The sequence below is a fragment of the Yoonia sp. genome (assembly GCF_030731595.1).
Classification (GTDB): domain Bacteria; phylum Pseudomonadota; class Alphaproteobacteria; order Rhodobacterales; family Rhodobacteraceae; genus Yoonia.
The window spans coordinates 1-52980 of sequence record NZ_JANQTS010000036.1 but is presented as its reverse complement, the minus strand read 5'-3'; the positions used below and the strand labels follow the sequence as shown (position 1 = coordinate 52980).

Annotated in this window: 52 protein-coding genes; 30 read left to right on the top strand and 22 right to left on the bottom strand. The window is 58.8% G+C overall.

What is annotated here, in order from left to right; genetic code table 11:
• Together NWQ23_RS03335 and NWQ23_RS03330 are read left to right on the top strand one after the other, a co-directional pair.
• A partial coding sequence (locus NWQ23_RS03335) for an OmpP1/FadL family transporter (RefSeq protein WP_306164820.1) occupies positions 1-1112 on the top strand: 1112 nt, incomplete at its 5' end.
• Between the two features lie 107 nt (positions 1113-1219).
• Positions 1220-2143, top strand: coding sequence for a DMT family transporter (locus NWQ23_RS03330; RefSeq protein WP_306164819.1), 924 nt, complete (start codon positions 1220-1222; stop codon positions 2141-2143).
• Here NWQ23_RS03330 and lpxB read toward each other — a convergent pair.
• The 12 genes from lpxB to pyrH all read right to left on the bottom strand — a co-directional run bounded on the left by lpxB (position 2093) and on the right by pyrH (position 13912).
• Positions 2093-3220: a lipid-A-disaccharide synthase gene (gene lpxB / locus NWQ23_RS03325; RefSeq protein WP_306164818.1), complete on the bottom strand. Its 1128-nt coding sequence runs from the start codon at positions 3218-3220 to the stop codon at positions 2093-2095. The two genes, NWQ23_RS03330 and lpxB, sit on opposite strands and share 51 nt — an antisense overlap.
• Positions 3217-4098, bottom strand: coding sequence for an LpxI family protein (locus NWQ23_RS03320; RefSeq protein ID WP_306164817.1), 882 nt, complete (start codon positions 4096-4098; stop codon positions 3217-3219). Before NWQ23_RS03320 ends, lpxB begins: the two co-directional genes overlap by 4 nt.
• Positions 4098-4880 (bottom strand): acyl-ACP--UDP-N-acetylglucosamine O-acyltransferase, encoded by a 783-nt coding sequence (lpxA, locus tag NWQ23_RS03315; RefSeq protein WP_306164816.1) that lies wholly within the window; start codon positions 4878-4880, stop codon positions 4098-4100. The genes NWQ23_RS03320 and lpxA overlap by 1 nt, the downstream gene beginning before the upstream one ends.
• Entirely contained in the window at positions 4880-5341 is a 462-nt protein-coding gene (gene fabZ / locus NWQ23_RS03310) for a 3-hydroxyacyl-ACP dehydratase FabZ (RefSeq protein WP_306164815.1), read from the bottom strand. Before fabZ ends, lpxA begins: the two co-directional genes overlap by 1 nt.
• Before the next feature lie 84 nt (positions 5342-5425).
• Positions 5426-5947, bottom strand: a complete 522-nt coding sequence (locus NWQ23_RS03305; RefSeq protein WP_306164814.1) for an OmpH family outer membrane protein — start codon at positions 5945-5947, stop codon at positions 5426-5428.
• Positions 5947-8253, bottom strand: a complete 2307-nt coding sequence (gene bamA, locus NWQ23_RS03300) for an outer membrane protein assembly factor BamA (protein WP_372340104.1) — start codon at positions 8251-8253, stop codon at positions 5947-5949. Before bamA ends, NWQ23_RS03305 begins: the two co-directional genes overlap by 1 nt.
• Before the next feature lie 105 nt (positions 8254-8358).
• The gene (gene rseP / locus NWQ23_RS03295) at positions 8359-9693 is read right to left on the bottom strand and encodes an RIP metalloprotease RseP (protein WP_372340103.1); all 1335 of its coding nucleotides are present in this window, start codon (positions 9691-9693) and stop codon (positions 8359-8361) included.
• Positions 9694-9697: 4 nt separating this feature from the next.
• Complete coding sequence (gene dxr / locus NWQ23_RS03290; protein WP_306164812.1) at positions 9698-10867, bottom strand: 1-deoxy-D-xylulose-5-phosphate reductoisomerase; 1170 nt, start codon at positions 10865-10867, stop codon at positions 9698-9700.
• Complete coding sequence (locus NWQ23_RS03285; protein WP_306164811.1) at positions 10864-11667, bottom strand: phosphatidate cytidylyltransferase; 804 nt, start codon at positions 11665-11667, stop codon at positions 10864-10866. The genes dxr and NWQ23_RS03285 overlap by 4 nt, the downstream gene beginning before the upstream one ends.
• 1 nt (position 11668) lies before the next feature.
• Positions 11669-12394, bottom strand: coding sequence for a polyprenyl diphosphate synthase (gene uppS / locus NWQ23_RS03280; RefSeq protein WP_306164810.1), 726 nt, complete (start codon positions 12392-12394; stop codon positions 11669-11671).
• A 30-nt stretch (positions 12395-12424) separates the two neighbouring features.
• Positions 12425-12988: a ribosome recycling factor gene (gene frr, locus NWQ23_RS03275; protein WP_306164809.1), complete on the bottom strand. Its 564-nt coding sequence runs from the start codon at positions 12986-12988 to the stop codon at positions 12425-12427.
• Positions 12989-13186: 198 nt separating this feature from the next.
• A complete protein-coding gene (pyrH, locus tag NWQ23_RS03270) occupies positions 13187-13912 on the bottom strand; it encodes a UMP kinase (RefSeq protein WP_306164808.1) in 726 nt (241 codons plus the stop codon).
• A gap of 91 nt (positions 13913-14003) precedes the next feature.
• Here pyrH and miaA point away from each other — a divergent pair, with 91 nt between their 5' ends.
• From miaA to NWQ23_RS03240, 6 genes are all read left to right on the top strand, one after another.
• Positions 14004-14918 carry a tRNA (adenosine(37)-N6)-dimethylallyltransferase MiaA gene (gene miaA, locus NWQ23_RS03265; protein WP_306164807.1) on the top strand — a complete coding sequence of 305 codons (915 nt, stop codon included), beginning with the start codon at positions 14004-14006 and terminating at the stop codon, positions 14916-14918.
• A 54-nt stretch (positions 14919-14972) separates the two neighbouring features.
• The gene (locus tag NWQ23_RS03260) at positions 14973-15788 is read left to right on the top strand and encodes an AraC family transcriptional regulator (RefSeq protein ID WP_306164806.1); all 816 of its coding nucleotides are present in this window, start codon (positions 14973-14975) and stop codon (positions 15786-15788) included.
• A gap of 232 nt (positions 15789-16020) precedes the next feature.
• Entirely contained in the window at positions 16021-17679 is a 1659-nt protein-coding gene (locus NWQ23_RS03255) for an ABC transporter substrate-binding protein (protein WP_306164805.1), read from the top strand.
• A 120-nt stretch (positions 17680-17799) separates the two neighbouring features.
• Entirely contained in the window at positions 17800-18846 is a 1047-nt protein-coding gene (locus tag NWQ23_RS03250) for an ABC transporter permease (protein WP_306164804.1), read from the top strand.
• A 14-nt stretch (positions 18847-18860) separates the two neighbouring features.
• Complete coding sequence (locus tag NWQ23_RS03245) at positions 18861-20306, top strand: ABC transporter permease (protein WP_306164803.1); 1446 nt, start codon at positions 18861-18863, stop codon at positions 20304-20306.
• An 87-nt stretch (positions 20307-20393) separates the two neighbouring features.
• On the top strand, positions 20394-22472 hold the full coding sequence (locus NWQ23_RS03240; protein ID WP_306164802.1) for an ABC transporter ATP-binding protein: 2079 nt from the start codon (positions 20394-20396) through the stop codon (positions 22470-22472).
• A 59-nt stretch (positions 22473-22531) separates the two neighbouring features.
• On the opposite strand, the gene NWQ23_RS03235 is transcribed toward NWQ23_RS03240, so the two are convergent.
• Entirely contained in the window at positions 22532-23032 is a 501-nt protein-coding gene (locus NWQ23_RS03235; protein WP_306164822.1) for a lytic transglycosylase domain-containing protein, read from the bottom strand.
• A gap of 227 nt (positions 23033-23259) precedes the next feature.
• Between NWQ23_RS03235 and ssb the strand changes: the two genes are divergently transcribed.
• Both ssb and NWQ23_RS03225 read left to right on the top strand, forming a co-directional pair.
• Complete coding sequence (ssb, locus tag NWQ23_RS03230; RefSeq protein ID WP_306164821.1) at positions 23260-23781, top strand: single-stranded DNA-binding protein; 522 nt, start codon at positions 23260-23262, stop codon at positions 23779-23781.
• Between the two features lie 59 nt (positions 23782-23840).
• Entirely contained in the window at positions 23841-24095 is a 255-nt protein-coding gene (locus NWQ23_RS03225; protein ID WP_306164801.1) for a hypothetical protein, read from the top strand.
• A gap of 17 nt (positions 24096-24112) precedes the next feature.
• On the opposite strand, the gene aroB is transcribed toward NWQ23_RS03225, so the two are convergent.
• Both aroB and NWQ23_RS03215 read right to left on the bottom strand, forming a co-directional pair.
• Positions 24113-25231 (bottom strand): 3-dehydroquinate synthase, encoded by a 1119-nt coding sequence (gene aroB, locus NWQ23_RS03220; RefSeq protein WP_306164800.1) that lies wholly within the window; start codon positions 25229-25231, stop codon positions 24113-24115.
• Positions 25228-25788: a shikimate kinase gene (locus NWQ23_RS03215; protein WP_306164799.1), complete on the bottom strand. Its 561-nt coding sequence runs from the start codon at positions 25786-25788 to the stop codon at positions 25228-25230. Before NWQ23_RS03215 ends, aroB begins: the two co-directional genes overlap by 4 nt.
• Positions 25789-25964: 176 nt before the next feature.
• On the opposite strand from NWQ23_RS03215, the gene NWQ23_RS03210 reads away from it, so the two are divergent.
• The 5 genes from NWQ23_RS03210 to NWQ23_RS03190 all read left to right on the top strand — a co-directional run bounded on the left by NWQ23_RS03210 (position 25965) and on the right by NWQ23_RS03190 (position 31004).
• On the top strand, positions 25965-26093 hold the full coding sequence (locus tag NWQ23_RS03210; RefSeq protein WP_306164824.1) for a hypothetical protein: 129 nt from the start codon (positions 25965-25967) through the stop codon (positions 26091-26093).
• A 37-nt stretch (positions 26094-26130) separates the two neighbouring features.
• On the top strand, positions 26131-27609 hold the full coding sequence (locus tag NWQ23_RS03205) for a hypothetical protein (protein ID WP_306164798.1): 1479 nt from the start codon (positions 26131-26133) through the stop codon (positions 27607-27609).
• The gene (locus NWQ23_RS03200) at positions 27606-28547 is read left to right on the top strand and encodes a site-specific tyrosine recombinase XerD (protein WP_306164797.1); all 942 of its coding nucleotides are present in this window, start codon (positions 27606-27608) and stop codon (positions 28545-28547) included. Before NWQ23_RS03205 ends, NWQ23_RS03200 begins: the two co-directional genes overlap by 4 nt.
• Before the next feature lie 52 nt (positions 28548-28599).
• Positions 28600-29901 (top strand): HlyC/CorC family transporter, encoded by a 1302-nt coding sequence (locus tag NWQ23_RS03195; RefSeq protein ID WP_306164796.1) that lies wholly within the window; start codon positions 28600-28602, stop codon positions 29899-29901.
• A 170-nt stretch (positions 29902-30071) separates the two neighbouring features.
• Positions 30072-31004 carry an acyltransferase family protein gene (locus NWQ23_RS03190; RefSeq protein WP_306164795.1) on the top strand — a complete coding sequence of 311 codons (933 nt, stop codon included), beginning with the start codon at positions 30072-30074 and terminating at the stop codon, positions 31002-31004.
• Between the two features lie 56 nt (positions 31005-31060).
• Here NWQ23_RS03190 and NWQ23_RS03185 read toward each other — a convergent pair whose 3' ends face one another.
• Complete coding sequence (locus NWQ23_RS03185; protein ID WP_306164794.1) at positions 31061-32593, bottom strand: helicase HerA-like domain-containing protein; 1533 nt, start codon at positions 32591-32593, stop codon at positions 31061-31063.
• A gap of 403 nt (positions 32594-32996) precedes the next feature.
• Between NWQ23_RS03185 and NWQ23_RS03180 the strand changes: the two genes are divergently transcribed.
• Entirely contained in the window at positions 32997-33587 is a 591-nt protein-coding gene (locus tag NWQ23_RS03180) for an invasion associated locus B family protein (protein WP_306164793.1), read from the top strand.
• Between the two features lie 2 nt (positions 33588-33589).
• On the opposite strand, the gene NWQ23_RS03175 is transcribed toward NWQ23_RS03180, so the two are convergent.
• The 4 genes from NWQ23_RS03175 to NWQ23_RS03160 form a co-directional block, all read right to left on the bottom strand.
• On the bottom strand, positions 33590-34798 hold the full coding sequence (locus NWQ23_RS03175; protein WP_306164792.1) for a beta-ketoacyl synthase: 1209 nt from the start codon (positions 34796-34798) through the stop codon (positions 33590-33592).
• The gene (locus tag NWQ23_RS03170; RefSeq protein ID WP_306164791.1) at positions 34799-35059 is read right to left on the bottom strand and encodes an acyl carrier protein; all 261 of its coding nucleotides are present in this window, start codon (positions 35057-35059) and stop codon (positions 34799-34801) included.
• Between the two features lie 63 nt (positions 35060-35122).
• A complete protein-coding gene (locus tag NWQ23_RS03165) occupies positions 35123-36184 on the bottom strand; it encodes a UDP-3-O-(3-hydroxymyristoyl)glucosamine N-acyltransferase (RefSeq protein WP_306164790.1) in 1062 nt (353 codons plus the stop codon).
• Positions 36185-36215: 31 nt separating this feature from the next.
• On the bottom strand, positions 36216-37829 hold the full coding sequence (locus tag NWQ23_RS03160) for a murein L,D-transpeptidase (protein WP_306164789.1): 1614 nt from the start codon (positions 37827-37829) through the stop codon (positions 36216-36218).
• A gap of 341 nt (positions 37830-38170) precedes the next feature.
• On the opposite strand from NWQ23_RS03160, the gene NWQ23_RS03155 reads away from it, so the two are divergent.
• Positions 38171-38740 (top strand): DUF882 domain-containing protein, encoded by a 570-nt coding sequence (locus tag NWQ23_RS03155; RefSeq protein WP_306164788.1) that lies wholly within the window; start codon positions 38171-38173, stop codon positions 38738-38740.
• Between the two features lie 45 nt (positions 38741-38785).
• On the opposite strand, the gene NWQ23_RS03150 is transcribed toward NWQ23_RS03155, so the two are convergent.
• Positions 38786-39724 carry a hydrogen peroxide-inducible genes activator gene (locus tag NWQ23_RS03150; RefSeq protein WP_306164787.1) on the bottom strand — a complete coding sequence of 313 codons (939 nt, stop codon included), beginning with the start codon at positions 39722-39724 and terminating at the stop codon, positions 38786-38788.
• A gap of 155 nt (positions 39725-39879) precedes the next feature.
• On the opposite strand from NWQ23_RS03150, the gene NWQ23_RS03145 reads away from it, so the two are divergent.
• From NWQ23_RS03145 to NWQ23_RS03090, 12 genes are all read left to right on the top strand, one after another.
• On the top strand, positions 39880-40839 hold the full coding sequence (locus NWQ23_RS03145) for a universal stress protein (RefSeq protein WP_306164786.1): 960 nt from the start codon (positions 39880-39882) through the stop codon (positions 40837-40839).
• Between the two features lie 54 nt (positions 40840-40893).
• A complete protein-coding gene (gene mbhE / locus NWQ23_RS03140) occupies positions 40894-43152 on the top strand; it encodes a hydrogen gas-evolving membrane-bound hydrogenase subunit E (protein WP_306164785.1) in 2259 nt (752 codons plus the stop codon).
• Positions 43149-43568, top strand: a complete 420-nt coding sequence (locus NWQ23_RS03135) for a Na+/H+ antiporter subunit B (protein WP_306164784.1) — start codon at positions 43149-43151, stop codon at positions 43566-43568. Before mbhE ends, NWQ23_RS03135 begins: the two co-directional genes overlap by 4 nt.
• Entirely contained in the window at positions 43568-43930 is a 363-nt protein-coding gene (locus NWQ23_RS03130; RefSeq protein WP_306164783.1) for a Na+/H+ antiporter subunit C, read from the top strand. Before NWQ23_RS03135 ends, NWQ23_RS03130 begins: the two co-directional genes overlap by 1 nt.
• Positions 43927-45420, top strand: coding sequence for a Na+/H+ antiporter subunit D (locus NWQ23_RS03125; RefSeq protein ID WP_306164782.1), 1494 nt, complete (start codon positions 43927-43929; stop codon positions 45418-45420). The genes NWQ23_RS03130 and NWQ23_RS03125 overlap by 4 nt, the downstream gene beginning before the upstream one ends.
• Positions 45417-45896, top strand: coding sequence for a Na+/H+ antiporter subunit E (locus tag NWQ23_RS03120; RefSeq protein ID WP_306164781.1), 480 nt, complete (start codon positions 45417-45419; stop codon positions 45894-45896). The genes NWQ23_RS03125 and NWQ23_RS03120 overlap by 4 nt, the downstream gene beginning before the upstream one ends.
• On the top strand, positions 45893-46195 hold the full coding sequence (locus NWQ23_RS03115; RefSeq protein WP_306164780.1) for a monovalent cation/H+ antiporter complex subunit F: 303 nt from the start codon (positions 45893-45895) through the stop codon (positions 46193-46195). Before NWQ23_RS03120 ends, NWQ23_RS03115 begins: the two co-directional genes overlap by 4 nt.
• Entirely contained in the window at positions 46188-46496 is a 309-nt protein-coding gene (mnhG, locus tag NWQ23_RS03110) for a monovalent cation/H(+) antiporter subunit G (RefSeq protein WP_306164779.1), read from the top strand. The genes NWQ23_RS03115 and mnhG overlap by 8 nt, the downstream gene beginning before the upstream one ends.
• Positions 46497-46560: 64 nt before the next feature.
• Positions 46561-47985 carry a dihydropyrimidinase gene (hydA, locus tag NWQ23_RS03105; RefSeq protein WP_306164778.1) on the top strand — a complete coding sequence of 475 codons (1425 nt, stop codon included), beginning with the start codon at positions 46561-46563 and terminating at the stop codon, positions 47983-47985.
• Complete coding sequence (locus NWQ23_RS03100; RefSeq protein WP_306164777.1) at positions 47986-48375, top strand: VOC family protein; 390 nt, start codon at positions 47986-47988, stop codon at positions 48373-48375.
• Positions 48372-49052 carry an aspartate/glutamate racemase family protein gene (locus NWQ23_RS03095; RefSeq protein ID WP_306164776.1) on the top strand — a complete coding sequence of 227 codons (681 nt, stop codon included), beginning with the start codon at positions 48372-48374 and terminating at the stop codon, positions 49050-49052. The genes NWQ23_RS03100 and NWQ23_RS03095 overlap by 4 nt, the downstream gene beginning before the upstream one ends.
• Entirely contained in the window at positions 49045-49962 is a 918-nt protein-coding gene (locus NWQ23_RS03090; RefSeq protein WP_306164775.1) for a dihydrodipicolinate synthase family protein, read from the top strand. Before NWQ23_RS03095 ends, NWQ23_RS03090 begins: the two co-directional genes overlap by 8 nt.
• Here the strand turns inward: NWQ23_RS03090 and puuE are convergent, their stop codons facing one another.
• Complete coding sequence (gene puuE / locus NWQ23_RS03085; protein WP_306164774.1) at positions 49963-51381, bottom strand: allantoinase PuuE; 1419 nt, start codon at positions 51379-51381, stop codon at positions 49963-49965.
• Between the two features lie 306 nt (positions 51382-51687).
• On the opposite strand from puuE, the gene NWQ23_RS03080 reads away from it, so the two are divergent.
• The gene (locus NWQ23_RS03080) at positions 51688-52923 is read left to right on the top strand and encodes a urate hydroxylase PuuD (RefSeq protein ID WP_306164773.1); all 1236 of its coding nucleotides are present in this window, start codon (positions 51688-51690) and stop codon (positions 52921-52923) included.
• Positions 52924-52980: the final 57 nt, after the last annotated feature.

Here is a 52980-nt window from a genome sequence, read left to right as displayed (position 1 = left end):
ACATGAAAAAAATAACGACAGCAGGCGCAGCCTTGCTCATGACAACCAGCATGGTGAATGCCGTTGGTTTGGACCGCTCGGGTCAACCTGTTGGTGTTCTTTTCCAAGACGGTAACTATGCCGAATTCAGCTATGGGTTCGTCATGCCAACCGTCGAAGGCGAAGACGTTGCAGTGTTTGGCGGCTCGGCTACCGGCAACGTAGCGGACGACTATGGCGTTTTGGGTTTCGGCTACAAGCGCGATATCGACGATAAATTCTCTTTCGCCATTATTGTCGACGAGCCATATGGTGCGGACATCCTCTATCCGACAGGCTCTTCTGTTGCTCTGGGCGGGACAGAGGCCATCCTTGATTCGATGGCGCTGACGGGACTTTTGCGGTACAAGATCGACGAGAACATCAGCGTGTTTGGTGGTATTCGCGCGCAATCTGTCGAAGCAAGCGTAACCCTTGATGGTCTGGCTTATGGCGGCCCTCCTCCCGGTGGTGTCTCGGGATACACTGTCGATCTTGAGCGCGACGTGGGCTATGGCTACACCCTTGGTGCAGCTTATGAGATTCCCGACATTGCGCTGAGAGTAGCGCTTACCTACATCTCCGAAATCGAGCATCAATTCGGAACCACCGACACATTCGGTTCAACCGCTGACACCGAGGTCACGACACCCCAAGCGGTCAATCTGGATTTTCAAACGGGTATCGCTGCCGATACGCTTTTGTTCGGGTCCATTCGTTGGGCGGAATATAGTGTTGTGCAAGTAGAGCCGGAAAACTTCCCATTGGGATCTTTGACCGATATCGATGACGGTTTCGGGTATTCTGTCGGCGTTGGCCGCCGTTTCTCTGATGTCTTCTCTGCTTCGTTTACTGTTGGTTACGAACCGGAAGGTGACAGTGATCTTGTCTCGCCGCTTTCACCGACCAATGGCAATTACTCGATCGCTCTGGGCGGACAGTACACAATCGACAACGTCACGCTTTCCGGCGGTATTCGCTATATTGTGCCAGGTGATGCAAGTGCGGAAACAGGTACACCTGATACTGCACGCGCCGATTTCTCCGACAGCAGCGCTATCGCGATCGGTATGAGAGTCGGCTACTCCTTCTGAAGTCGACATTGACGTCAACCAAAGCCCCGCCCTTGTCGGCGGGGCTTTTTTGTTTGTCCCGCATGATACGGGTTGCGCGGTCCTTGCCAAAGGGATCATGTCCGCCCATGGCACCGGTTCAGAAATCCATATCGCCCCGCGCATGGGCAGAGCTTTTCCTGCTCTCGTTGATCTGGGGCGGATCGTTCCTTTCGGTGCATGTCGCACTTGAAGAGATCGGCCCCCTGACCGCCGTGGCCCATCGCACAGGCTGGGCGATGCTGATCTTGTGGGCCTATGTGATCATCCGGCGGCTGGATATCCCAAAAGACCCCGTGGTCTGGTTCGGTTTTCTTGGCATGGGGCTGTTGAACAATGTGATTCCTTTCAGTCTCATGGCATGGGGCCAATTGCATATCGAAACGGGGCTTACCTCGATCCTGAACGCATCCACCGCGATCTTTGGTGTCATCGCCGCTGCACTCTTTTTCGCAGATGAACAACTGACGCCCCGCAAGGCGATTGGCGTTTCGGTCGGGTTCTTCGGGGTCTGTACGGCCATCGGACTGGGGGCCTTCAAGGACTTTGACATCAGGTCATTGGGGCAACTTGCGGTGATCGGCGGCACGATCAGCTATGCACTCGCCGGGGTTTGGGCGCGCAAGCGTCTGGGACACCTGCGGCCACAGGTCGCCGCAGCCGGTATGCTGACGGGGGCGAGCCTGATCACCCTGCCCGTCGCATGGGTCATCGAAGGGCCGATCAGCCTTGATCTGCACCTGCAGACCTGGGGCGCGATCAGCTATTACGCGATTGTCGCCACGGCGGTGGCCTATATGCTTTATTACCGCGTGCTGGGCATGGTCGGCAGCGGGAACCTGATGCTGGTGACGCTTGGCGTGGCCCCTGTCGCGATCATTCTGGGCGCGCTTGTGCTGGGCGAAGCTTTGCCGCTGAACGCCTATGCGGGATTCGCGCTTCTGGCCTGCGGTCTGGTGATTCTAGACGGACGCACCTTCAAGGCGCTGCAACACCGCGCGGGCCGCGCGTAACCCGGGTGCTTCACCACCCTGCCCCAGACGTTCCATCGTCACTGCCATCTCGTCCAGTTGCGCGGCAGGACTGGCCAGCACGTCCAGCACCGCCTCTGCAATCGGCCCTGCCACGCAGTTCTTGCCGATAAACTCCGGCACCACGCGCGTGTCGCTGACCAGATTGACCAAAGTGACGGTATCCACCAGCAACAGGCGGCTGATGATGATCCGGCTGAGCCAGGCCATATCATAGGCGATCACCATGGGCGTGCGGCTTGCCGCCAGTTCCAGCGACACCGTGCCGGATGCAGCCAAAGCCACATCGGCCCGCTTGAACCACGCCGCTTTCTCTGTCGATCCCGGTGGCAGGACAGTGACAGGCACAGACCACTGCGCGACACGTTCCTTGACCAGATCATGCACCCCGCCCGTCGTGGGGATCACAAAGCGCGCGTCCGGCACTTTGGCGGCAATCAAAGCGACCGCTTCGCCAAACCGATCCGCAAGCCGCGACACCTCGCCTTTGCGACTGCCGGGCAGCACCAGAACAACGGTGCCATCCCCCAAGGCGGCAGCCTCTGCATCGGTTGCAACAGGTTCGGCAACCACAGGGTGGCCCACAAAATCGCAGTCCATGCCTGCGGCCTGCATCAGCGGCGGTTCAAAAGGAAAAAGCGCCAGCACATGATCAATATGATGCGCCATCTTTTGCGCCCGCCTGGGGCGCCAAGCCCAGACCGTGGGGGCCACGTAATGCACCGTGCGGATATCGCTGGCGGCTTTCACCAGCCGCGCCACGCGCAGGCAGAAATCGGGGCTGTCGATGGTGATCAGGACATCGGGTTGCGTTTGCAGGATCGCATCCGCCATCTGCCGGATACGGGCCTTGAGCGCGCGATACTTGGGCAGGATCTCTGCCAGCCCCATCACGCTCAACTCGTCCATCGGAAAGCGGCTGACCAGACCTTCGGCCTGCATCAGCGGCCCGCCAACCCCGTCAAACCGCACATCAGGGCGCAGCTGCCTGAGCCCTGCCATCAGCGCCGCACCCAGCTTGTCGCCAGAGGCTTCGCCCGCGATGACAAAGACCCTCATGCGCCCCCCTTGGGACGGACCCAGAGAAAAAGCCCTGCGGCATCCAGTGTCGCACGCACATCGGACAGGTCCAGAACCATCACGCCCCCCGCTTCGATGACGATGCCAGACAGACCCAGCGTCACAGCCCGCGCGGCTGTCTGCGGGCCAATCACCGGCAGATCGGCACGCCTGTCCTGATCGGGCTTGGGCGCTTTGAACAGAATCGCACCGCGTGCATCTGTCGGCTCTCCTGCGGGGCCGCTTAACCACTCGGCGGCACTGCCCAGGACAGCGCCAAGCCCGTCGAGGGGTGTCCAAAACAGATCATCGGTCGGCGCGAAACGGGCGAGCATCGCATCGGTTCCCGCTTGGCCCTCGCGCGCAAGCACACGGCCACCGCGCACAAGGCAGGCCTGCCCCACGTCAACCTGTCCCATCGCGCGCACCGTCTGTTCGGCAGTCACGGCGTCTTGCTTGTGATCAATCGTGACGGGCGCGCGGCTCTGCACGCCCGCGTCTGGCAGCAGATCGGGGGCGATTTCATGGGCAGCGCGTACCGCCAAACCCGCCTCTTCGAAAATCGCGATAATCGCGCGCAGCGCGCCATCGTCACCTTGGGCCATTGCGGCCATGATCCGGGGGACCAAAGGCTGTGTCGCCGCATCTATGGCGACGGGGTCGATTGCGGGGCGTTTGACAGCGCCCGCCATGCAGACCTCGGTCACCCCGCGTGCGGTGAGTGTCGCAAGAAAACTGCCCAATTCCTCGATCCGGAAGGTCAGATCAGGCGTGATCGCAGGCCGGAAACCGGCGAGAGCACAAACCAGAGGGCGTTCCGCCAGTCGCGCCATGATTGCCGGTGGCAATTCACCCGTGCCTGCAATCAGCGCCAGCATCAGCCGGGCGTCAGGAAATTGCGGTCGGTGTCGCCCAGAATGAATGTCACCATCTGCTGGACATAAGCGCTTTCGCTTTCTTCAGAGAGCTTGCGCGCCCGATCCTGAAACGTGCCGTCGCCATCCTTGAGCATCTGGAACGCGGCCCGCAGTGCTGTGATATCGGCACGGCTGACACCTTTGCGTTTCAGGCCGACAAGGTTCAAACCATCCAGCGCTCCGCGCGGCCCTTGCACCAGACCATGCGGCACCACATCATTGGTGACCATGGTCACAGCCCCGATGATGGCACCCTGCCCGATGCGCACCCATTGGTGCACGCCCGAAAGGCCGCCGATGATCACGTCATCCTCGATGATGCAATGGCCGGCCACGGCAGATGAATTCACCACGATCACCCGATTACCCACCTGCGCGTCATGGGCGATATGGCAACCGGCCATAAACAACCCGTCGTCACCGATGCGGGTTTCGCCGCCGCCATTGGCGGTGCCTGTATTCATCGTGACGTGTTCACGGATGCGATTGCGGGCACCGATGCGCAGACGGGTCTTTTCACCATCGAACTTGAGGTCTTGCGGAATTTCACCAATGACGGCGAAAGGGAAAATCACGGTATCCGCACCGATATGGGTGTCGCCTTCGATGACCACATGGCTTTTCAAGATCACCCGTTCAGCCAGAACGACATCGGGACCGATCACACAAAACGGACCGATGCTGCAGCCCGCACCAATCTGCGCGCCTTCGGCAATCACGGCAGAAGGGTGAATATCTGCCATTAGCCTTGCATATCCATCATCGCGGTGAACTCGGCCTCGGCCGCCATTTCACCTTCAACCATCGCCACGCCCTTGAACCGCCAAACCTTGCCGCCGGGCTTGCCGCGGGTGGTTTCCACATGCATTTCCAGCACGTCACCCGGCACGACCTTGCGGCGGAATTTGCAGCCGTCAATCGCCATGAAATAGACCAGCAGATTGCCATCGGTCAGCCCCAGCGATGCACCGACCATAACAGCGGTCGTTTGCGCCATCGCCTCAACAATCGTCACACCGGGCATGATCGGGTTGCCGGGGAAATGGCCCTGAAAATGCGGCTCGTTCATGGTGACATTCTTGATGCCCACAGCAGAGGTCGTGCCATTGATACTGTGCACCTTGTCCACCAGCAGGAACGGGTACCGGTGCGGCAGAATTTTCTGGATCAACTGGATATCAGCGGTCGTGACAGGCTCGGTCATGCGGGGCGGCTCCTTCTCTTTACTGCGGGTTCTTGCCGCCTGAAGTCATGATTAACAAGGCGGGTCGACCCCGGCAAGCACCGGCTACTGCGCGCCATCGCCTAATTCGGCGTCGATCCGAACAATCGCGTCATCGGTGATATTTGCGGCGCGGACCGACAGGATCACATTGCGCTGCTCCATGACGATCGCAGCCCCGCGATCAATCATGATATTGGCGATGATGCCCTGTACGCGGCGTTCAAACTCCGACCGCGCCTCGGCACCAGCAAGCTGGAGTTCGACGAGCTTTGCGTCCCGGATGCGGCGGACTTCTTGTACTTTGGTATCGAAGGCCGACGATTCAGCGCGAAACTCTTCCGGCGTCATCTCTGGCCGCCGGATCGTGAGGCTGCGCTCTTCGAGGGTAAGGGATTCGACAATTCGGTCGTTCTCGGCCTGCAGGTCTTCGGCTTGTGCGTTCAGGTCACGGTCGATGCGCTGGCCATAGAGCGTTTCAGCAAAGATCCGTTCGCTATCAATGATCAGCACAGGTGGCGATGTCTGCTGCGCTGACGCCGGAAGCGCCAGCAGCAGCCAAACAAGAACCAGCCGCAAAACACCCATCAGAAACTCGTCGAGATTGTCACGTCGAAGTTGCGGGTGTTGTCTCTGTCCTGCACATCAAGCGGTTCGGTGAAGTTGAACCGCAACGGGCCGATCGGTGTCGTCCAGAAGATCGACAAGCCCGCGACCGAACGGCCAAGAAAATCGTTGTAAATCACGTCTTCTCCAAAGGTTTCCCCCACATCCCAGACAGAGCCGTAGTCGACAAATGCACCGCCCGTGATCCCGTATTCGCTGGGCAAGCCAAGCGGGAACTCTGTTTCAAGCCGCAAGACCGAAAACGCATTGCCACCCAAGGCATCATCGGTGTCATCGTCGCGCGGACCAATTCCGCCCGGCCGAAAACCACGCATCAAGCGGCTGCCCAGAAAGAAGCGGTCGGTGACGCGGCTGGTGCCTTCTTGATAGCTCAGAAGGCCCGCCTCCAGTGTCGCGCGCAATGTGACCTCTTCATTCAGAATACTGGTCTCGGCCCCGGCCAAAGCAGTTGTCTTGATAAACTGGCTGTCACCAAATCCGAACTCCTGACCAAAGCGCAGCACGATCCCTGCGTTGGGGTTTAACCCCGTGCGGCGGTTATCAAAGCTGTAGGTATAGCCGATGGCATTGGTCCAGATACCACCCAAGTCACCTTCGTTCTGGACAATCACGCTGGCATCACTCGAGACATCGGTCAAATCGGTGTATTCAAGCGCGTAAAACAGCGAAAGGCGTCCGGCTTCGCTTACAGGAAAGCTGATCGCAGGCGTAAGACGCAGTGTCTCTGTGTCGTAAAGCGCATTTTCGTTGTCCGTGATCGCGTAGGATAAATCGAACGATCCCCGCAGGTCGCGGCCAAGAAGCTGCGGTTCGGTAAAGCCAAAACCAAAGCGCCGGTTGGATTCAGCGGTCGACACGTCGAAATTGAGCCGTTGCCCGCGCCCTTGAAAGTTGGTTTGGCGGTAAGATGCCAGCAAACCAAGGCCGGTGTCGGTGTTGAAGTTTGCGCCAAACGACAAGTTCCCCGTCGGCCCTTCCTGCACATTCACATCGACAATCACCTGACTTTCCGAGGATCCTTGGCGTGTATCCACAGCCACCCCTTCGAAGAAGCCAAGTCCGCGGATGCGCCGCGCGCTTTCCTGGATTTCGCGCGGATTGAACGGGTCGCCTTCAACGACACGGAACTGGTTGCGGATCACCCGGTCAAGAGTGGTGCCATTTCCTTCGATATCGATACGCTCCACAAAGACGCGCGGCCCCGAGACCAGTACATATTCAACATCAAGCGTCAGGGCGCGCGCATTGCGAGTGATCCGGGGGTCGACCTGCAAAAAGCTGATGCCGCGTTGCACCGCCAGCCGCTCTATCCTGTTGATATCGTCGTCAATCGAAACCGGTGAATAGGTTGCTCCGCCGCGGACGCGAACCGCACCTTCGAAGTCAGCCGCATTGACCCCGTTGATCTCGCTCGAGACCGACACGGCGCCAAAGGCAAAAGGTTGTCCTTCGCGCAGGTTATACGTCACCAGATAGGCATCGCGCTCGCGCGTCAAAGACACATCGACGTTCTGGATCACGAAATCCACGTAACCGCGCGAACGGTAGAAATCAGTCAGCACCTCGCGGTCACGCTCTACGCGCTCGGGCGAAAAAGTATCCCGTCCGACCAAAGCCCGAAAAATACCCGCCTCTTTTGTTTCCAGCACGCGGCGCAACCGCCCTTCGGAAAATGTGCGGTTCCCCACGAAGGTAATCCGCTCGACCTCGGTGACCGCAGATTCGACAATTTCGAAAACCAGATCGACACGGTTGTCGGACAAAGGAATGATCCGCGGCGTCACTGTCGCGTTGATGCGGCCCTCGCGCGCATAGGCTTCGGTAATGGCGGCTGTATCGGCCTCGGCTTGTGTGGGGGTGAACACGCGGCGCGGTTGGGATTGCACCAGTTGCAGCAAGGCCGCGTCACGGATACGGCTGTTGCCCTCGATATTGATGCGGTTGATCGTCGGATATTCGACCACGCGGATCAGCAGGCTGCTGCCCTGCGGGATCAGATCAACACTCTCGAACAGGCCCGATGCACGAATATTCTGGCCTGCGGTATTCAACTGCGCGGTCGAGAGCCCTGCCCCCGCTTGCAATCCGCCAAATGTCAGGATGGTCCCGTCAGCAACCCTCTGGTTGCCTTCGATCTCAAAACTGCTGAATGCGAAATTTTGCGCATTGGCCGCGCCGGCCATCACCACCAGGACAAGCAGGGCCAGCCACGCGGACCGCACTGCCTCGAAACCTTGCGCCAAAACGCACCCCACCCTTGTCATCATGTTGACCGCCTGTGCAAACATCTCAGTTGCCATCGGAGTAGCGCCAATGCCTTTGGATGTCAAAACGACAAACGTGTCATTTCATGGTGGACTGCCTTGAAACCGCTAGGGGCAAAGGATCGTGTCATTCAAGATGGTGAAAGACATCATCGACAAGATCAGCGCCAATCCGACGAACATGAAAACCTTTACGGCTTGATCACTTGGTTTGCGGCGGCTGACAGCCTCGTAGGCGTAAAACACCAAATGCCCGCCGTCCAGAACAGGAATCGGAAACAGGTTGATCAAACCGACAGCGGCCGAAAGCGCCCCGATGAACCAGATAAAGCTTTGCGCGCCCTGCTCGGCCATCGAACCACTGGTTTCGGCAATCCCGACAGGCCCGGACAGGTTACAGGTTGAGATCTGGCCAAATATGATATGCTGCAGCGCCGAAAGCGATGTGGTCACGGTATTCCAAAGACCTTGGGCACCCAGTTGCACAGCCTCCAGCGGACCGATTGCCTCGGTCTTTTCGTCAAAGAAAATGGTGCCGGTGATCCCGATCAGCCAGCGTGTCTCAAAGCCTCCTTCGGGCAACGGCACATCGACACGGCGCGGTGCGATCGTCTTTTGCAAAGTATCGCCGTCCCGCCAAACGGTGAATTCCAAGGGCGCGCCATCAGCGGCAAGAACCATCTCTTGCACCTGCGAGAATGCAAAGACCGGTGCGCCATCAATGGCCGTTATGACGTCATTGATCTTGATATCCGCATCATCAGCCGCCGAACGCGGGCTGACGCTGAGCACCGCAGTGGGGAAGTAATAGGGCCCCTCCACCGTCAGTTCATCGCCGTCGCGCAGAATGGTGTAGCTCATCCGCTCTTGCAAAGGCAGTTGCTCCGCAATGCTTCGGGTGGCGTCTGCATCCGCAAAAGGCACACCCTCAACGGCCAGCATCACGTCTCCGGCACGCAAGTCGGTTGTGTAAGATGGCGGCAAGGGGCGCAGCTCGCCAAACGTCAGCGGATCGACCGAACGCCCCTGATACATGATCGAGCCCGCAAAGATCGCAATCGCGAGCACAAAGTTGAAAGCCGGCCCTGCCGCCACAGTCGCCGTGCGCGCCCAAAGCGGCGCGCCCAACATCGTGCGGCGCATCTCGGCGTCATCGACCTGCCCGTCGCTGCCGACGCTTGCGGCATTCGCGTCGCCCAGAAACTTGACATAGCCACCCAAGGGCAAAGCCGCGACCTGCCACCTGGTCCCCCGCCGGTCGACGCGGCTATAGATCACCGGCCCAAATCCCAGTGAAAACACCTCGGCATGAATGCCACACCAGCGCCCGACGATATAATGGCCGTACTCGTGGATGGCCACGATGATCGAAAGCGCAACCACAAAGGCTGCGATCATAAAGGCGAAGTTACCGAACATCGGCAAGAATTGCATCAAGTCCAAAGCACTATCCCAGTTGGCTAAAGGCTTCGCCAGCGTAAATACGGGCCAGCCGGTCTGTCTCTAACACGTTATCTAGGGTGATTGCCGCATTTTGCAGCCCACCGTCCAATGACATTTTGTCCAACGTCGCGGCAACAACGTGTGACATATCCAGAAATCCGATCTCTCCGGCGATAAACCCGTCCAACGCGCGTTCCTTGGCCGCATTGAATACAGCCCCCGAAAGCCCGCCTTCATTCATCACCCGCTTGGCAATCCCAAGGGCGGGATAGCGCGCATGATCCGGGGCCTCGAAGGTCAGCGCGCCGATCTTGGCCAGATCAAGCCGCTCTACGGGCAGATGCTTGCGCTCTGGCCAATGCAGCGCATAGCCGATGGCGTGCCGCATATCCGGCGGCCCGACATGGGCCATCAGCGCCCCGTCGTTAAAGCCAACCATCGCATGAATCAGGCTTTCGCGATGGACCAGCACTTCGATCATGTCAGGGGACACGTTGAAGAACTCTTTGGTTTCAATTAGTTCCATCGCCTTGTTGAACATAGAGGCACTATCAATGGTGATCCGCTGCCCCATATCCCAATTGGGATGACTGGAGGCTTGGGCCAATGTCGCTGTTGCCAGCTTTTCGATCGGCCAATCGCGGAATGCCCCGCCCGAAGCGGTGATGATGACCCGCTCGACCGCTGCCATATGTTCACCGACCAGTGCCTGAAACACGGCGGAATGTTCGCTATCGACGGGCAGGACAGTGGCCCCATGCGCCTTTGCGCGGCCCAGCAAGAGCGGCCCCGCCGTGACCAGCGATTCCTTGTTGGCCAAGGCAAGGGTCGTGCCATGGGCCAAAGCCTCTAGCCCCGGCACCAATCCTGCCGCCCCCACAATCGCTGACAGAGCCCAGTCGACGGGACGCGCGGCAGCTTGGGCCACGGCCTCTGGACCGGCGGCGACCTCAACATGCGTTCCGGCCAGCAAATCTTTCAATTCATTATAACATTCAGGATAACAGGTGACCGCCAGATCCGCATTCAGGCGCCGGGCATCTGCCGCCAGTTGTCTGACATTGCGCCCGCCTGTCAGCGCCACAACATCATAGGCCGTATCGTCACGGGCGATCAGATCAATGGCACTCTGGCCCACTGATCCGGTCGCACCAAACAACGTAATGCGCCTCAAAAGACAACTCCCGGCACATCAATGACATCGGCCACGACGATCAAGAACAGCGACGCGCCCAAAAGCGCATCAAACCGGTCAAAGAGCCCCCCATGTCCGGGAATAAGGGTCGAGCTATCCTTGACCCCCATCCGCCGCTTGAGCGCGCTTTCCGCGATATCCCCCATCTGCCCCGCAAAGCTGAGAATAACCGAGATCGCGACAATCCAAAGACCTGCCTCTGTAAACAGCGTGAAAATATACCCCACAAGCGCAGCCCCGATCCATCCCGCAGCAGTACCGCTCCATGTTTTCTTGGGGCTGATCTTGGGCCAGAACTTGGGGCCGCCCAAGGCTTTTCCAGCAAAATAGCCAAAGATATCCGTCACGATGACCACGGACATCAGCCACAAAATCCATGTAAAGCCATGATCCATGCGAAAATGGACCAGACCCCAACCCGCAAGTTGAATCCCAAGCGCAAAAACAAAGAAGGTCTTGATTTCGGTTTTCAGTTGCGTGACGCCGATCACCGGCACCACCAGGAACAAAAGCATGCCCCAGGCTGTGCCATCGACCAATTGCCCCGACATCACCGATGCCACAAGGGCCGCCAGCAACATCCCCTTGGTGGGTTCGTTGGGGCGGATCATCATCCACAATTCCCACACCATCACCGCTGTGACGAACACGACCAGCATCTGGAACCAGATACCGCCCAAAATCACGCCGACGGCCCCTACGGCGACCATTGCAGCGCTTGAAATCAGGCGTACCGTCAAGTCATCCCATTTCGTGGGTGTCGGGGCGGGTGCCGTCATACTAGGCTCGGATCGCGCCAAACCGGCGATCACGCTTGCCATAAGAGTGCAGAACCTTCGCAAATTCGGCAGCCGTGAAATCTGGCCACAGCGTGTCGACAAATTCGTATTCGGCATAAGCGGACTGCCAAAGCAGGAAATTTGAAATCCGCGCCTCTCCGCTGGTGCGGATCACCAGATCAGGGTCCGGCAAAACATGCGTGTCAAGGAACCGGGCCAAGGTTTCCGCATCGACGTCCTTATGGGTCAATCGACCCTGCTCTATCTCGAAAGCAAGACGCTTTGCGGCACGGGTCACCTCGTCGCGACCACCGTAATTCAGCGCGACAGTCAGATGCACACGGTCATTGCCCGCAGTCCGCAGCTCCAGATCATCCATCAGCGTTACCAACTTGTCGTCAAGCCGGATGCGGTCGCCAATGAAGCGCACGCAAACGCCGCTCTCGAAGAGCTCGTTGGCTTCCCGCTCGAGGTATTTGCGAAAAAGGGTCATCAGGCCAGAGACTTCGGCTTGCGTCCGTTTCCAGTTTTCCGTCGAAAAGGCAAAGATTGTCAGATACTTGACACCGAAACCGGGACAGGCCTTAAGAATTTCGCGCACACGTCGCGCACCCGCGTGATGGCCAAACAGGCGCGGGCGACCTCTTTGCTGTGCCCAACGTCCGTTGCCGTCCATGATGATCGCGACATGGGCCGGAGCTGTCTTTGCATCTTTGTCATTGGGCATGATTGCCGCCTTTTCTTCAAATGAAGGAATTCAAACCTGCATGATTTCGGCTTGTTTGGTCTCGACTGTTTCATCAACGATCTTGATATGGGCGTCTGTAATTTCCTGCACGGCGGCTTCCCAGAATTTCTGGTCGTCCTCGGACAGACCATCCGCCTTGGCTTTCTTGATCTGGTCCATGCCGTCACGGCGCAGGTTGCGCACAGCCACCCGCGCGCTTTCCGCATAGTGGCCTGCCACCTTTGTCAATTCGCGGCGGCGCTCTTCGTTCAGTTCCGGAATAGGCAACATGATGATCGTGCCATTCAGTTGAGGATTGATCCCCAAGCCGCTCTCGCGAATAGCTTTTTCGACCTTGCCAACCAAGGCTTTGTCCCACACGTTGATTGTCACCATACGCGGCTCTGGCACGTTGACGGTGCCCACTTGATTGATCGGGGTCATGGATCCGTAGGCGTCCACCATCACAGGTTCCAGCATAGAGCCAGAGGCGCGGCCGGTCCGCAAAGACGCCAGTTCCGTGCGCAGATTTGCAATCGCCCCGTTCATGCGGCGGGCCAGATCATCGGTATCAAGTTCAAAATCGTCAGACATGTCTTCTTTGCTCTTCCTTGGCGGGCTTCTGCCCTCGTTTTCATCGTTTATGCCAAAGGGTCCATTTTGTATAGGCAGCCAAATGCGGCGCTTTTGTGCAGTTCCTGTGCAAACCGCTTCTTTTGTTTAAAATACCTCGGGGTGTTTGAGGGGCAGCGCCCCTCATTCACAAAATTCCTTGCGGCGCAGCCGCTCCGCCTAGTCTTTCACAATCGTGTAGGTCCCCTCACCCGCCAAGATACCACGGAAGCCGCCCGGCTCATCAAGAGAAAACACGATGATCGGCAGGTGATTGTCCCGCGCCAGCGCAATCGCACTGGCATCCATCACGCCCAGATGTTTTTGCAGCACCTCGTCATAGCTGACCTCATCATAGCGGACGGCATCCGCATGTTTGACCGGGTCCTTGTCATAGACACCATCGACCTTGGTCCCTTTGAAAATCGCCTCGCAGGCCATTTCATTGGCGCGCAGCGTGGCGGCGGTATCGGTGGTGAAATAAGGGTTGCCGGTTCCGGCGGCAAAGATGCACACCCGCTTTTTTTCCAGATGGCGCACGGCGCGGCGGCGGATATAGGGTTCTGCCACCTCGTTCATGGTGATCGCGGAAATCACGCGGGTGTGGATGCCCAGTTCCTCCAGCGCGGACTGCATGGCAAGTGCGTTCATCACGGTCGCCAGCATTCCCATATAGTCGGCCGTGGTCCGCTCCATCCCTTGGGCAGACCCTTGCAGCCCGCGAAAGATATTGCCGCCACCAATGACCATGCAAATCTCGACACCCAGATCATGGACCGATTTGACCTCGCGGGCGACACGCTGCACCGTCGGCGGATGCAACCCAAATGCGGTATCCCCCATCAGCGCCTCCCCCGAGATCTTGAGCATTACACGTTTATATGCCGGTTTCTCAGTCTCGCTCATGGCGTCCCTCGTATGTTTATTTGATGACCCCAAAATGCAGGAAATCGGGGCGGGGTTCAATGCCTGCTTGCCCTGATGCGAGCGCAGCTGCATGAATGACGCGATGATCACGATTTTCCCAGATAAACCGGTGCTGATCGCGGGGCCAACCGCCTCGGGCAAATCCGCACTTGCGCTCAAAATTGCGCAGGCCCAAGGCGGCGTGATCGTCAATGCGGATGCGCTGCAGGTTTTTGACGGGTGGCGCATTCTGACGGCGCGTCCGGATGATGCGGATCTGGCAGCGGCGCAACACGCACTTTACGGGCATATCCCCTACGATGCCGCCTATTCCGCAGGGCATTGGCTGCGCGACGTCGCCCCTTTTCTGGCGGGGTCCCGGCGTCCGATCATTGTCGGCGGAACCGGGCTGAACTTCAACGCGCTGACCCAGGGACTTGCTGACATCCCCCCCACCCCAAAAGCGATCAGAGAGGCGGGGGACCAGCGCGATCTGGCGGCGCTGATTGCCGATCTTGACGCCGACACGACCAGCAGGATCGACCTGCAAAACCGGATGCGGGTGCAGCGCGCGTGGGAAGTGCTGCAAGCCACCGGCCAAAGCCTTGCGGCATGGCAAGACGCCACGCCGCCGGCGCTTTTGGCCCGACAGGATGCTGTCTGCATCACGCTGGATGCCCCCAAAGACTGGCTGGACCGGCGGATCGCATCGCGGTTCGATCAGATGCTGGCCCAAGGCGCTTTGGACGAAGCGCGCGCCATGCTGCCCTATTGGGACCCCGCTTTGCAGTCGTCCAAGGCCATCGGTGCGCCGGAACTGATCCAGCACCTGCAAGGCAGTTTCACGCTGGACCAAGCCCGCGACGCCGCGATCATCGCATCACGCCAATACGCCAAGCGGCAGCGGACATGGTTCCGGGCGCGCCACAGGGATTGGCACCATATCGCCGCGGACAGCCCTGACATATTCGCAACACTGCGATTCGCGAATCACGCAGCGGATTGAATCCAAAGGGCTTTCTGGGCAAACTTGCCAAAAATCAACATTGAGGCAAAGTTGATGACCATGATGAGCATTCCCAAGCCGGACCTCGCACTGACCCCGATCTCCCATGGCGGGCAAGCAGGTCGGTGGCGCACCGAAGCGATGCGGAGCCATAAAACGGCCCGGCTGATCCATATCTCGAAAGGACAGGGCCGCATCACGGTGGCAGGGCTGACCAACGGATATGGCCCCAACAACCTGATCTTTCTGCCGCCCGACACCATGTATGGCATAGAGGTGGGCCAGACCGTCTTTGCGCAAATGATGACCCTGCCCGACGCATCCGTGTGGCCCGCGGCACCGTTTCATCTGCGCCTTATCGAGGTGGATCCGCAAAAGGAACTGATCACACTCTTCGAGGCCATCGAAAAGGAGGTGCAGCCCTCTGGTGACCTGCGTGCTGCCCATTGCCATCTGGGTCTGCTCAACATTTTTGTGGAACGGCAACTCAAACGACGCGACCCCGCCACAGTCGATCAACGGCGCAACTCGGCGGCAGGCAGACTGGTTGCCCAGTTTACGACAATGATCGCCAAAGAATTCCAGTCGGACCGCAATATTGCGGATTACGCCGCAGCGTTGAACGTGACGCCGACACATCTGACCCGGTGTTGTCGCCAGACATGCGGGCGCTCTGCGCTGGCGCTTTTGAATGACCGGATTCACTTCGAAGCCTGCATGATGCTCAGGACCACACCGATCCCCGTTCAGGATATCGCGCAGACTTTGGGATTTCGCTCGCCCGCCTACTTCACCCGAAGCTTTCAGCAGAAAGCGGGACAGACACCCTCGGAGTTCCGACGGGCCAGCGGCGGGATCGGCCGTAAATAAACGGTTTTTTGCTGCATTGCGGCATCAAAGCGCTTTGAAAAACAAAGCGGAAATGTCGCTTTTGGGACGTTCTCATGTCGCATTCGTTATCTTGTTTCCAAAAGGTTCGGTTGACGTTCGGCCAAAAATTGTGCCGAATGGCATCCGGACGGGAAGCTGGGAAATACAATGGCGGGCGATCATTGACAGACAGCGAACCGGCAAAAAAGAAATGTGTCACAGGGAGAAAACAATGACGCACGACAACAAATCAATCCATCCAGCGGCGCTGATGTATGCGCAGGAAGAAAAGGCCGGCAAACTCAGCCGCCGTGAATTCCTGACACGCACCACGGCGCTTGGTCTGACCGCGACGGCCGCTTATGGTCTGATTGGCGCGGCGGCACCGGCGCAGGCGGCAGGTCATGTGCAGCAGGGCGGAACGATGCGGATCCAGATGGAAGTCCGCGGGCTGAAGGATCCACGGACATTCGACTGGCCACAGATTTCATACTACGCCGCCGGTTGGCTGGAGTATCTGGTTGAATACAACAACGACGGCTCTTTCACGCCAGCACTGCTTGAAAGCTGGTCCGCAAGCGATGATGCAACCGAATACACGCTCAATGTCCGCCAAGGCGTGACATGGAACGATGGCACACCGTTCACCGCGGCAGATGTTGCATTCAACATCACTGGCTGGTGTGACCGCACCGTCGAGGGGAACTCGATGGCGGGCCGTTTTGCAGCGCTGATCGACCCTGCGACTGACAAAGCGCTCGAGGGCGCGATCACCGTCGTGGATGACTACACCGTTGTGCTGAAATCGCCGGTTCCCGATATCTCGCTGATCGCCGGTATGGCTGACTATCCTGCACATATCGTGCCACAGGATTTCGATGCCGAAAACATGCTGGCAAACCCCAAAGGCACCGGTGCCTATCTGCCGGAATCGCTTGAGGTTGGTGTTGGCGGCACATTGGTGCGCAACGAAGGCCACGACTGGTGGGGCTATGCCGCTGGCAAAGGCGCCTTCATCGACCGCTTTGAATTTATCGACTATGGTACGGATCCATCTGCATGGGTTGCTGCTGCAGCAGCCGAAGAAGTCGATGTCATCTATGAAACCGTTGGTGATTTCGTGGATATTCTTGACGGAATGGGCTGGGAGAAATCCGAAGTCGCCTCTGGCTCGACCGTTGTTATCCGGCCGAACCAATTGGCCGAAGTCGATGGCATGCAGCCCTATGCGGATGTGCGTGTGCGCCGTGCCATTGCGATGGCCGTCGATCCTGCTGTCGTCCTGGAACTGGGTAACGCGAACCGCGGTGTGCCTGCCCGCAACCAGCACGTGGGGCCGATGCACCCTGAATGGGCCGATGTGCCTGCGATGGAGTTCGATCCCGCAGGCGCGCTTGCCCTGCTGACCGAAGCAGGCATGGCCGATTTCGAAATGGACATCATTTCGATTGATGACGACTGGCGGAAAAACTCGACCGATGCCGTTGCAGCCCAGCTGCGCGACGCCGGTTTCAACGTCAAGCGGACCATCATTCCCGGCAGCACGTTCTGGAACGACTGGACAAAGTATCCTTTCTCCTCGACTGACTGGAACCACCGTCCTTTGGGCACGCAGATCCTTGCGCTGGCTTATCGGACCGGTGAAGCATGGAACGAATCCGGCTTTGCCAATGCGGAGTTCGATGCGCTTCTGGCCGAAGCCAACTCTTTGGCCGATGCGGATGCGCGGCGTGAAGTGATGGCGAAACTCCAGACCATCATGCGCGATGAAGGCGTGACCTTGCAGCCCTACTGGCGTTCGCTTTACCGCCACGTGCGCCCCGGCGTTGTGGGCGGGCAGATGAACATCGCCTATCTGCCACGTCTGCACGAGTTCGGCTTCGCAGCCTAAGCTCTTTGGGCCGTCCCTTTCGGGGCGGCCCTTTTCGATATTCGCGGATCACCGGCAAACCGGGGCCGCAACCTGATCTAACGGGCAAAGACCCGAAGCCACTTACCAACAGGGGCATTTATGGGACTGTTTATTCTACGCCGCCTCGGGATCATGGTCCTGACGGCTCTCTGCCTGACGTTCATCGTCTTCTGGCTGACGAACCTTGCACCGAACCTGGAGAAACTTGCCAAGACCCAAGGCAACGCCCGCATGTCGGACGAAGCTGTGGTGACTTGGCTGGCCAACCGTGGTTATTCCCAACCGCTGCCGATCAAGTATGGGCAATGGTTAGGCGTCTTGCCGGGCTATGTTATCGAAGGCACCGATGGAGATGTCCGCGCGCGCTGTAGCACTCCCGGAGAGCCGCTGGAAACTGCGCCAACGTTTTGCGGAATTTTGCAGGGCGACTGGGGATATTCCACGGTGGCAAAAGACGAGGTGACATCCGTTCTGCCCGTCAGATTGGCCAATACCGGAAAACTCATGTTCTGGGTCTTGATCATCATGATACCCAGCGCGCTGATTATCGGCATTCTTGCAGGTATGCGCGAAGGATCAAGGACGGACCGCGCGCTCTCGACAACCGCGATCGTATCGACCGCGACGCCAGAATATGTCTCGGGCGTTATCCTGATCTCGTTTTTTGCGACCGGCACATTCGGGATGCAGTGGTTCAAGGGCGTCGCGAGCGGCGCCGTTTCTGATGCCAATTTCGAGAATTTCTTTCTGCCCGTCATCACGATTTCGCTCTACGCCATCGGCTACATCGCCCGCATGACACGCGCGTCAATGGCAGAGGTGATGACCGCGCAATACATCCGGACCGCCCGCCTCAAAGGGGTGAGCTTTCCGAAGATTGTGCTCAAACATGCGCTGCGCAACGCATTGATTGCGCCATTTACCGTGATCATGCTGCAAATACCGTGGCTTCTTACGGGCGTCGTCATTGTCGAGAGCCTCTTTGTCTACCAAGGCTTTGGCTGGGAGCTGGTGCGGGCAGCCTCGAACAATGACATCGAAATGCTTCTCGCAATTTCTGTTGTCTCTGTTTTCGTGGTCCTTGTGACACAGCTGATCTCCGACATCGGCTATGTGTTCCTGAACCCACGCATCCGTATTTCTTAAAGGAGGACAAGGACATGGACGCTTTGACATGGACCGGAAGCCTCGGCACCTTCCTGAACCCCGCCTTTATGCTGCTTGCCGGCCTGCTGGCGGTGGCCATCGTGGCCCAGATCGTCTTGAGCTTTTTTGCAGCACCGGTGACGTTGCAATCAAATCCGGACGGAACACTGGAGGCACGCGGCGGTATGCTGGGCCTGACCGAGACTGCGGTGCACTACCTCTTTCTGGGCACGCTTGTTGTGGTCGTGGCCTATATCGTGGTCCCGCAGGTCATGCCCTACGGAGCTGCGGGCATTATCGGTGAATTGTCCAAACGGTTCCTGCCTGTCTGGATTGCGCTGATCAGCCTTTATACCGTCTCGATCATCTACAAGCGCAAGCTGGGGCTTTATGGCAAACTGTTTGACAGCACCGTGGGCATGATCGGTTTCGGGCTGGTGATGTTCTGGGTCTTCACGGCGATCTTTGTCGGCATGTTCGACATGATCGCAACCCATGACTACCTGAGCCAGGTGTCGGGTTTGAAAAACAAATTGCCCGGCGTTGCTGTGCCAGAGGGCACTGAAGGCGTCATTCCCCATTATCTGCTGGGCGGTGACAACCTTGCGCGCGATATCTTCAGCCGCATGGTTGCAGGATCGGTCTTTGTCATCTCGATCGCTCCGCTGGCCACGATCTTTGCCTTTATGGTGGGCATCACTCTGGGTCTGCCTGCGGGCTACTACGGTGGCAAGCTGGACACGATCCTGTCCTTCCTCGCCAACCTGATCCTCGCGTTCCCTGTGATCCTGCTGTTCTACCTGCTGGTCACGCCAGAGATCGTGCTGACAGGTATTCCATCCTATATGGCAGCCTTCCTCTTTGTCTTCCCGCTGATCTTTTTCGGCGTGCTGCTGAACTCGCGCTATTACACCCAACCGTCCAAGCGCAACGCGATCATGATCCCGGTTCTGGGCGTTCTGCTCTGGCTCTATCTGTCGATCATCAACCAGCCGGGTACGGTCATCAACTTCCTGCCAGCCTGGATGGACCTTTTCGATATCTCGATCCTCGTGGTCTTTGTATCGGTGGTCTTTGTGAACGCGCCAACGGTCTTCAGAATCGTGCGCGGCCTCACATTGGACTTGCGGACACGGGACTATGTGGCCGCCGCCCAAACCCGTGGCGAAGGGGCGTGGTACATCATGCTGTGGGAAATCCTGCCCAATGCGCGTGGTCCGCTGATCGTCGATTTCTGCCTGCGGATTGGCTATACCACGATCCTTCTGGGCACCTTGGGCTTCTTCGGTCTGGGGCTGTCGTCAGAAAGTCCCGATTGGGGGTCCACGATCAACGAGGGCCGCAAGCTGTTGTTGATCTTCGCACATCCTGCCCTGCCGCCTGCTGTCGCTTTGCTGAGCCTTGTTCTGGGCCTCAACCTGCTGGCTGACGGTTTGCGCGAAGAAAGCCTGAAAGACTAGTTCGGCGCGGACCCCGCGCAAGGCGGGGTCCGGCGCATATCCGACGTGATGCCAACCACCAAGACCGGCACAAATGGGAATGACACTATGAACGACGAAGCCCAACCCATCCTTGAAATCGACAAGCTGTCCATTTCATTCTTCACCCGACTGCGGGAGATTCCCGCCGTGATGGACTTTTCCGCCAAGGTCATGCCCGGCGAGGCGCTGGGTCTTGTCGGCGAATCCGGTTGCGGGAAATCGACGGTTGCTCTGGGGGTGATGCAGGACCTTGGGGTGAACGGGCGCATCGTGGGCGGATCGATCAAGTTCAAAGGGCGCGAGCTGAACAAGATGTCGCCAGAAGAGCTGCGCGAAATCCGTGGTTCCCAAATTGCGATGATCTATCAAGAGCCTATGGCCTCTCTCAACCCGGCCATGAAGATTGGCAAACAATTGATGGAAGTGCCGATGATCCACGAACGGGTCAGCGAAAAAGAGGCTTACGCCCGCGCGCTCGAGGTCGTTACCGATGTGAAACTGCCCGATCCCAAGCGGATGCTGAACAGTTATCCCCACCAGCTATCGGGTGGTCAGCAGCAGCGGATCGTGATCGCGATGGCGCTCATGTCCAAACCATCGCTGCTGATCTTGGACGAGCCGACCACTGCGCTTGATGTGACCGTTGAAGCGGCGGTCGTTGAACTGGTCAAGGACCTTGGCAAGAAATACGGCACGTCGATGCTCTTCATCAGCCACAACCTCGGCCTTGTGCTGGAAACCTGCGACCGGATTTGTGTGATGTATTCCGGCGAAGCGGTGGAACGCGGCAGCATCGAAGACGTCTTTGACGAGATGCAGCACCCCTATACCCAAGCCCTGTTCCGGTCGATCCCCCTGCCCGGCGCCGACAAGAACGCGCGGCCCCTGATCGCCATTCCGGGCAACTTTCCCCTGCCGCACGAGCGACCAGAGGGGTGTAACTTTGGCCCCCGCTGCGACTATTTCGAAGCCGGGCGCTGTGATGCGGGTTTCATTCCGATGGAGGCCGTCCCCGGCAATGACCGCCACCAGACCCGCTGTCTGAAGTTCAAGGAAATCGATTGGGCCGCCCCGCCGGTCGTGGCCGCAAAGAAGGCCAAAGGCGAGATCGGACCAGTGGTTCTGAAGATAGACAACCTCAAGAAATATTACGAGGTCGCGGCCAATGCCCTGTTCGGTGGCGGCGACACAAAAGTCGTCAAGGCCAATGAAACCCTCAGCTTTGAAGCGCGCGAAAGCGAGACGCTGGCCATCGTGGGCGAATCCGGCTGCGGCAAGTCCACATTCGCCAAGGTTCTGATGGGCTTGGAAACGGCAACAAGCGGCCAGATCTTGCTGGACAATCAATCTATTGGCAGTGTCGCAATCGAAAAACGGACCACCAAGAATGTGGCCGACATCCAGATGGTCTTCCAGAATCCCTTTGATACGTTGAACCCCTCGATGACCGTGGGCCGCCAGATCATGCGGGCGCTGGAAATCTTCGGCGTTGGCAACAATGACACCGAGCGCCGTGCGCGGATGCTGGACCTGCTGGACCTCGTGAAACTGCCGCGCGCCTTTGCCGACCGCATGCCGCGCCAGCTGTCTGGTGGACAAAAGCAGCGTGTGGGGATCGCGCGGGCCTTTGCGGGGGATGCGCGGATCGTGGTGGCCGATGAACCGGTTTCGGCTTTGGATGTCTCCGTGCAGGCGGCAGTGACCGATCTGCTTATGGAAATCCAGCGCGAACATAAAACCACGCTTTTGTTCATCAGCCACGATCTGTCGATTGTGCGTTACCTGTCGGACCGCGTGATGGTGATGTATCTGGGGCATGTGGTGGAACTGGGCACGACCGATCAGGTTTTCTCGCCGCCCTACCACCCTTATACAGAGGCGCTGCTGTCAGCGGTGCCCATCGCCGACACCAAGGTCAAGAAAAAGCACATCGTGCTGGAAGGGGATATTCCCTCGGCGATGAACCCGCCGTCAGGCTGCCCTTTCCAGACCCGCTGCGGGTGGAAATCCAAGGTGCCGGGCGGGCTTTGCGAAAAAGAGGTGCCACCTGTGCGCTTCCTTGCAGAAGGGCATCAGGTCAAATGCCATCTCAGCGATGATGATTTCGCGGATATGGAACCTGTCATTCAGATTGCGGCGGAATAACCTTCTTTCGAGCTTAAATATCCCCGCCGGAGGCATGGCGATCTTCGCCAAGAAGATCGTCACCTGCCAAATATGACCTGAACGTAGTTTTGGGTCTCGGCATAGGGTGGCACGCCCTGATGCCGCAGGACTGCACCCGGTCCTGCGTTATAGGCGGCCAGGGCCAGCCGCCAATCGCCGAAGGTCTCGAATTGCGCGCGCAGGTATCGCGCGCCTCCATCAAGGTTCTGGACCGGATCGGTGGGGTCTACCCGCAATTCCCGCGCTGTCTGCGGCATCAGTTGCGCCAAACCCAAGGCCCCCTTGACCGACACAGCCTGCGCATTCCAGCCGCTCTCTTGTTCGATCAGCCGCAAGAACAGATCCACAGGCACCCCGTGCCGGGTCGCCGCCCCTTGTGCCAACGCCAGAAACGGCCCGCGATAACTGCCCTGATACGCAGGCAGCATGGCAAAGCCTTCCGCGCGTGGCGGCAACAGCCGGACCGAATTTTCGTATTGTTGGGCCGCACGTCCGTCCAGAATTTTGGTCTGGCTTTGCAACAGACCCGACCGCGACATGGTCGAGACCTGCTCTTGCGCCGCAAGAGGTTGCGCCAGCAGGACGGTCAGACAACAGATGGCGCGTATTCGGGTCACTGGCAGGGCTCCGGTCCTCTTGATGACGTCATACCTAGTCTTTTTGCCGTCATCCGCCAATCCCATCCTTTCTCAATCAGTCGTTAACCTTGTTGCGGCATCCCGTGTCTGTCACAAAAGCGCAAAGCAGAATCGTCGGAGGTGCCACAATGGCCGGATCAGTGAACAAAGTCATCCTTATCGGCAATCTGGGGGCTGACCCCGAGGTGCGCAACTTCCAGAACGGCGGCAAGGTCTGTAACCTGCGCATCGCCACCTCCGAGACATGGAAAGACAAAAACACCGGCGAGCGTCGGGAAAAAACCGAATGGCACACAGTCGCGATCTTTCAGGAAGGGCTGGTGCGGATTGCCGAGCAATACCTGAAAAAAGGCTCGAAAGTTTATATCGAAGGCAAGCTGCAAACCCGCAAATGGCAGGACCAGTCCGGCGCTGACCGCTATTCGACCGAGGTTGTGCTGAACGGCTTTGACGGCAACCTGACCATGCTGGATGGCCGCAGCGAAGGCGGCGGCGGTGGTGGCGGCAACTATGGCGGCGGCAACGGTGGCGGCAACTATGGCGGCGGCGGTGGCTATGGTGGCAACGACGGTGGAAACAGCGGCGGCTACGGCGGCGGTTCATCCTCCGGCGGCGGCGGTGGCGATATGGATGATGAAATCCCGTTCTAAGATCCATGCAATTCGCGCCCGAGATTCAGATACTCATTCTTAATGGGGTTATTCTTGCGGTGGCTTACCTGGGCATTTATCCCGGTTTGCAGCACAAGACCCTCAACCGGATGCTTGCGGTCGATCTGGCCTTGTCGGCCTTGGCGCTCACCGTGGCAGGCGCGCTGTTCTGGGGTTCAGGCGTGCCCTTTAACATGATCCTGTTCGAGGTGAATTGGGCCGTCTTCACAATCGTCACCATCATGCTGATGGAGGTGCCCCTGTTTCTCTGGTTTGCCAAGAAACACGGGATCAGCCTGTCAGGCGACGACTAAGCGCAGGTATTTGCCGTTTAGCGCCGCGTCTGGTCCAATGCGTCTTGTAGCACACCCAGCACTGCCTCGCGCGGCACATCGGAGGTGATGAAAGCATCACCGATCCCGCGCGCCAGAATGAAACGCAGCTTGCCGTCCACGACCTTCTTGTCCTGCCCCATCAGTGCCAGCAGCCCTGCGGCATCGGGCAAATCACCGCCGATATCGGCAATATCGACCTTCATGCCCATATCACGCAGATGCGCGCGCACGCGGCTGGGATCTTCCTGACTGCACAGGCCAAGACGTGCGGAAAGCTCAAAGGCAAGCGCACAGCCAATCGCCACCCCTTCGCCATGCAACAGCCGATCCGAATAGCCGGTTGCCGCCTCTAGCGCGTGGCAGAAGGTATGGCCAAGGTTCAAAAGCGCGCGGTCCCCCTGTTCGGTTTCGTCGCGCTGCACGATGTCCGCTTTCATCTGGCAGGACCGGGTCACCGCCCGCACTCTTGCCGCCATATCACCGCGCGCCAAGGCGGGGCCTTCGGCCTCCAGCCAGTCAAAGAAGGCCGCGTCACCCAGCAGCCCGTATTTGACAACCTCGCCGTAGCCCGCAAGAAAATCCCGCGATGTCAGCGTGCCCAGAAGCGCGGTATCAGCCAGCACAAGGCTGGGCTGGTGAAAGGCCCCGATCAGGTTCTTGCCGATCGGTGAATTTATCCCGGTCTTGCCGCCCACAGAACTGTCGACCTGCGCCAGGAGAGACGAAGGAATTTGCACAAAGCGCACGCCACGGCGCAGGATCGCGGCCGCAAAGCCAGCCAGATCACCGATCACACCTCCGCCGAAGGCCACGACGATGTCACCGCGCTCGACCTTTTGGGCCAGCAGCCATTCCACAGACCGTTCCAGTTGCGCCCAGCATTTTGTGCCTTCGCCCGGCGGCAAGGCGAGCGCCTGCGATGTCAGGCCCGCTGCGGCCAGCGATGCCTGCAAGGACGCAAGGTGCAACCCTGCGACGGTCTCGTCGGTCAGAATACAGATATGCCGACGGCCACCCATCGCCGCAATCCGCGCACCGGCCTGATCCAGCACACCGGGGCCGATGATGATGTCATAGGCGCGGCCGGGCAGATCAACATGGACTGTGGCGGTCATGCGAAAGTCTCCAGAATGTCGGGACGGGTTTGCAGCATGTCGATCACAGACTGCGTGGTTTGCTCTATGCTGGCATGTTCATCGACACCGATACGCAGACCTGCAAGGCGATAGACGGGCGTGCGCGCTTCAAATATCGCGGCAAGCGTCGCCTTGGGGTCCGGGGTGCGCAGCAAGGGCCGCGTGTCCTTGTGCCGGACCCTTTCCCACAATGTCCCAAGGTCGGCATCGAGCCAGACAGCCACCCCCATTTCGGCAATGGCTTCGCGATTTTCATCAGCCAGAAACGCCCCCCCGCCCGTCGACACGATCCCCGGCGGACCAGAGAGCAAGCGGCGCAGAACCTCGGCTTCCCGCTTGCGAAAGAATGCCTCGCCGTCGCGTTCGAAGATCTCGGCAATCGTGGCGGCGGCGGCTTCTTCGATGGCTGCGTCACTATCGACAAAGGGCACATCCAGCCGCGCCGCCAAAGACCGCCCGATCGCAGTCTTGCCAGAGCCCATCATGCCGACCAGCACGACGGTCTTTTGCAGTCGATAGTTTTGCCCTTCGGCCATGGATTTGACGCCTCTCTTTTCGGCCAATGGGTGCCGAAGATGAAATTTAATGAATGAATGCCGTGATCTTGCGCGAAAGGCCATATATAAAGCCTTCAAGAAGTGGGATTGAATCCACAAATCGAGGCAGATTATACGCATTGGGGCAAGCTATGTGGCGATTGATTAAGGCGCTCTTGTTTTTGATAATTTTCGCGGGGGTGGGTCTTGTGGCCTATGCCTATATCGGCCCCCTGTTCTTCCCGGCTGATTTTGCAGCCCCGACCACAGAGGTTACACGCCCTGTTACGCTTGAAACAAACTAGGGCCTTAGCGGCCGCTCTTTGCCTGTCGGGCACGGGTTTGCAGGCGCAAGCCCCCTCGAACGAGCCGCTTTCGGCCATCGAGTGGCTGTCGCGCAGCGTGGAGAACGCCCCCTTGTTCGAGCCCCCCGTCACTGGCAATGCCGAATCCCCCTCTGTCACGGTCACGACTTTGGGCGGCCTGTCCAAAGACCCGATCGGTCTTTTGCCCGCTGATGTGACAGGTCTGCCCAGTACGATCTGGTCGGCCAGCGAAGAATCCGTGCTGGTTGATCTGGTCCGCGCCGAACGGATTGATACAGTGCCTGCCTTGCAGGATTTCCTCAAAGTGCTGATGCTGGCCGAAGCAAATCCACCCTTGGGTGCGGGGCCTGATGGCGCGCTGTTTCTGGCACGTGTCGACAAACTGCTTGACCTTGGGGCGCTGGAGGCCGCGCAATCCCTGATCGAACAGGCAGAGCCTGACACGCCGCCGCTTTTCCGGCGCTGGTTTGATGTGGCCTTGTTGACCGGCACCGAAGACGATGCCTGCGAAGCCATGGGTGATATGCCTTCTATCGCCCCCACCTACCCTGCGCGTATCTTTTGTCTTGCGCGCAACGGTGACTGGCCCACAGCCGCGCTCACGCTCAATACGCACCGTGTTTTGGGCGATATCAGTGCGCAAGAAGAGGCGCTGCTGACCCGCTTTCTTGATCCGGAACTTTTCGAGGGTGAACCGCCGTTGCCGCCGCCTGCCCGGGTCAGCCCGCTGACGTTCCGGATGCACGAGGCGATTGGCGAGCCTTTGATCACAGCCAATCTGCCGCTTGCCTTTTCCCATGCCGATCTGCGCGGCACGACCGCGTGGAAATCGCAACTGGACGCGGCAGAGCGACTGGCCCGCCATGGTGCCATTTCCGAAAACGTCCTGCTGAAATTCTATACGGCCCGCACACCTGCGGCATCCGGCGGTGTCTGGGACCGCGCAGAGGCGATCCAGCGGTTTGATGTCGCAATGGCGGCGCGCGACCCTCTGAGCGTATCGCGGACCTTGCCAGCGGCCTGGGCCGCGATGGAGCAAGCCCGCGCCGAGGTGCAATTTGCCAAGCTTTATGGCGCGGCATTACAGGAATTGCCGCTGTCCGGTGCTGCCGCCCTGATAGCCTTCGAGGTTGGGTTGCTGTCACCGGACTACGAGGCTGTTGCAATCGCGGCAGCGCAGGCCGACGCCGGATTTGATCCTTTCCTGATCGCTATCGCCCGTGGCACGCCGCAAGACATGCCCGCGAACACACCTCCTGCCGCCGCGATCCAAGCAGCCTTTGACAGCACCCCGCCGCCGCAGGACCTGCAACGCTTGGTGGATGCGGGCAAGTTGGGCGAGGCCCTCTTGCGGGCTTTGGCCCTGTTCGATGCAGGGGCAGAGGGCGATCTGCGCTCGGTCACGGATGCGCTGTCGCTCTTGCGCGCGGTCGGGCTGGAAGATGTCGCACGGCGGGCTGCCCTGCAATTCATGATCCTGGATCGCGCGGTATGACACATGCCGATCACCCTATGGCGCGCTGGGTGCAGGTCTTTTTGCAGGCACAAGCCGCAGAGCTGGACGCGGCCACCAATACCCAACTGGCCTATGCACGCGACCTGCAAGGGTTTTCAGAGTGGCTGACCGATCAGGCGCTTCACTTCGGCACCGCGACCCGTGAACATATCGAAAACTATCTGATCAGTTGCGAGGCCGAGGGGCTTGCCAAATCCACCCGCGCACGCAGGCTTTCGGCGATCAAGCAACTTTACCGTTTCGCCTTTGAGGAAGGCTGGCGCGCAGATAACCCCGCGATCCAGATCAAAGGACCGGGGCGCGCGCAGCGTTTGCCCAAAACGCTCGATATCAGCGAGGTCGACCGCCTGCTTGAGGCGGCCCGCAGCACACCCCGAGAAGCCCTGCGCAATGGCTGTCTGATGGAACTGCTTTATGCCACGGGCATGCGGGTCACCGAATTGGTCAGCCTGCCGGTCTCTGCGGCGCGGGGCGATCCGCGCATGCTTTTGGTGCGGGGCAAAGGCGGCAAGGAACGGCTTGTGCCGCTGTCACCACCCGCGCGGGAGGCTTTGGCGGCATACCTCAAGGCCCGCGACACAGCCGAAGAAGAGGCGCGCCAGAACGGCAAACCTGCATCGAAGTTCCTTTTTCCGTCGCGCGGCACGTCCGGCCACCTGACCCGGCACCGGTTCTTTGGGTTGATCAAGGAATTCGCCGTGGCGGGCGGCGTATCGCCAGCCAAGGTCACGCCGCACACCTTGCGCCACGCCTTTGCGACCCATTTGCTGGCCGGCGGTGCCGATCTGCGGTCAATCCAAACCATGCTGGGGCACGCCGATGTGGCCACAACGGAAATCTACACCCATGTGCTGGACGCCCGCCTGAAAGAGCTGGTACTGGAGCACCATCCGCTTGCCAAAGCGAGCAAGGCTTGAAGCCGCGCGCAAGACACCCCATAACACTGATGATTTTTCTTGAAAGCCTCTGATGGAAACCGCCTCTCTTGATGCCGCCTTTTGGATAACCGCTGCTGCGATTGTTGTCCTTCTCGTCCTCTCGGCCTTCTTTTCCGGCTCGGAAACAGCGCTCACCGCGTCCTCGCGCGGGAAACTGCGGTCTGCGGCCGACAAGGGCTCCAAGGGGGCAGGTCAAGCGCTGAAAGTGACCGAAGACAATGAACGGCTGATCGGGTCGGTCTTGTTGGGCAACAACGTGGTGAATATTCTGGCGACTTCGCTGGCCACCGCTGTCCTGACCAAGCTTTTCGGGCAGAATGGGGTGGCGGCGGCGACCTTGATCATGACCTTGCTGGTGTTGATCTTTGCCGAAGTCCTGCCCAAGACCCTTGCCATCACCTACCCCGAGGCTGTTGCCTCGCGGGTGGCACGTCCGATTTCGCTGATCGTCTTTCTCTTTTCGCCGATCGTATCCGCTGTGCGCTATCTGGTGCGCGGGGTGCTTTTCATCTTTGGGGTGCGCACCGATCCTGACAGCAACATCCTTGCGGTCCGTGAAGAAATCGCTGGCGCGCTGCAACTGGGCCATTCCGAAGGGATTGTCCAGAAAGAAGACCGCGACCGGATTCTCGGGGCGCTTGATCTGAACGAACGCGCGGTCGAAGAGATCATGTTGCACCGTTCCGGTATCGAAATGGTCGATGCAGCCTTGCCGCCCAAGGATATTCTGGCACAGATCCTCACCAGCCCGTACACGCGCCTGCCGCTTTACCGCGACGAACCCGAAAATATCGTAGGTGTCATCCATGCCAAAGACCTGCTGCGCGCGATGCACAAATTGCTGGATGGCGGCGAGGACGACGCACAGGGGCTGGCCGCCTTTGACGTGATGAAAGTCGCGATGCCCGCTTATTTTGTGCCCGAAACCACGACGCTGGATGACCAGATGCGCAATTTCCTCAAGCGCAAGACGCATTTCGCGCTGGTGGTGGACGAGTACGGCGGCCTGCAGGGTCTGATCACGCTCGAAGATATCCTCGAGGAAATCGTGGGCGAGATTGCCGACGAATTCGACGACCACGAGGAAGCACAGATCGCGGCAACCGCAGACGGGGCCTATATCGTCGATGGCGCGATGACGATCCGCGACCTCAACCGCGCGCACGACTGGAACCTGCCCGACGACGAGGCCAATACTGTCGCAGGTCTGGTGATTCACGAGGCACAGATGATCCCCGTCGTGGGCCAGGTGTTTTCATTCCACGGCTTCCGTTTCGAGGTGCTCAGCAAGGATGAAAACCGGCTGGCCACGCTCAAGATCAGGCAGCTTTAAGCGGGGCAAAGTTCGGTCGTTTTTGGTGGCGGTATTCCAGCAAAAAGCAGTCCTTGCTTTGCAATTTGAAAACTGACAATAAATGCAAGAGTCCACGGTCTACCCGCCGTATTTCGGTAGCTTGGGAACCCAGCAAGAATTTTTGCTAAGAGACGTTATGGGCTTTTGCGTTGACCAGTTTACAATCTGACGCCGCCCGTGCGGCGCGCGTCGTCTGCATCTTTTTCATGTCCTACGTTCATCTGCACTTTTTTGTGCTCGCGGGGGCGACTTTTCCGATCACGGATATCATTGTCGTCAATACCTTCAGCCGGTCCAGCGTCCCGTTATTGTCGGTCTTGTCCGGCTACTTGATGGTCGGCTTTTTCGCCCGGCGTCCTTATACTCAGGCGGTTATGTCGCGCGGGCGGTCACTCATTGTCCCTATGGCGATCTGGAATTTGATCGCTTGCATTCTGTTCGGCTTTACCTACCCGATCTGGGATGCGCTGATCGCGGCAACGGACGAGTCAAAGCTGGTTTACCTCAGCTTCCTGCGTGATCTGTTCATTCTATCGTTGTTTGTGCCTGTCTTGATCGTCTGGGCGCGCAATGCGCCCAAGAGCTTCGCTTTGTGTATTTTCGTTTACTACGTTTCGGGCTGGTCAAACTTCGTGATTTTTCGTCCGCAGATCGTCTTTTTCTTCAATCTCGGCATTCTGTTTGCGCTCTACCCGCAGCCGATGCCGCGGAACAGTCGCGTGATCGCTCTGATCGGAATCATTGGTGCTATAGTCTGGCAGCTGTTTTTCCCGGAGCTTTCTGGCTTCTACTTCGACAACCTCTACCTGCGCCCCGTTACGGCATTTGGCTTTTGGGTTCTGGCGCTCTGGATCGCCGCAAAGCACCCCGACTTCGGTCGGTTCGACAAGACAGCTTTTGCGTTTTTCCTCACGCATGGGGTCATCTTTACACTGGTTGGTTCGATCTACTCGCGGCTTCCGGCCCTTCACACCATTCCCATCTATTACACGGTCTGGATTCTTACCCCGCTGATCAGTTATGCGGCCATCTATTTGCTCTGGCCGCTCTCTGGAAGACTGGGGCGCGCGATAACAGCTTGATGCGCCACAGCGGCGCATCATCTTTCGCTTTGCATTCGCCAGGTCGTGCGACGGTCTTAACGCCCCTTGAACAAACCACCCAGAATGCCGCGCACGATACGGCGGCCTGTGGTCCCTTTCAGCTCTTTTGCCACAACCGACGCCAGCGCATCGCCGAAACCACCACTGGAGGACGTGCGCGATGTGGACCGCCCGCTGCGTCCGCCATCATACCGGCGCGCGGCTTTGAATTCGCGCTCTTCTGCTTCAAGCCGGTCTTCTTCGGCCTCTGCCGCTTCCGCCTCTTTGGCAGCGGCATCGGCACGCTTGCTCAGGATTTCAAAGGCGCTTTCGCGGTCAAGGGTCTTGTCGTATTTCCCCGCCATATCAGAGCCGTTCATGATCGCAGTCCGCGTCGGTTTATCAATCGGCCCCAGTTGCGACGACGGCGGGCGGATCAGCGTGCGCTCGACGATCAGGGGAATACCCTTGCGATCAAGGAAAGACGTGACCGCCTCGCCGGTGCCGACCTGCTGGATCGCGTCTGCCGTGTCAAAGGCGGGATTGTCGCGGTAGGTTTCGGCGGCGGATTTCAGTTCCTTGCGATCCTTGGCGGTAAAGGCCCGCAGCGCGTGCTGCACGCGGTTGCCCAACTGGCCCAGCACATCATCGGGAATATCCGCGGGATTTTGCGTCACAAAATAGACGCCCACCCCTTTGGAGCGGATCAGGCGCGCCACCTGTTCGACCTTGTCGACCAGCGCCTTGGGCGCGCCGTCAAACAGCAGATGCGCTTCGTCAAAGAAAAATACCAGCTTGGGCTTGTCGGGGTTGCCGACCTCGGGCAGTTCCTCGAAGAGTTCCGACAAAAGCCACAGCAGGAAAGTCGCATAAAGCCGCGGGCTGCCCATCAGTTGATCGGCGGCCAGGATGTTGATCTCGCCGCGCCCGTCGCGCAGACGCATCATATCGGCCAGATCCAGCGCGGGTTCCCCGAAAAGCGCACCACCGCCTTGGTTCTCCAAGACCAGCAATTGCCGCTGGATCGCCCCGATCGACGAGGCCGCCACATTGCCATAGCGCAAGGACAGGTCCTTGGCATTCTGCCCGACCCAGACCAAGAGCGCCTGCAAGTCCTTCAGGTCCAGCAATGGCAGCCCTTCCTCATCGGCCACGCGGAAGGCGACGTTCAGCACACCTTCCTGCACATCGGTCAGATCCATCAGGCGCGACAACAACAGCGGCCCCATTTCGGCAACGGTCGCGCGGATCGGGTGCCCGTTTTCGCCAAAAAGGTCCCAGAAAGTGACAGGAAAACTGTCGTATTGCAGGTCAAGTCCGATGGTTTCCGCACGGCTCATGAAAGGCGCGTGCAGTTTGAAATCCGGTGAGCCGCTCACTGCGAGGCCGGACAAATCCCCTTTGACATCCGACAGGAAGACAGGAACCCCGGCCGCCGAAAACCCCTCGGCCATGATCTGCAAGGTCACCGTCTTTCCGGTGCCTGTGGCCCCGGCGATCAGACCGTGCCTGTTTGCCTTATCCAGCAAAAGCACCTGCGGCGCGGCATAGCCGTCACCACCACCACCGATAAAGATATTTTCCGACATTCACCTGCCCCCACAAAGATTTCGCAATCAAAATACAATGTTAACCATTTTGCACCAGTGTAAAGCGTGTCCGGTCCGCGTGTTGGTGCGGATTGGGTGACTTCCTCCCTGTTGGACTGGCCGTGCCTTTGGGCACGGCCCTTTTTTGTGCTGTCCCACGCGGTATATTCACCCAGATGTCAGAAATTTGCGGTTGACGGGCGATAGGCCTTTACGTACTTTCTGCCCAAATAGTCGGCCAAGTCCGACAGGGAGAACATGGAGCAGGGTCCTTTTGGGGACCCTTCTTCATTTTTGGTCCACGCGAAAACGTGAGCGAAAGACTGCCCAGCGACGGTGTTTTGACCCTGACACTCTCTGCCCCTCATGGTAAGCCGCGACCAAAGCCACAAGGACACCACCAATGCGCAGTATTCTCACCTCTCTCTTTCTTGCCGCACTGCTGACGCAGGCCAGCGTTGCCATCGCGCAAGAGACCACCGCACCCGCGCCAGCCGCCACCGCCGATGAATTGAGCCTTGGCGAACCTGTCGGGCCGCAGGTGGGTGACCCCTATGTGCGCGAAGAGTTTGGCGACTGGGCACTGCGCTGCATCAAATCGGACGCCGGATCGCCGGACCCGTGCAATCTTTACCAGCTTTTGACCAATGACGATGGCGTGGCCGTTGCGGAATTCAACATCTTCCGCTTGCCCGAAGGGCAGCGCGCCGCTGCCGGTGCGACCGTCGTCGTCCCTCTGGAGACATTGCTGACACAGCAACTGACCATCTCAGTGGATGGCGCAAATCCGCGTCGCTATCCGTTCACGTTCTGTAACCGCGCAGGCTGTGTGGCGCGCGTCGGGTTTACCCAGGAAGAGATTGACGAATTCAAGCGCGGCGTGCGCGCGACAGTACGCTTGGTTCCCGCAGCAGCGCCGACCGAAGAAGTGATCCTGGATGTGTCCCTCTCTGGCTTTACCGCCGGCTATGACAGCGCGACCGAGGGCGAATAAAGCTAGTGTTTGCGCAGGGCCAGCACAGCGTTCAAGCCGCCAAAGGCAAAGGCATTTGACAGCGCGACCTCTATGTTGGCATCCCGCGCGACATTCGGCACCACATCAAGGGCGCATTCGGGGTCCGGCTCTTCGTAGCCAATCGTCGGAGCCACAACCCCGTCGCGCAACGCCATGATACAGGCAAGCAGTTCGACCGCGCCGGTTCCGCCGATCAAATGCCCATGCATGGATTTTGTCGAAGATATCATCAGCTTGTCCGCGTGCGCCCCGAACACATCCGCGACCGCCGCACATTCGGTTTTGTCATTCGCCGCCGTGCCGGTGCCGTGTGCGTTAATATAGCCCACCTCTTCCTTGTTCAGCCTGGCATCCTTGACCGCCCCCGCAATGGCGCGTGCCGCCCCCTGCTTTGATGGCATCACGATATCGGAGGCGTCCGAAGACATCGCAAACCCGATCACCTCGCAGAGAATCTCGGCCCCGCGTGCTTTGGCATGGTCGTAGTCTTCGAACACAAAGACCCCCGCCCCCTCGCCCTGCACCATGCCGTTGCGGGTCGCCGAAAACGGGCGGCAGGCGTCTTTGGACATCACCCGCAGACCTTCCCAGGCCTTGATCCCGCCAAAACACAGCATCGCCTCTGATCCGCCTGTCACCATGACGGGCGCCATGCCGCAGCGCACCATGTTGAACGCCTGCCCCATCGCATGATTGGACGACGCACAGGCGGTCGCGACCGTATAGGACGGGCCACGCAAATTCCACTCCATCGACACATGGCAAGCGGCCGCGTTATTCATCAGTTTGGGCACAATAAACGGGTGCACGCGGTTCTTTCCGGCCTGATAGACAGCACGATAGTTTTCGTCCTGCGTGTTCAATCCGCCACCAGAGGTTCCCAGAATAACGCCGGAACTATCGGCCAACGCCCCCGAAAACGTCAGGCCGGACTGGCCGATCGCCTCGCGCGCGGCCAGCAGCGTGAACTGGGTAAAGCGATCATAAAGCGAGATTTGCTGGCGGTTGAAATGTGTTGCCTCGTCATAGTCCTTGATCTGCCCGCCGATCTGGATCGACAGCCGGTCAACATCCGCGATATCCAGCGGTCCGATGCCGCAGCGCCCTTCGCGCATGGCTTCAAGGGTTGCAGGGACATTCGCTCCAAGAGGATTGATCGTCCCCGCGCCGGTAATGACAACGCGCTTCATCTAGCCGGTCTGCTCGGTCTTGAGCTTTTCAACCGCGGCGATGATCGCCGCAATCGAGGAGATGTCAAAATCACTCGCACTGGGATCATTGGCATTGAAAGGCACAGTGATATCGAAGGTTTCCTCGATCGCAAAAATGCTCTCGACCAAGCCGAGGCTATCAATGCCGATGTCCTCCAGCGAATTTTCCAAGCCGATATCAGCAGGTTCCAGCATCGCCTGTGCGGCAATGATTGCGATGACCTGATCTTTGATGCTCATCTCATACCCCCCTGTTGTTCTCGGGTGCATTTAGTCACTCTGGACGTCATTTGAAACAGAAGATTAGCGTTTTTTGAGATCAGCCAATATCCGCGGCAGGCGACGCAACGCTTTGTAGCCCTCAATGTGGGTTTGCATTTTCGTTGCAGGATAGCCCATCATCACGCGGCCCGCAGGGACATTGGACAAAACCACGCTCCCCCCGCCCAGCACCACATCATCACCCACGGTCAGGTTATCCGCCACACCGGCCTTGCCGCCGACGACCACCCGATCACCGATCACAGTGGACCCTGCAATCCCCGCCTGCGCGCATAAAAGGCAGTTTTGGCCCACAATGACATTATGCCCGACTTGCACCAGACTATCGATCTTGGTGCCTGCGCCCACGCGGGTGGCGCGGATCGTGCCTGCATCGACGCAGGAATTCGCGCCGATCTCGACGTCATCACCGATCTCGACGCCGCCAAGCGAGTGGATCCGGTGCCATGTCGGATCGGCGGGCGCGGTCATCGGAGCCTCGCCCAGCGTTTCGCGCGCGCGTTCGACATTGGATGGCTCTGCGGTGACAAAAGAGAACCCGTCGCCGCCGATGGTCACATTGGGCTGCAGGATCACGCGCGCGCCAAGCCGCACGCCACGCCGTAACCGCACGCCAGCATGGATTTGACATGCAGCGCCAATCTGGACTCCTTCCCCGATACTCACCTGATCGGCAATCCAGCAGCCCTGCCCGATCACAGCGCCCGGCCCCACAACGCAAAACGCGCCAATGGTGACGCCCGTGCCAATCACCGCTGTCGGATCAATCGCGGCATGAGGGCTGATCCCCGACACGGGCATGGGACGGTCCAGCATCTGCGTCAGCCCTGCCATGGCAAGACGTGCGCGGGGCGCGATGATCGCGGCCTCCAGCCCCAAGGCTTGCCAATCGGCACCGGGCCAGACGACAGCGACCTTTGCCTGCCCCAGTTTGAGCGCCGCGCCGTAAGCCGGTGTCATGGCCAGCGCCAGATCATTGGGACCTGCTGCTGCGGGCTCTGCCGCGCCTTGCACCAAAAGATCAACGGCGCCAAAGGCTTCTGCCCCCAGCGCCGCTGCGATGTCTTTAACCGAATGTGCCATCATGCCCCCGGATCACGTTCCGAGGTTTGATTTACCCACTAATGGCGCGAAGAGCCACCCCTTCGCGTGCGAGCGCATCCCAGATCAGCCCGTCGCGGCCATAGACGTCACGCCGGAACTGCATCTGCCCGTCGGGTTGCGTATAGGCTGTCCGATAGACCAGATGCACCGGCACGGGTTGCTCTAGATCCACCCGTTGCTCACGGCCTGACCGCAGATGGGTTTGGAAAACCTCTTCTGGGTTGCCGACCTGTCTGGCCAGCAGCGCATAGGCAAAGTCAAAGGGATCGGCCAGACGGATACATCCGTGGCTATAGGCGCGGACCTCGCGACCGAACAGGCTCTTGGCAGGCGTGTCATGCAGATAGATATTGTACTGGTTGGGGAACATGAACTTGACCAGACCCAAAGCGTTACCCTGGTTTGGGGGTTCGCGCATGGAATAGGGGAAATTCGCCGCAGTGTAATTGCTGAAGTCTGCCGCGCTGCGATCGACCACACGGCCCCGGCTATCGGTGATGACCAGATTGCGCACGGCATTTGGGTTGTTTCGCAATTGCGGCAGGTATTCTTTGGTGATGATCGAACGCGGCACATACCAGCTGGGGTTGATCACCATGAACTCCATGACATCGGAAAATTCGGGTGATGCGCGGTCACGGTCGCGCGCGCCGATCACCGAGCGGGTCGAGAATGTCTCGACGCCGTTGTCGATGATCTTGGCGGTGAAATCCGTCAGATTCACCCAGATGTGGCGCTCGCCGCGGGGCCGGTTGATCCAGCGCTCACGTTCCATCGCAACAATGATCGACTGCAAGCGCCGCTCTGGTCCAACGTTGATCTCGGCCAAGGTGCCGGGGCCGACGGTACCATCAATCGCCAGACCATGGGCCTGCTGGAAACGCTGCACGGCGGAAAAAATGCTGTCGTCATAAGTTTGCGTATTGGTCCGCTCGAGAAAGCCCATCATCATCAGGCGATTGCGCAGTGCGACAACACCGGCACCTGAATCGCCACGTTCATACTGGCGTCCCGGCACCGTTGGCCCCCAACCACCGGACGCAAGAAGGCGTTCGAGCTTCATTTTCTCGCCCATCAAGCGGCTGTATTCAGGCGCACTTGGCGCAAGCGCACGCAGGAAAGCACCGGGGTTGGATTGCACGAAGGCCCGCAATGTTCCGACAGGCGAACGCAGCGGAACCTCTCTGTGGATTGCCGGGTCGATCCGCGCCGGTGTCAAAATACCGGTTTGCAGGTCGCGGGCATAGTCAAGGAACTGCCGAGAGAGCTCAACTTCCAGTCGGCCTTGTTCTTGCGGGGTTGTCGCGGCCTGCAAACGCGCGATCAGCCCATTCGCATCATAGCGATCGGCGGGCAGTCCGTGGTCTGCGGCGGAATTGAAGGCGACAAGCAGGGCATTGCGGCGATTACGGTCCGCGCTCGTGCTCCAGATGCCGTCAAAATTGCGCTCGCGGTAAAACGCAATCAGGTCAGGATCGTTCGCGGCAGCCTGCGCGACAGCCTGTCTGAACTCTGTCACCTGGGCGCTGGCTTGCGGGACCGCACCAAAGGACAAAACAAAAGCCATGATCAGCGCGGGCAAAAAGCGCGTCCAAACCAGTGGCAGAACTCTATACGCAGACATCGGTAATCCGTTCCCTTCTAAAAGTGTCGGCTCAAACTAGGGCACTTCTCTCTCATAATTAAGTATGCATAACCTTACCAAAACATGTGTCTATTGACAAAAACGAGAGATGATATCGCTATCAGGAAGTGTTGCCCAGAAGCCGCCCGCACCTGTTACATAGAATCCTCAAAGTCACACTTGCGCAAAATTTCGCCAATTTCCCACTTGTTAAGAAAAATCGCGCAAACAGGTCTTGGTCGACGAATCGATCTATGTCATACCTAAATTGCATCTGGGGAGATGATGACAAAAATTCGTCTTAAGACGATCCAAGTAGCGACGGGACAGGCGCGAAACACATGACACATAAGAACTCCTCTGGGTTTACCCGGCGCGGATTGTTGGGCGCATTTGCTGCCACAGCAGTTGCAGCAGCACCGACCTATTCCAATGCGGCCGGCTTCTTGCGCGGCGCAGGCGACATACGACGCATCGCCATGCATTCTGGCCGGACAGGTGAACGCCTGAACACGATCTATTGGATCGAGGGCGAGTATATCGCAGAGGCAGTTCGCGAAATTAACGTTCACATGCGCGACTGGCGCACCGGTGAAGCCGTCCAGATGGATCTGCGCACGATCGATATCATGTCTGCCGCACTGAACCTGATGGACACATCAGAACCCTACCTGTTGCTGTCCGGGTATCGCTCGCCCCAAACCAACCGGATGCTAAGCGCCAGCAGCCGCGGTGTGGCACGCAATTCCCTGCACATGCGCGGACAGGCTGCCGATCTGCGTTTGACAAGCCGCACGACCGCACAGATCGCAAATGCAGCAATTGCATGTCGTGCGGGCGGGGTTGGCCGGTATAACGGGTCTAACTTTGTCCATATGGATTGCGGTGATGTGCGCACCTGGCGCGGCTAAGCCGCAGCCCGCACTTAGATTTTCACAGATTTTGACGCCGCGGTCTTAGTCAAACAGGACCGGCGATGTGCCCGACTGCAGGTTCTGACGGGCTGCGTCCTTGATCACTTCAGACAGCCGATCGAAAATTGCAGCCCCCGTGGCACTCCGCCAGACCAGTCCGACGGACCGCATGACGGTACTACGCCGGAAAGGCAGCACGACAACGTTGCTGGAGCGGCTGTCAATTTCAGAGCGCGCATAAAGGCGGGGCAAAAACGCAACGCCCATGCCCATCCCCACCATCTGCCGGATCGCATCGAGGCTGGTGCCTTCATAGTCGCGGGCGATCATTGCGCCATGCTGGTGGCAGAGCGCCGCAATCTGGGAATGCATCGCATAATCTGGCCCCAATGACAGCACGTTCAAATCGGCAAGATCGGCCTCTGTCACAGCCTTGCGCCCGGCCAATGCATGATCATCCGGCACCGCCAGCAAAAGCGGTTCCCGAAAAAGCCGCCGCGTCGTCAGATCCGCACCGCCTTCGGGCAGTTGGGTAAGGATCACATCAAGCCCACCCGCCAAAAGCTCACCGCGCAGATCACGCGGTGCGACCTCGCGGATGTAAAGACGCAGGTCAGGATAGTTCGCGTGCAACCGTTCCACGACATAAGGCATCAGATAAGGGCCAATCGTTGGTGTCGTGCCAAGGCGGATCGTTCCGGTCAGCCCGGTCTTGAAGGCGGCAGTCAACCCCATGATGCCGCTTACCTCGTCAATGGCTCTCGCAGCACAGGACACAACTTCGCGCCCCTCCGGTGTGAGCGTGACGGGACCCCGCCCCCGTTCCACCAGCAAGACACCCAAGAGGTCTTCGAGATTGCTGATCTGCAAGCTGAGCGAGGGCTGGCTGATACCCATCGCTTCGGCAGCTTTGCGAAAGTGGCGCGCTTCGGACAAAGCGACCAGATAGCGTAGCTGGCGGAGGCTGGGAAGTTTGGTCATTTCACGTCCTTGATAGGTATTTCCTATCGAAATTTCTGCAATCATTGCCTTTAATACAAGAAAACACCTGCTACATCCAGTCGCAGGCAGTCAAGAAAAGAGTCGATTGCCCAATAAGTTGCAGGTTGGAAGGGCATCCAACGAAGGGGGCGCAGATGCAGAGGTTCAAAAACATCGTCGTCGTCTGTGACGCAGACAGCGATCACAAACCTGCTTTGGCACGCGCCTTGCGTTTGGCTGCGGCCAATGCGGCCCAGATCACCCTTGTTGACGTGATTGATACCGCCCCCGGCGACCTGAACCGCCTGTTTGCGGCCCTGCCCGGCACACGCCGCGCCCAGATTGCCGATGATCTGCGTGCCCATCATTCGACACGTCTGGACGACCTTGCCGGACCGTTTCGCGAAGCGGGCATTCCGACCCAGACCACGCTGCTGGAAGGGACGGCTTTTCTTGAAATCATCCGGCTGGTTGTGCAGAACGGCCATGATCTGTTGATCAAAGGGGTCAGGCCCGAGGGCGTCACAGGCGGCTTGTTCTCGCGCGGCTATGACCTGCATTTGTTGCGCAAATGCCCCTGCCCGGTCTGGATGATCAAGGATACCGATGCGGGAGAGGCCGGCAATATCCTTGTTGCGGTCGATCCCGATCCGCTGGACGCAACACGCAATGGCTTGAATACGATGGTGATGGAGATGGCGACCAGCCTGTCAGACATCGACCAGGCGCAACTGCACGTCGTCAATGTCTGGACCCTGCAAGAGGAACAGGCTTTGCGCAACGGTCGCTTTCCCATCGACAAAACCGAGATCGAAATAATCCTCGCCCATGAACAACAGCAAAGCAAGGCACGCCTTGACGCGTTGATGGATCGCTTTCCGAACGATGGCGGAAAGCGGGTGTGTCATCATATCAAAGGGTTACCCGGCGAAGTTATACCTGATTACGCGGCGCAACACGGGATTGACACGATCGTCATGGGCACCGTCGGGCGGACCGGAATAGCGGGCCTGTTCATCGGAAACACAGCCGAAACGATCCTCAATTCCGTTAATTGCTCGGTGATTGCTGTCAAGCCACCGGGTTTCAGTTCGCCTGTTGCTTCTACCACCTAAGACGCTAGTTACAGAGTCTCTTGGATCGACCTTTTTGCTGACCGGAATACCAAATTGGATACTTCAACGCCTACCCGCTGGATAACGCTCGCCGGTCTACTGCCTGTTGTTGTCTCCGGCAGTCTTTTTGTCTGGTTTGCGCAGATGATCCCGGTCATCGCCGCCGGTGATACCTTGCGGTTTGTCTGGGCTTGGGTGCCAAGCCTTGGGGTCAATGTCAGTTTCTACATCGACGGGCTAAGCCTGACCTTTGCGCTGCTGATTACGGGGATCGGTGCCTTGGTGATGCTCTATTCCGCCCGTTATCTGGCCGGGCATGTGCATCAGGCGCGATTCTCGCTGTTCCTGACCAGTTTCATGTTGGCGATGATCGGTGTGGTTATTGCCGATAACCTTTTGGCTTTGTTTGTCTTTTGGGAACTGACCACGATCACGTCCTACCTGCTGATCGGCTTCAGCCATGATACGCTGAAAGCACGCCGGTCAGCGCTTCAGGCTTTGATGGTGACGGGGACCGGGGGTTTGGCGCTGTTGGCCGGTATCATCCTGATCGGCACCACAGCCGGCACATTCGAGATGTCGGAAATCAACGCGATGCCGGGTGTCCTGACCGAAAGCGTGATGTATCTGCCCATCCTGCTTTTGGTGCTGTCGGGGGCCTTTACGAAATCGGCGCAGATGCCGTTCCATTTCTGGCTGCCCAATGCGATGGCCGCCCCCACACCTGTCAGCGCCTATCTGCACTCTGCGACGATGGTGAAGGCGGGCATTTATCTCATGGCGCGCACCCATCCCTCGCTGAGTGGCACCGATGTCTGGCTTTGGACCCTGACAATCGCCGGAGCCGTAACCATGGTCTTTGCCTCGGTCATGGCGCTGCGCCAGACCGATCTGAAGCTTGCTTTGGCCTATACGACCTTGATGGCGCTTGGGGCATTGACGCTGCTTTTGGCGAACGACAGTGGCTATACCATCACCGCCGCTGCGACCTTTCTGATTGTGCATTCGCTTTACAAGGCCGCATTGTTCCTTGTGGTCGGTATTCTGGATGCCCAAACGGGGACAAGGGAAGCGAACAAATTGTTCGGCATGGCGCGCGCGATGCCGATCACCGCTGCTGCTGCCGCGATTGCGGCACTCTCGATGGCCGGTTTCCCGCCCTTTCTTGGCTTTATCGGCAAAGAACTAAAATACGCAGGCGCGATTGCGGTGGCCTCCGAGCCGATCTTTGTGGCCGGAGCGGTGCTGATCGCCAGTGCGTTGATGGTGGCAATCGCGGGGATTGTCTCTTTCCGCCCGTTCTGGTCCAAATCAGGCGATCCGATCGCAGGGGTGAAAGAGGCGCCTTGGCCCATGTTGGTGGGCCCTGTTGTTCTGGCCGTTCTGGGGGCATTCTTTGGGGTTTTCCCCGATGTGCTGGCGACGACATTGGTGAACCCGACCGTTGCCTCTATTCTGGGGGATGCGCAACCGGCCAAAGAACTCAAACTTTGGGCGGGGGTGAACCTGCCGCTTTTCCTGAGCATTGCGACATTTGTTCTGGGCTTTGCCATCTACGCCTACAAATTGCCGCTGCGCGCCGCCTTGATCGACATCACCACCCGTGCCCCAAGCTTTGACAATGGATGGGACAGTTTGATGGCGGGCGTTGCCAATGGGTCAAAATGGCTGACGCGGACGATCCAGACAGGTGTTTTGAAACAATATATGTTTGTGACCTTCGGTACGGCCTTTGTCGTGCTTGCGGTCACTCTGGTGATGCGCACCACAGGTGTGCCGTCCATCGCATGGCCCGCGCTGGAAATCTGGGACTGGCTGGTTTTCTTCCTTGTTTTGTCGGGTGCAGCCCTGACGGCGGTGACAAATTCGCGGATCACGGCCATCGCGGGCCTTGGCGTCGTGGGCATCGGCATGGCGATGATCTTTATCTTCTACAGTGCCCCGGATGTTGCGATCACGCAGTTGCTTGTTGAAACGCTGGTCGTGGTTCTGTTCGCGGCGGCGGCCCTGAAACTGCCGGCACTTGCCCCGGAACCTTTCAAGGGGCGGATTTTCGACGCTATTCTGGCGCTTGGGCTGGGTGTGGTCACAACGGTGATCCTGCTCAAGGTGACCAAAGGGCCGATCGACCGCGAGCTGACCACCTTCTTTGAAAACGCCAGCTGGACCGAAGCATTTGGCCAGAACATCGTCAACGTGATCCTCGTGGATTTCAGGGCGCTGGATACGTTCGGCGAAATCGCTGTGGTCTTGATTGCAGGGATCAGCATCTTTGCCCTGCTGAAAAGTAAACCCGAGGAGGACAAGCCATGAACTCCATCATCCTGGTCGCTGGTGCGCGGTTGCAGGTCGTGCTCTTGCTGGTCTTTTCGGCCTATATGATGCTGCGCGGCCATAATGCTCCCGGTGGCGGGTTCATCGGCGGGCTGATCGCGGCAACCGGATTTGTGGTTTACGCCATTGCCTGCGGCACCTCTGACGCGCGCAAGGCTTTGCGGTTTGATCCCGCCAATATTGCAGGCGTCGGACTTGGCATCGCGCTGCTGGCGGGTGTGATAGCTGTTTTCTGGGGTGACGCGCTGTTTACCGGCCAGTGGTTGTTTATCGGGGCGACCGAAGACTCCAAGGGCATTCCGCTGTCCACCGTGCTGGTCTTTGATATCGGCGTTTATCTCGTGGTATTGGGTGCAATCCTGTCGATCACCTTTGCGCTGGAAGAGGCCGTCTGATGGAGCAGCTTCTTTCGGTCTTGATCGGCATTCTGGTCGCTACATCCGTTTATCTGATGCTGGCGCGCAACCTTTTGCGGTTTCTCTTTGGCCTGATCCTTTTGTCGAACGCGGCGAACCTGACAATCTTTGTGGCGGGCCGTCTGACGCCGGGTGCGCCGCCACTGATCCCTGACGGGGCCGATGCGCCCCTTGGCCTTGTTGCGAACGCCCTGCCCCAAGCCTTGGTGCTGACCGCTATCGTCATCGGTTTCGGCCTGTTTGCCTTTGCGCTGATCCTTGCCTTTCGGGCCTATCAAAGCCTTGGCACCCTGAATACCGACGACATGCGCGTCGCCGAACCAAAAGAATCAACTGAATGAGCTGGTATCTCACCCTTCCGCTGGTCATCCCCTTCGCGGCATCGATCATCGCCTTTCTGCTGCGCGACAACGCGATGGGGCGTTGGGTGTCGATCATGGGGTCCGGCCTTGGCCTTGCCGCATCCATCGTACTGATGGTCGTGGTGCTCGAGCAGGGCGTGATCGCAGGGCAGATGGGCAATTGGCCTGCCCCCTTCGGGATCACGCTGGTCGCGGACCTGTTGTCTGCGGTCATGGTGCTGATCACCGCGATCACTGGCTTTGCCGTGGCGATTTACGCCCTGGGCGACATCACCGAGCGGCAGGAGCGGCTTGGCTATCATGCGCTGTTCCAGATTTTGCTGGCCGGTGTGACCGGTGCTTTCCTGACCGGCGACCTTTTCAACCTCTACGTCTGGTTCGAGGTCATGCTGATTGCCTCTTTTGGCCTGCTGATCCTGAATGGCGGGAAAGAGCAGATCGACGGCGGCGTGAAGTATGTGGCGCTCAACCTGATCTCGACGATCCTGTTTCTGACCGGGATCGGCCTGCTTTATGGCATGACCGGCACGCTGAACTTTGCCGATCTGGCGCTCAAGGTGAACGAGGTCGAGAACCAGGGGCTGCTGACCGTCGTGGCCATGATGTTCATGGTGGCCTTCGGGGTCAAAGCGGCGGTGTTCCCGCTGTTTTTCTGGTTGCCTGCGGCCTATCATACACCCAGCTTTTCGGTCTCTGCGGTCTTTGCCGGCCTGCTGACCAAAGTAGGTGTCTATGCGTTGATCCGGATGTTCACGATGGTCTTTGACCATGACATCGGGTTCACGCATACGGTCCTGCTCTGGGTGGCCTGTTTCACGATGGTGATCGGTGTTCTGGGGGCGGCAGCGCAATCGGACTTCCGCAAGATCCTGTCGTTCCATATCATCAGCCAGATCGGCTATATGGTGCTTGGGCTTGCGCTGATGACGCCCTTGGCTCTTGTGGGTGCGGTCTTTTATCTGGTCCACCATATCATCGTCAAAGCAAACCTGTTCCTGATCGCAGGGATCGCAAAACGGCTGACCGGCGGCACGGATGTCTACAAGATCGGCGGCCTTTACAAATCGGCCCCGTTGCTGGCGATCCTGTTCCTTATCCCTGCATTCTCGCTGGCAGGCTTTCCGCCCCTCTCGGGCTTTTGGGCAAAATATATCATCGTCAAGGCGACGCTTGATCTCGAACTGTGGTTCGTGGCCTTCATTGCGCTGGCGGTGGGCCTGATGACGATCTACTCGATGACAAAAATCTGGGCCGAGGCCTTCTGGAAACCGCATCCCGAAGGGATCGAACCCGCGCTCAAGACATTGCCGCATAAGGCGGCACAGATCATCCCCGTTGCGGGCCTTGCGGTGCTGACCATCATCATCGGTCTGTCACCGGAACCTTTCGTGATCTTTGCCGAGCGCACAACGGCGCAACTGCTTGACCCAACAGCCTATATCACGACCGTTTTGGGAGAAACCAAATGAACCTGTTTCTTCTTAATCTGCTTCTGGCGGTCATCTGGGCTTCGCTCTGGGGCAGCCTGACCTTGTTGCAACTGGTCTTCGGCTTTCTGGTAGGCTTTGCCAGTCTATGGTTTGCGCAGCCGCTTTTGGGCGGACCAAGCCTTTATTACCGGCGGGCATGGCGCATCGTGCGGCTGATCCTGTTCTTCCTGTATGATTTGTGCATGTCGAGTATCCGGGTCGCCTATGACGTGCTGACGCCCAAAGACCTGAGCAACCCTGCCATTCTCGAGATGCCTTTGGACGTAAAGTCCGACATCGAGATTTTGCTGGTCACCAATCTGATCTCGCTCACGCCCGGAACTCTGAGCCTTGATGTGACCCCGGACCGCAAGACGCTGATTGTGCACGCAATGTTCGCGGATGATCCGGACGCGGTGATCGCAAGCCTCAAATCGGGTATGGAACGCATGGTCAAAGAGGTATTTGAATCATGACATCAGCCGAATTTCTCGACCTGTCTATCTACGCTTCCGCCGTCATGGTGCTGCTCTCGCTGGCGATTGGCTTTATCCGTCTGGCGCGCGGACCCAGCCTTGCTGACCGGGTTGTGGCGCTCGACATGATGACCGTGACACTGATTGCCGTTTGCGGCCTGACTGCGGTCGCGACAGGCGTTTTCGCCCTGCTTGATGTAGCCCTTGTGCTGGCGCTTGTCGGGTTCCTTGCCACAGTGGCCCTTGCGCGCTTTGCCGAACGCCGCGATGCCCGTGCAAAGGAGGCCACCGATGACTAATATCGTGATCTCCATTTTCCTTCTGCTTGGTGGTTTTTTTGCGCTGATCGCGGCCATTGGTGTGTTGCGGCTGCCTGACGTGCTGACGCGGATGCATGCCTCGACCAAGGCCGGTATCTTGGGCAGTAGCCTGATCCTGATCGGCGGCGCGATCTATCTGCAAGACACAGAGGTGACATCCCGCGTGATTGCCACAATCCTGTTCTTGATGCTGACCTCGCCGATTGGCGCGCATATGATCGGGCGGGCTGCGGTGCGCGATCTGAAGACCAAGAAACGGGTCGTGAAAAACAAAAGCTAAAGGACTTGCAGAGGACAGCCCGCTAGGGTCAACTTGACCTGACCAACAGCCAGGAGCCGTCCAGATGTCCGACACATATGATCTTGTGATCCGTGGCGGCCAGATCGTGACCCCGCAGGGAATCGTCACCGGCGATCTTGCTGTCGTCGGCCAAGAAATCATCTCGATCGGGCCAGACCTTGGCCCGGCCGCATCCGAGATTGACGCCCGTGGCAAATGGGTCATGCCCGGCGGCATCGACCCGCACGCCCATATCGAACAGATGTCCGGCATGGGTGTGATGAACGCGGACACTTTCGAAAGCGCGACACGCTCTGCCGCACTGGGAGGCACGACCAGCGTGATCTCTTTCGCCGCCCAAGCCAAAGGTGAACGGCTCTCTGCGACCGTGGCTGACTATAGCGCAAGGGCCGCGCGTGGGGCGATGATCGACTACGCGTTCCACATGACCGTGACCGATACCGCCGTTGCGGAATTCGCGGCAGATCTTGGCAAGCTGATCGACGCGGGCAACCGGTCGATCAAAGTCTTTACCACCTACAATATCCAGCTTTCAGATGCGCAAATCCTATCGGTCATGGCGGCGGCGCGCGCGCATGGCGCACTCGTTTGCGTCCATGCCGAGAATGACGCGATCATTGCGCAGGCAAAGTCCGCCTTGATCGCTGCCGGCAAGACCGCGCCCCATTTTCACGCCGCATCCCACCCGCGCATGGCTGAAATCGAAGCGATCGAACGCATCTGCCGCTTTGCTGAATACCTTGGCCAGCCAGTGATGATCTTTCATGTCTCCACCACAGAAGGAGCCGCCGCGGTGCGTGCTGCGCGCCAGCGTGGCGCGCCGATCTGGGCCGAGACCTGCCCCCATTACCTGTTCATGACCGAAGACATCCTGCACCGCCCGGGTCTGGAGGGCGGCAAATGGATGTGTTCGCCCCCCCAACGGCAGACAGCCGATCAAGAGGCGCTTTGGTCCGCATTGCACGCAGGCGATCTGCAACTGGTTTCATCGGACCACGCGCCTTACCGTTTTGACGCAAGCGGCAAGCTCTCTGCCGGACCCAACGCCGGTTTTCATGAAATCGCCAATGGCCTGCCGGGTCTGGAGACGCGGCTGCCCTTGTTGTTTGACGCCATGGTCAGCCAAGGGCGCGGCGGACCAGAGGCCTTTGCCAGACTGACAGCGACGGCCCCCGCTGAAATCTACGGCCTGCCCCGCAAAGGCGCATTGGCCGCCGGTATGGATGCGGATATCACGCTTTGGGACCCCGAAAAATCGGTCACATATGGCGCAGATGATCTGCACGATAACGTGGGCTATAACCCTTGGGAGGGGTGCCGCGTGAAAGGCTGGCCGACCGACGTCTGGCTGCGCGGTTCCCGGATCGTCAAGGACGGCAGCTTTGATGCCGTTCCGGGCAGCGGTCGCAAGATCGACCGGCCACGCCTTGCGGTCAGCCCGACGCATCCCCAGAGGCAAGGATCATAAATGCCCCGTCCCGACGCCCCCAACCAATTGGCCATCACATTCCTCTATTACCGCGACCTGCCCCGCGCGATGCGGTTTTACGAGGATATCCTTGGCCTGCCGCTCGCCATCGACCAAGGCTGGTGCAAGATCTACCGGATTTGTCCGGGTGCGCATGTGGGGCTGGTGGATGAGGCGAAGGGTATGAACAAATGGCAGCCGCTCAAGCCCGTGCAACTGTGTATCCGTGTGCCGGATGTGGATGCCTGGTATGATTATGCGAAAGAGCAAATGCTTGACCACCTGTCTGATCTTTTCGTCAATGACGCGCTTGGCATCCGTGCTTTTGTGTTTAACGACCCCGAAGGTTATCAGATCGAAATCCAGTCAGCCACACGGGTGGGCGCATGAGCGGCGATACCCTGATCGTGATCAACCCCAATGCGTCGCAGACCGTGACCGATGGGATTGACGCCGCAGTAGCCCCCTTGCGCCGCTTTGGTACCCCGATCCGTTGCCTGACACTGGCCGAGGGACCACTTGCCATCGAAAACCAACGCGAGGCTGATCTGACCATTGCGCCCATGCTGGCACTTGCAGCCGCCCAGACAGATGCGGCGGGCTATGTGATCGCCTGTTTCGGTGATCCGGGCTTGCATGCGCTGCGCGATCAAACCGCCCTGCCCGTTACAGGCATCCAAGAGGCGGCTGTGATGACGGCCCTGAGCCTTGGCCAGCGCTTTGGCGTCATTGCGATCCTGCCCGCCTCGATCCCGCGGCATCTGCGTGCGTTCGGGGCGATGGGCGTGCTGGACAGGCTGGCCGGAGACCGCGCCCTGGGGCTTGGTGTGGCCGATCTGGCTGATCCAGACAAGAGCCTGAACGCCATGATCGCCACCGGCAAACGTCTGCGCGACGAAGACGGGGCCAATGTGCTGATCATGGGCTGTGCGGGCATGGCGCATTATCGCAGTATTCTGAGCACTGAAACCGGCCTGCCCGTGGTCGAGCCCTGCCAAGCGGCCGTGGCCATGGCGCTTGGCCAGATCGCCCTTAGCCTTAGCCATAAAGGATCACGCCATGCTTGATGAAACCGCCCAAGGCGTCTTTACCATCGCGGTCACGCCGTTCTTGCCGGACGGGGCGCTGGACTGGGACAGCATCGACGCAATGGTCGATTTCTATATTGAAAAAGGGGCGACCGGGCTCACGATCCTTGGGATGATGGGCGAGGCTGGCAAGCTGACGGCAGAGGAATCGGTGGCCGTGGTCAAACGGGTGACTGCGCGCAGTACGGTCCCTGTGGTAGTGGGCGTCTCGGCCCCCGGATTTGCCGCCATGAAGACCCTGACCGATGCGGCGATGGATCTGGGTGCCGCAGGTGTCATGGTGGCCCCGCCCGGAAGCCTGAAAACCGATGACCAGATCATCACCTATTACCATAACACCGCCGAGATTCTGGGTCCGGTCCCCTTCGTGTTGCAGGATTTCCCGCTGGTCACCAATGTGGTCATCCCGACCAAAGTGATCCTGAAAATCGTCGAGGACTGCCCCACCTGCGTCATGCTCAAACACGAGGATTGGCCCGGGCTGGACAAGATCACAGCGCTGCGCGCCGCCTCTGGAGCCGGGGCGCGGCGGATTTCGATCCTGTGTGGCAACGGCGGGCTTTACCTGCTGGAAGAAATGCTGCGCGGCGCGGATGGGGCGATGACCGGGTTTGCCTATCCTGAAATGATGGCGCAGGTCGTGGCGGCCTATCGCGCGGGCGATCTGGAACACGCGCGCGATATCTTTGATGCCTATATGCCCATGGTCCGTTACGAGGCCCAACCGGGCTTGGGGCTGGCAATTCGCAAATACACGCTGGCGCAGCGCGGCGTGATTGCGCATGACACGGTGCGCAAACCGGGTGCGGCCTTGTCAGCGGCGACCAAAGCAGAGGTGGACGCTCTGGCCAAAAGACAGGCTGGCAAACTCAGCATGCTGGGGCTTTGATCACGCCTTGGCGGTAAACCTGTCGATCAGGCGCAGTTGCGCGATCCGTTCCACCTGACGGCAGGCTTCACTGAATTCGGTATCGCGGTCATTGGCGATCCGGCGCTGGAAGGCCGCAATGATCGAGGCTTTGGTGTTGTCCCGCACGGCGATGATAAAGGGAAATCCGAACTTTGCAGTATAGGCCGCATTCATGTCCGACAGTTGCTTGCGTTCGGCATCGGTCAGGGCATCCAATCCGACAGAGGCCTGCTCTGCGGTCGATTCCGGTGTGAGCCGCTTGGCCTGTGCCAGTTTTCCCGCCAGATCGGGGTGCGCATTCAGCACGGCCAAACGCTGCTCTGGGCTTGCGCTGCGAAACACCCGCGCCAGCATCTGGTGAACGCCATAAGCCGTATCATGGGTGGGACCCCATTCGAAATCATAGGCGGCATCGGCGATCCACGGGCTATGCTCGAAAATCCCGCCGAAAGCCGCGACAAAGCTGTCGCGGTCCATCTCGGAGGGCCGATCAAAACGGACCGGCGGATGCGTCTTGGCCCAATGCGTGGCGATCTGCAGGCGTGTGGCAAACCAGACATCCTCGTGGGATCTGAAGTGCTCCAGAACCCGCGCAAGCGCTGCCGCCCTGCCCGGCCGCCCCATCAGACGACAATGCAGCCCGATCGAAAGCATCTTGGGCTGGCCTGCGAACCCTTCGGCATAAAGGACGTCAAAGCTGTCCTTCAGATAGCTTTCGAACTGGTCCCCGTTGGTAAAGCCAGCCTGAATGGCAAAGCGCATATCGTTGCAGTCCATCGTGTAGGGTACGATCAACTGATCATCACGCCCGAAACGCATCCAATAGGGCAACTCGTCGGCATAGCTGTCTGCGACATAGGCAAACTGGCCAGTCTCGGCGGCCAGCCGGACCGTATTGCTTGAACACCGGCCCGTGTACCAGCCGCGCGGGGCCTCTCCCACGACTTCGGTATGCAGTCTGATCGCTTCGGCGATCTGCGCACGCTCTTGGTCCTCGGGCATGTCCTTGTGTTCGACCCATTTCAGGCCATGACTTGCAATCTCCCAGCCTGCGGATTTCATGGCCGCCACCTGTTCCGGCGCGCGGGCCAAAGCTGTTGCGACACCATAGATGGTGATCGGAATATCCTTGAGCATCCGGTGCAAGCGCCAGAACCCCGCACGCGAGCCGTATTCATAAAGCGATTCCATGTTCCAGTGGCGCTGACCCGGCCAGGCGGCGGCGCCTGTGATCTCGGACAGAAAAGCCTCTGATGCGGGATCACCGTGCAGGATGTTGTTCTCGCCGCCTTCTTCGTAGTTCATTACGATCTGCACCGCGATCTTGGCCCCATTGGGCCAGTGCGCAGCAGGCGGCGTTGCGCCATAGCCGGTCATGTCGCGGGGATATCTGGTCACGGGGCGCGCTCCTTCATCTTGGGCCGGTCTTTTCAAAGACTGTCGCTGTATCTCAGACGAAAAGTGACCAAACAACAAGATGCTCTGCGCCCCTGCCCGCAAATCACAGGCTAAGGATCAAAAATCAGGGTGACGCGCGATGACTGCCCAATCCATAGACGGGAAAATCGTTTTTTCAGCTTTGCAGGACACAGGCGTGCTGCGTTTCTTGCGGTGCGTCTTGGCTTTTGTGACGATACAGGATCATTGTCATCTTGCAGATCATGGCAAAGACGACGAATCTGGCACGAATTTGAGGATAGAGACATGTATGACTTGGCGATTTTGTGGGACTGGATTGCCTTCTCGGTCCGCTGGCTGCATGTCGTCACCGCGATGGCATGGATCGGAGCCTCGTTCTTTTTCATCGCGCTTGATCTTGGTCTGCGCAAAGCGCCCGTCATGCCCGCCGGTGTCTATGGTGAAGAATGGCAGGTGCATGGGGGCGGGTTCTACCACATCCAAAAGTATCTTGTGGCCCCTGAAAACATGCCCGAACACCTGATCTGGCACAAATGGCAAAGCTATATCACCTGGGTCTCGGGTGCGGCCCTGTTGATGATCATGTATTGGGTCGGCGGCGAATTGTATCTGCTGGACCCGACCAAGGCTGATCTGACGCTCTGGCAAGGGATCCTGATTTCCGGCGGTTCGCTGACCATAGGCTGGCTGGCCTATGATTTTATGTGCAAATCGAAATTGGGCGAGAACCCAACCCTTCTGATGCTGCTTCTTTTTATTATTCTTGTTGTGATGTCATGGGGTTACAACCAGATCTTCACAGGTCGCGCAGCCCTGCTGCACCTTGGCGCCTTCACCGCCACGATCATGACGGCCAATGTGTTCTTTCAGATCATGCCGAACCAGCGGATCGTTGTGGCAGACCTCAAGGCAGGTCGTACACCCGACGCCAAATATGGCAAGATCGCCAAGCTGCGGTCCACCCATAACAACTATCTGACGCTGCCAGTGGTTTTCCTGATGCTCTCCAACCATTACCCGCTGGCCTTTGGCACCCAATACGCATGGATCATCGCCAGCTTGATCTTTCTGACAGGGGTGACGATCAGGCACTATTTCAACACCATGCACGCCACCGGAAAAGGCCCCCATTGGACATGGGCTGTGACGGTTCTCTTGATGCTGCTGATTGCCTGGCTGTCCACGGTGCAAACCGGCGAGACCTGGCAAGAGGCCGAAGCGCGGGAACTCACGCCCTATCAGCAGACCTATGCAGCGGCGGCGGGTTTTGAAGCCGCCTATGATACCGTCATCGGCAATTGTTCCATGTGCCATGCCCGCGAACCGGTCTGGGGCAACATGCAATGGGCGCCAAAAGGGGTCTATCTGGAAACACCGGGCGATGTGGCGCAGCATGCCAGCCAGATCTATCTGCAAGCCGGCATCAGCCATGCCATGCCCCCGCCCAATGCAGTCCAGATGGATGATGCCGCCCGCGCAACCCTCGTCGCATGGGTGCGTGAAGTGCGCAACGGGACGTAACAGGGGCGCAGCAGCGGTATCTTTTCTTCAACAAAAGCAGTGATTTGGCGCACCCGA

Bases quoted from the DNA above. Each gene is read 5' to 3' on its own strand.
- NWQ23_RS03330 (WP_306164819.1), top strand. From the start codon at position 1,220: ATGGCACCGGTTCAGAAATCCATATCGCCCCGCGCATGGGCAGAGCTT.
- lpxB (WP_306164818.1), bottom strand. From the start codon at position 3,220: ATGAGGGTCTTTGTCATCGCGGGCGAAGCCTCTGGCGACAAGCTGGGT.
- NWQ23_RS03320 (WP_306164817.1), bottom strand. From the start codon at position 4,098: ATGCTGGCGCTGATTGCAGGCACGGGTGAATTGCCACCGGCAATCATG.
- lpxA (WP_306164816.1), bottom strand. From the start codon at position 4,880: ATGGCAGATATTCACCCTTCTGCCGTGATTGCCGAAGGCGCGCAGATT.
- fabZ (WP_306164815.1), bottom strand. From the start codon at position 5,341: ATGACCGAGCCTGTCACGACCGCTGATATCCAGTTGATCCAGAAAATT.
- NWQ23_RS03305 (WP_306164814.1), bottom strand. From the start codon at position 5,947: ATGGGTGTTTTGCGGCTGGTTCTTGTTTGGCTGCTGCTGGCGCTTCCG.
- bamA (WP_372340104.1), bottom strand. From the start codon at position 8,253: ATGATGACAAGGGTGGGGTGCGTTTTGGCGCAAGGTTTCGAGGCAGTG.
- NWQ23_RS03285 (WP_306164811.1), bottom strand. From the start codon at position 11,667: ATGACGGCACCCGCCCCGACACCCACGAAATGGGATGACTTGACGGTA.
- uppS (WP_306164810.1), bottom strand. From the start codon at position 12,394: ATGCCCAATGACAAAGATGCAAAGACAGCTCCGGCCCATGTCGCGATC.
- frr (WP_306164809.1), bottom strand. From the start codon at position 12,988: ATGTCTGACGATTTTGAACTTGATACCGATGATCTGGCCCGCCGCATG.
- pyrH (WP_306164808.1), bottom strand. From the start codon at position 13,912: ATGAGCGAGACTGAGAAACCGGCATATAAACGTGTAATGCTCAAGATC.
- miaA (WP_306164807.1), top strand. From the start codon at position 14,004: ATGAATGACGCGATGATCACGATTTTCCCAGATAAACCGGTGCTGATC.
- NWQ23_RS03260 (WP_306164806.1), top strand. From the start codon at position 14,973: ATGACCATGATGAGCATTCCCAAGCCGGACCTCGCACTGACCCCGATC.
- NWQ23_RS03255 (WP_306164805.1), top strand. From the start codon at position 16,021: ATGACGCACGACAACAAATCAATCCATCCAGCGGCGCTGATGTATGCG.
- NWQ23_RS03250 (WP_306164804.1), top strand. From the start codon at position 17,800: ATGGGACTGTTTATTCTACGCCGCCTCGGGATCATGGTCCTGACGGCT.
- NWQ23_RS03245 (WP_306164803.1), top strand. From the start codon at position 18,861: ATGGACGCTTTGACATGGACCGGAAGCCTCGGCACCTTCCTGAACCCC.
- NWQ23_RS03240 (WP_306164802.1), top strand. From the start codon at position 20,394: ATGAACGACGAAGCCCAACCCATCCTTGAAATCGACAAGCTGTCCATT.
- NWQ23_RS03235 (WP_306164822.1), bottom strand. From the start codon at position 23,032: ATGTCGCGGTCGGGTCTGTTGCAAAGCCAGACCAAAATTCTGGACGGA.
- ssb (WP_306164821.1), top strand. From the start codon at position 23,260: ATGGCCGGATCAGTGAACAAAGTCATCCTTATCGGCAATCTGGGGGCT.
- aroB (WP_306164800.1), bottom strand. From the start codon at position 25,231: ATGACCGCCACAGTCCATGTTGATCTGCCCGGCCGCGCCTATGACATC.
- NWQ23_RS03215 (WP_306164799.1), bottom strand. From the start codon at position 25,788: ATGGCCGAAGGGCAAAACTATCGACTGCAAAAGACCGTCGTGCTGGTC.
- NWQ23_RS03200 (WP_306164797.1), top strand. From the start codon at position 27,606: ATGACACATGCCGATCACCCTATGGCGCGCTGGGTGCAGGTCTTTTTG.
- NWQ23_RS03195 (WP_306164796.1), top strand. From the start codon at position 28,600: ATGGAAACCGCCTCTCTTGATGCCGCCTTTTGGATAACCGCTGCTGCG.
- NWQ23_RS03185 (WP_306164794.1), bottom strand. From the start codon at position 32,593: ATGTCGGAAAATATCTTTATCGGTGGTGGTGGTGACGGCTATGCCGCG.
- NWQ23_RS03180 (WP_306164793.1), top strand. From the start codon at position 32,997: ATGCGCAGTATTCTCACCTCTCTCTTTCTTGCCGCACTGCTGACGCAG.
- NWQ23_RS03175 (WP_306164792.1), bottom strand. From the start codon at position 34,798: ATGAAGCGCGTTGTCATTACCGGCGCGGGGACGATCAATCCTCTTGGA.
- NWQ23_RS03170 (WP_306164791.1), bottom strand. From the start codon at position 35,059: ATGAGCATCAAAGATCAGGTCATCGCAATCATTGCCGCACAGGCGATG.
- NWQ23_RS03165 (WP_306164790.1), bottom strand. From the start codon at position 36,184: ATGGCACATTCGGTTAAAGACATCGCAGCGGCGCTGGGGGCAGAAGCC.
- NWQ23_RS03160 (WP_306164789.1), bottom strand. From the start codon at position 37,829: ATGTCTGCGTATAGAGTTCTGCCACTGGTTTGGACGCGCTTTTTGCCC.
- NWQ23_RS03155 (WP_306164788.1), top strand. From the start codon at position 38,171: ATGACACATAAGAACTCCTCTGGGTTTACCCGGCGCGGATTGTTGGGC.
- NWQ23_RS03150 (WP_306164787.1), bottom strand. From the start codon at position 39,724: ATGACCAAACTTCCCAGCCTCCGCCAGCTACGCTATCTGGTCGCTTTG.
- NWQ23_RS03145 (WP_306164786.1), top strand. From the start codon at position 39,880: ATGCAGAGGTTCAAAAACATCGTCGTCGTCTGTGACGCAGACAGCGAT.
- NWQ23_RS03135 (WP_306164784.1), top strand. From the start codon at position 43,149: ATGAACTCCATCATCCTGGTCGCTGGTGCGCGGTTGCAGGTCGTGCTC.
- NWQ23_RS03130 (WP_306164783.1), top strand. From the start codon at position 43,568: ATGGAGCAGCTTCTTTCGGTCTTGATCGGCATTCTGGTCGCTACATCC.
- NWQ23_RS03125 (WP_306164782.1), top strand. From the start codon at position 43,927: ATGAGCTGGTATCTCACCCTTCCGCTGGTCATCCCCTTCGCGGCATCG.
- NWQ23_RS03120 (WP_306164781.1), top strand. From the start codon at position 45,417: ATGAACCTGTTTCTTCTTAATCTGCTTCTGGCGGTCATCTGGGCTTCG.
- NWQ23_RS03115 (WP_306164780.1), top strand. From the start codon at position 45,893: ATGACATCAGCCGAATTTCTCGACCTGTCTATCTACGCTTCCGCCGTC.
- mnhG (WP_306164779.1), top strand. From the start codon at position 46,188: ATGACTAATATCGTGATCTCCATTTTCCTTCTGCTTGGTGGTTTTTTT.
- hydA (WP_306164778.1), top strand. From the start codon at position 46,561: ATGTCCGACACATATGATCTTGTGATCCGTGGCGGCCAGATCGTGACC.
- NWQ23_RS03100 (WP_306164777.1), top strand. From the start codon at position 47,986: ATGCCCCGTCCCGACGCCCCCAACCAATTGGCCATCACATTCCTCTAT.
- NWQ23_RS03095 (WP_306164776.1), top strand. From the start codon at position 48,372: ATGAGCGGCGATACCCTGATCGTGATCAACCCCAATGCGTCGCAGACC.
- NWQ23_RS03090 (WP_306164775.1), top strand. From the start codon at position 49,045: ATGCTTGATGAAACCGCCCAAGGCGTCTTTACCATCGCGGTCACGCCG.
- NWQ23_RS03080 (WP_306164773.1), top strand. From the start codon at position 51,688: ATGTATGACTTGGCGATTTTGTGGGACTGGATTGCCTTCTCGGTCCGC.